The sequence below is a fragment of the Kribbella sp. NPDC049227 genome (assembly GCF_043197265.1).
In the GTDB taxonomy this organism is placed as follows: domain Bacteria; phylum Actinomycetota; class Actinomycetes; order Propionibacteriales; family Kribbellaceae; genus Kribbella.
Genome location: NZ_JBICST010000009.1, coordinates 506,040 through 561,352, shown reverse-complemented (window position 1 = coordinate 561,352; position 55,313 = coordinate 506,040). Strand labels below are relative to the sequence as shown.

Below are 55,313 nucleotides of genomic sequence, written 5' to 3'. Positions count from 1 at the left end.
ACCACGCTGAAGGTCGAGCTCGACCATCTGAAGGCACGTCTCGGCTGACCGGACACCGGCCGCTGAGTCGGAAGCCGGCGGCCGGCAGCAACGCGGCGCCCTGGGCCACCTCCAGGGCGCCGCGCTGTGTCGTCAGGTCCGTTCGGCGAGCACCCGGCGTACTTCGTCGTCGCCCACCGGTGCGAAGTTGCGGTACGCCTGCCCGACAGCGGCATAGTGCCGCGGGATCCACACGCACACGACCTCGTCGGCGATTGCCGACAATCGGTGGCAGCTGTCCGGACCGCCCACCGGTACGGCGACGATCACCTTGGCCGGACCCTGCTGTCGTACCGCCTCGACCGCGGCTCGCATCGTCGAGCCGGTGGCGAGGCCGTCGTCGACCAGGATCACGACACGGTCGCGTACGTCGACCGGCGGCCGGTCACCGCGGTAGGCCTGCTCGCGCCGGCGCAGCTCGCGGATCTCGCGTTCGCGGACCGTCTCCAGAGTCCCTTCGTTGACACCCCGGAGTACTTGCTCGTTCCGCACGGTGTGGGTCTCGTCGCCGACGCCCGCGACCGCACCCATCGCGAGCTCAGGCTGACCCGGCAACCCGAGCTTCCGGACGATCAGTACATCGAGCTCCGCGCCCAGCGCCTCGGCGACCGGCGCGGCGACGGGCACACCGCCGCGAGCCAGGCCCAGCACCAGCACGGACCCGGCCACCTCGCCGAGCTCAGCCGCCAGCGCCCGCCCGGCGGCCGCCCGATCGGCGTACGGCCTCGTCATATCGCCATGATCTCGCGATATGCGTACGTTGGCCGCATGCAGATCCCGGACAGTGCACGGACAGTGCTGGAGTCCAACGCCCTCGGCCACCTGGTCACGATCAACCCCGACGGCAGCCCCCAGGTCTCGGTGATCTGGGTCGGGCTGGACGGTGACGAGATCATCGCCGCGCATGTGCCGAACAACCAGAAGGTGAAGAACATCCGGCGCGACGGCCGGGTGGTGCTGTCGGTCGAGACCGGCCGGATGAACGAGATGGGCCTGACCGAGTACCTGGTGATCAAGGGGACCGCCCGGATCACCGAGGGCGGTGCGGTCGAGGTACTGCGCCGGCTGGCGAAGACGTACATCGGGCCGGACGCGGAGTTCCTGCCCGGTGACGACGTGCCGCCGGGGTACGTCACCCACATCACTGTCGACCGCATCAGCGGCGTCGGACCTTGGAGTTGAGTGCATGAAGATCGGTGTGATGCTTCCGCTGGGTGGGGAGGACGGGCCCGACGGCGGGATGCCGGGGTGGCGGGATGTGCGGGCGGTGGCCGAGGCGGCCGAGCAGAACGGGCTGGACTCGGTGTGGCTGGCGGATCACTTCTTCTACCGCGACCCGGACGGCCGGATCTACGGGATGCACGAGGCCTGGACGCTGCTGAGTGCGGTCGCGGCGAGCACCACCCGGGTCGAGCTCGGGACCATGGTGCTGTGTGCGTCGTTCCGCGACCCCGGGCTGACCGCGAAGATGGCTGCGACGTTGGACGAGGTCTCCGGTGGGCGGCTGATCCTCGGCGTCGGGGCCGGCTGGCACGACCCGGAGTACGAGGCGTTCGGGCTGCCGACCGATCACCGGGTCGGCCGGTTCGAGGAGTGGCTCGAGATCGTGGCACGGATGATCCGCGGCGAGACGGTCACCTTCGACGGGACCTACCACCACGTCAAGGACGCTGCGCTCGACCCGGCACCCGCGCGGCGGATCCCGATCCTGGTCGCCGGGCACCGGCCGCGGATGATGCGGCTCACCGCCGAGTGGGCCGACGCCTGGAACACCGCTTGGTACGGCGCTGCTGGTGACCGGGTGGTGGAGAGACTCGGGACGCTCCGCGAGGCGGTTCAGGCCGCGGGCAAGCCGGAAGGAGCGGTCGCCGCGACGGTCGGGATGATCGTCCGGGACCCCGACCAGCCCAGCGTTCCCGACCCGGACACGAACGCGTTCGGCGGCACCGTCCCCGAGCTGGCCGAGGTGCTGACGGCGTACCGGAAGCTCGGCGTCGACCACCTGATCGTCTCTCCCGAGCCGATGACCCCAAAAACAGTCGAACGCATCGCCGAAGCCCGCAAGCTGATGAGCACGTAGCACGAAAGGCAACGCCGGCCAGGCACGGCCCGGGGTCCGGGGGCGATGCCCGCCGGGCGGGGTCTGGGGGTTGCACCCCCAGAAGACGGCCGGAGCGACCCCGGTCCGCGCGTCTTGTGGCAACGTCCGCCAGGCACGGCCCGGGGGTCCGGGGGCGATGCCCGCCGGGCGGGGTCTGGGGGTTGCACCCCCAGAAGACAGCCGGAGCGACCCCGGTCCGCGCGTCTTGCGGACAGGGGCCGCTCGAGAGCGGAGGCGGCGGGATTTGAACCCGCGAGAGGGGATTACCCTCAACCCGCTTAGCAGGCGGGCGCCATCGACCGGACTAGGCGACGCCTCCTCCGACGGTCCCTCGCGGGGACTCGACGACGGCCAAGACTATCCGGTGGACGGTCCCGGCGGCAAAGCGGGCCCCGGCGCGCCCGACCGACACTGTCCGTGTCGGGGGCGCCACCTTGGGAGAGTCGCCCGGGGTCTGTGTAATCTGGCGTGCATCGACGGGGGTCGCCAGCATCACGTCAACCGAATTGCTGACGTGAGCGTCTGAAGTACCGTGGGCCGCTGCACACGCGGCCTGTGGACAGTCGCCACGTCGTCGATCAGGGAACGGAGCCATGTCGCGGAGCACTCGCGCAGCCGGACGGAGGTCCGCGCCCAGAGCCAACCGGTCCCGGCAGCGTTCGCATCGGGCCCGCACGGCGTCGAAGGCGATCGGTCTCACCCTGGTCAGCGCGCTGATCCCCGGCTCCGGGCTGGTGATGGGCGGCCGGAAGAAGCTCGGCGCGTTCGTGCTGACGATCAGCATCGGCCTGCTCGTGATCGCCGCGTACGTCGGCCTGACCCGGCGTGACTCGATCCTCGCCTTCGCGGTGTCGCCCCGCCAGTTGCTGATCGCGACGGCCGCGGTCGTTGTCCTCGGCATCGGCTGGATCTGGGTCGTGGTCGCCTCGCACAAACTGATCCGCCCGGTCAGCATGACCTACACCGGGCGACTGGCCGGCTCCCTGTTCGTCGGGTTGCTCTGCTTCGCGATCGCCGTACCGACGACCGTCGCGGCGCAGACCGTGATGGCGCAGCGCGACCTGGTCGGCAGCGTCTTCCAGTCCGAGGGCAAATCCAAGAGCGCGACCCGGCCGAAGGTCGACAAGAAGGACCCGTGGGCGAAGACCCCGCGGCTGAACCTGCTGCTGCTCGGTGCCGACGACGGCGTCGGCCGGACCGGGGTCCGGACTGACACGGTGATCGTGGCGAGCATCGACACCAAGACCGGTGACACCGCGCTGATCTCGCTCAGCCGGAACTGGATGCGGATGCCGTTCCCGGAAGACTCGCCGCTGCACAAGTTCTACCCGCACGGCTACTACGACCCGAACGGCCCGGCCGAGCAGCCGGAGTACTACCTGGACTCGATGTACGAGAACGTCCCGAAGCAGCACCCGGGGATCCTCGGCCAGACCGACAACGAGGGCGCGGACGTGGTCAAGCTCGCGGCCGGTGCGGCGCTCGGGCTGGACATCGACTACTACATGCAGGTCAACCTGGCCGGCTTCCGGCAGATCATCGACGCGGTCGGCGGCATCACCGTCAACGTCAACTACCGGGTCCCGATCGGCGGCGACTACGGCGACGGGCCGGGGTCGAACACCGCGAAGAAGCCGTCCGGCTACATCGAGCCGGGCCCGAGCCAGAAGCTCGACGGGTACCACGCGCTCTGGTTCGCCCGCGGCCGCTACGGCCTGAGCGACCCGTCCCGGCAGGAGCGGCAGCGCTGCACGATTCACGCGCTGGTGAACAGTGTGAACCCGGCCACCCTGGTGACGAAGTACAACGAGATCGCCCAGGCCGGCAAGCAACTGCTGCGCACCGACATCCCGCAGGAGATCCTGCCGGCGTTCATCGACCTCGGGCTCAAGGTGAAGAACGCGAACGTCTCCAACGTCGACCTGGACAAGAGCAAGAACTTCCCGTCCGGCCAGAACCCGAAGTACGAGGCGATGCAGGAGATCGTCGCGAAGGCGATCGCACCGAAGTCCAAGCCGGTGACCTCCACCCCGTCGAACAAGCCGACGAAGAAGCCGACCAGCGGATCGACCAAGAAGACCCCGAACCCCGCCGTGACGCCGGGCGCGACCGAGAACCTGAACGACGCCTGCGCCTACAACCCCTCCCAGTCAGGGAACTGACGGCAGCATCCGGCCACGAGGGTCTGACCAACCGGTTCACCGAGGACTGTTCGTACCAGAAGTACGACGAGCGGTTCGACGGCTCCTTCAACTGGACCATCACGCTCGCGCCGACTCCGCTCGGCAACGCCACCACGTCGGAGACCGAAGCCTTCTGACCAGGCGTTCGGTCCCGGATGAGATCCTGGTGCGATGCGTACGACGTACCGGATGCGGGCGGGACGGTTCCTCGGGATCCTGGCCGCCGGGCTGATCATCCTCGGTGTTGCCGCGATCGTGTGGGCCTTCGGCCTGCCGGACGTGGTGGTGTCGGTGTTCCTCACCCTGGGCGGGCTGGTGGTGCTCGGCGGACTCTGGATCCTGGTCTGGCCGCCGGTGGTCGCGAAGCTGCGCGACCGCGACATCGAGGTACGCGGCGTCCGGACGACGTGGACCGACATCACCCAGGTCGGCCGGGTCGAGACCACCCACGGTGAGGCGATCGTCCTGCGCACCAAGCAGCGGGACCACACCGTCCTGCTGCCGGTCGGCTGGCTGCCTCCCGGTCGGGCCACGCAGTTGGAGACCGCGCTGCGGGACCGGCTGAACGCCGCGCACGGCTACACGATCTGGGACGGGACTGCCCCGGACGACGACGATCGCGCAGAATGAAGCGACCCTGACCCTGAGGAGTGCCTGTGCTGTCCTTCGAGCTGTCGTACGACGAACTGATCGCCTACCAGGGCACGAATCCCCGGCCGGAGGACTTCGACCAGTTCTGGGACAAGGCATTGCTCGAGCTCGGCGCGGTCGACCCGGATACCGAGTTCGCCGACGCGACCGACTTCCCGCTGACCACGGCGACCGCGCAGCACCTGTACTTCACCGGCACCGGCGGCTACCGGGTGCACGCGAAGGTGGTTCGCCCGGCCGAACCCACGGGCCCGGCCGTGCTGATCTTCCACGGGTACGGCGGTGAGCAGCCGAACTGGGTCGACCTGCTGCCCTACGCCGCGCGAGGGTTCACTGTGGCCGCGCTGGATGTGCGTGAGCAGGTGGGTTACCGGACCGAGTCGCAGACGGCGAACAGCTTCTCGCTGCACAACCACCTGGTGCACGGTCTCGACGACGGGCCGGACGGGCTGCTGTACAAGCACGTGTTCCTGGACGCCCGGCGGCTCGCGGACATCATCGCCGGTCTGCCCGAGGTGGACGAGACGCGGATGGCGACGACCGGGTGGAGCCAGGGTGGCGGACTCAGTCTCGTCGCCGCCGCGCTGACGCCGGGGATCAAGTACGTCGCGAGCGTGTTCCCGTTCCTGTGCGACTACCAGCGGGCCTGGGATCTCAACCTGGAGACGAACCCGTACGACGAGATCACCACCTGGTTCCGGAAGCGGGATCCCCGGCACCTGCGCCAGGACGAGGTGTTCACGACCCTCGGCTACATCGACGTACAGAATCTGGCGCCGCGGATCCGGGCCGAGGTGACACTGTTCGTCGGGCTCGAGGATCAGGTGTGTCCGCCGTCGACGCAGTTCGCGGCGTACAACAAGATCACGTCGGCCAAGGACGTCCGGTTGTACCCGGACTTCGGGCACGACGACCTGCCGGGTGCGCTCGACGACATCTTCCAGCTGATCGGCGCGAAGCTCTGACCACGCTCACGATCCTCGGCACCGCCGCGCCGTATCCGCGGCCGGATCATCCGTGCTCCGGATACTTGTTGCGGTCCGGCGGGGCTGAGGTGTGGGTGGACGCTGGTCCTGGTTCGCTTGCCGAGCTGCTGCGTCATACGACGCTGGGTGCGTTGGATGCTGTCTGGCTGTCGCACCTGCACCTCGACCACATCGGCGACCTGCTCAACGCGTACTACGCCTTGGCGTACGGCGAACTGCCCGCGCGGCCGCCGTTGCCCGTGTACGCGCCGGCGGCGTTAGGTGCTCGGCTTGCCGGCTTCTTCGGATTGCCTGAGTTTGCGAACGACGTACTGGACCTCCGCCCGCTGTCGGACGGTCATTCGATGCAGCTCCATGATCTGGAGCTGACCAGCCGTGCGGTGGAGCACGGAGGTGAGGCGTACGCCCTCCGGGCCTCAGCGGACGGTCACACCTTCGCGTACTCCGGCGACTGCGCGCCATGCGTCGGCCTCGACGCCGTAGCCGCTGATGCGGACCTGTTGTTGTGCGAGGCCAACGACCCAGTGCCGACGCCGGTCCACCACACTCCGGCCCAAACCGGCGACCTCGCCCATCGCGCCAACACCAAACACCTGGTCGTCACCCACGTCGGCCCCCTCCTCGACCCGGTCGCGGCAACCTCCCAGGCCGCCGAAGCCTTCGGCGGCCCCACCACCCAAGCCCTCGTCGGAGCCACGATCCCCTTCTGACCCGATGACGTCAGGAGGGGATCCAGGTGGGCCACCATGGGGGGACGTTGCCGGGGCAGGTGCCGGGGGCGGTGGCGGGGGTGCCTTGCCAGGAGAAGAGGGCCAGGTCGGCGATGGTGATGGCGATGGCGGCGGCGATCAGGGAGAAGAGGAAGGCCTTGCCGGCGTAACGGAAGACGACGGTGAACAGGACGAGGTTCACGATCAGGGCGAGCGGCAGGCCGAGGAACAGCAGGGTGAGGCCGTTGGGGACGCTGCCGGCGACGTCGACGTTGCACGCCTTCCACGCGCGCGACGTGATCACGATCAGCCCGAACGCCGCTCCGCCACCCACGATCACCGCAAGGAACGACTCGCCCTTGCTCCCCTTACCAGCCAACGCCATGAGGATCACCGTATGTGATCCAGGCGTCAGTAGCGCCACCGCAGCGCGCGGACCCGAGCCTCCAGTGACAGCTCACCCAGCGATTTCGCGTCATGACGCCGTACGGCGAGGAACGGCTCGACAATCGCATCCCCCAGAGCAGCGCGAATGACCTCCGACCGCTCGAGCGCCGTCAGCGCGTCCTCCAACGTCAGCGGCAACCGAGGCGGCCGCTCCGCCTCCGGATACGTCACGGGGTCGCGGTCCAAGCCGTCCGGCAGCACCGCCTTCTGCTCGAGCCCGTGCAAGGCGGCAGCCAGCACGGACGCGGCCGACAGATAGGCGTTGCCCGACGGGTCGCCGATCTTGATCTCGAAGTTCGCGGACCCCGGCCGGCTGGTCACGCTGCCCGGCACATACCGCAGCGCCGCCTCCCTATTCTCGGGCCCCCAGCAAGCAAAGGCACCCGCCCAGTTCCCCGGCACCCGCCGATCCGCGCTGACCACGCTCGGCGCGAGTACGCCGGTCAACCCGTCGAGCTCACCCAGTACGCCGGCCATCAACTGCCGCCCATGCTCGGACGGACCGCCCTCGTCCCCGAACGGCCGACCACCCAGCGAAGCCGAGAAGTGGATGTGCGCCCCGTTCCCCACGAACCCGGCCACTGTGATCGGCGCGAACGACACCAGCAACCCATGTGCCCTCGCCACCCGATGGACAACGAGCCGGGCGAGCTGCGACTGGTCGGCCGCAGCCAACGGCGACGCCGGCGGAAGCGCCACCTCGACCTGACCTTGCGCGTACTCCGGATGCAGCTGCTCAGCCGGCACGCCGGCCGCATCGAGCGCCTCGAGCAAGTCGACCGCGAAGTCCTCGATCTTCAACGCGGCGAGTACGCCGTACGCCGGCCCGATCGTCGCGACGTCCGGATCATCGGAGTCACCGCTGAACACGGTGAACTCCAGCTCGAACCCGAGCTTCACATCGAGCCCGGCCGCGACCGCCCGCTCCTCCTGGCGCCGCAGTGCGGAGCGCTGGCAGATGTCCACCGGCTCATGGTCCTGGGACAACTGATCGGCCGGAGCCCAGTAGACACGACGGTCCGGGCCGAGCGGCGCGACCGACCGGAGGTCCGGCATCAGCCGGTTGTCGCCGACCGGCCCGTTGACCAGCGGCGACGTGGTGATCGCGTCGTCGGTGCACATCAGCGCGAACACCGGCGACAGCCCGATCCCGTCGCGCACCGCGGCCCGCACCCGAGCGGCCGGCACTGTCTTGGCCCGGGTGATCCCGGCGTTGTCGACCATGGAGGTGATCAGCATCCGCAGCCCACCGTCGAGCAGCGCATTGACCGGATCCGCAGGCGTCAAGCTGTCGGTGACAGACATGCAGCTTTTCGTACCACAGGACCTAGAACGGCGGCTCGTCCGCCAGCTTCAGCAGCCACTCGGCCTGGTCACCGTCGAGCAAGGGTCCGTCGAATGCTTCAGGGAAGAGGCGGCCCCACGACGCAGCTCGGCCGATGGATCCGAGACGCCAGGCCAGGCTGGCGGCACGGCGGAGTTCGGACAGGGTGTGGCCGTCGGCGGTCCAGGGTTCGAGGTAGGAGTCTCGCAGCCTGGGGATGATCGCGTCGCCGTAGCTGCCGGCGGCGTGCTGAGCCGTGACGAGCAGGCTGCAGAACGGATGCGAGACGGCGGCGTCACCCCAGTCGAAGAAGGTGAAGCGTCCGTCGACCGGCGCGAAGATCTGGCCGTCATGCAGGTCGGCGTGGTCGAGCGAGTCGGTGATACCGATCGCGGCGAGCTCGTCGCACCAGTCGAGCAGCCGGGGCCGCAGCTCGTCCAGGACCGTGCGGTCACCGGGCCGCAGCGACTGGTTCGCGGCCACGGTCTCGTCGAAGATCGCCGGCAGGATGGCGAGCCGCGCATCGGGCACCCCGAGGGCCACGAGCTCGTCGGCATGCGGGACCAGGGTCCGCTGGAACTCGGCGTACTGACCGACGACCTGCTCCCATGTTCGTTCGTCGCCTGGGTACTGGCGGAGGATGGAACCGCCATCGGGAAGCAGCGACCAGCCCCGCGTCGCGTCCACGGCGTACGGCGTGAGCACGTGCCCGGGTGCCCACCGGGCCAGCGCCTCGGTCAGTCCCGCCTCGAACCGGCTTGCGGGCGGATTCGCCTTGAACCACAGTCGCCGCCCCACCTCGAACCGCACGATCACAGACCACGGTCGCACCCGTACCCACCGCGGCCCGCGCTCTTGCCAGCCCAAGGCCGCAAGGTGCGCTTCCGCCCACGCGAGCGCCGAGGCACGCCACTCCTTGTCGTCCCATGGCGTCCGCGCGTCGGCGTACTTGCCCCGATCAACCTCCATCCGCACACCTCATCACACCGGCCCGTGGTCGCGGCACTGGATAATCGGCGCATGAGTGCGTATCGGGTCGGTATCTCCGGCTGGCGGTATCCGCCGTGGCGGAAGGTGTACTACCCGGAGGGACTGCCGCAGCGGGCCGAGTTGGAGTACGTCTCGCGGCGGCTGAACTCGATCGAGCTGAACGGTTCGTTCTACTCGTTGCAGCGGCCGTCGTCGTACCAGAAGTGGTACGACGAGACGCCCGACGACTTCGTGTTCGCCCTGAAGGGGCCGCGGTTCGTCACGCACATGAAGAAGCTGGCCGATGTGGACGCGCCGCTGGCCAACTTCTTCGCCTCCGGAGTCCTTGCGCTCGGCAACAAACTCGGCCCGGTGCTGTGGCAACTCCCGCCGACCCTCGGGTACGACGAGGAGCGGTGCGCCACGTTCTTCGCGTCGTTGCCGCGGACCACGGCGGAGGCGGCGGAAGTTGCCAAGGGCCACGACGAGCGGATGGAGGGCCGGGCGCTGCTGGAGAGTGCCGTCGACCTCCCACTCCGGCACGCGATCGAAGTACGGCATGCGAGCTTCGAGACGCCTGGCTTCATCGAGCTGCTTCGCGAGCACGGGGTCGCGCTGGTCTGCGCGGACACGGCCGGCAAGTGGCCGATGCTCGACGACGTCACGGCGGATTTCGTGTACGTCCGGCTGCACGGCGCCGACGAGCTCTACACCAGCGGGTACGACGACGAGGCGCTCGACCGCTGGGCCGGGAAGATCCGCACCTGGCATCAGGGCGGTACGCCGTCCGACGGCAGGACGATCGCGAAATCCGCAGCGAAGCGCCGCCGCCGGGACGTGTACACCTACTTCGACAACGACGCCAAGGTTCGCGCGCCGTTCGATGCGGAGGGTCTGTCCCGCCGGCTCGGGGTCACTTCGGCCGGGACCGAAGGATCACAGCCTTAGCGTGATCGCATGACTGAGAACCCCGGAGTACTCGTGGAGCAGGCGGTCGAACGCTCGCTCCGATTGGTCCCCACCTGGCCGGCGTGGGACGGGCAGCCGCTCATCTCGGACGACGGCCGCACGTTCACGCCGCACAAGGCCGTCCGCCGGATCACCGATCACATGGTCGACCACCTGGCCGAGGTCGAGGCGCTCCTCGCCGGCGTACCGACCCAGCCGGACGAGTGGCACGCCAGCGCGCTCACCTCCGCGGCCGACCTGGCGCCGTTCACCGTCGAGGACGTGCAGGAGGCCGAGCAGCGTCTGCGCCGGCTCGGGCGGACGTTCACCCTGCGGTACGCCGCGGTCGACCCGGCCGAGTGGGACAAGGACCGCGGCGCCAACTGGACCCTCCGCCAGATCGCCGAGCACCTGGTCGAGCTCGACTGGTACGCCGACCAGGTCGGCGACCTGTCCTAGAGGCCCGTGCAGTTCGACAGGAGGTGTCCGCTCGATACGTCGACCGGGGTGGCCTGACGAGCGTGACGGATGCCAGCCGCCGGCGATACCTCCTGTCGAGTTGCACGCACCCAGCGCGGCCAGCGAGTCAGAAGAGCCGCACCCCGACCGGCTCCTCCAGGTCGAGGAGGAACTGCTTGCGCTTGAGACCGCCGGCGTACCCGGTGAGGGAGCCGTTCTTCCCGACCACCCGGTGGCACGGGACGACGATCGACAGTGGGTTCTGCCCGACCGCCTTCCCGACCTGCTGGGCCAGTGTGCGATCCCCGAGCCGTTCCGCGATCTCGCCGTACGACGAGGTCGCGCCGTACGGGATCTCCTCGAGGATCGACCAGACGCGGCGCTGGAACTCGTCGCCGCGCAGGACGGTCGGGATGTCGAAGCTGGTCCGCTCCCCGGTGAGGTACTCGTCGAGTTGGCGGGCCGCCTCCGACAGCAGCGCGTCGGTGGCTTCGACCTGCTCACCGAGGGTCTCCGGCGTCGGCTTCACCCAGTGGTGCGGGAAGTAGACGCCGGCCAGGGCGTTGTCCGAGGCGACCAGGGTGAGGTCCCCGATCCGGGTGCTGACGATCGCGTGCCTGTTCATGCTGATGGAACGCATCCCCACCCGGACGTGTGAGCCCTCAGGAGCCGAGCGGCCCGAGACAGGAAGTCGCTTTGGCTTCTCGCTGTGAGCGGGCTGGGGCCGGTCGGCGAAGGTGGGGCGCGGGCCGCGCCGGGACCACATCGTTCCTGACCGACTGCTGGTGGTCAAACACCACCGGCATAAAGTCGGACTCGCACGCGGTTGTCATCGGAGTACGACGTAGGCGACGTTTGGGAGCTAAGGGTGAGCATTCGAGTCGGGTACAAGGCGTCGGCGGAACAGTTCGGGCCGCGGGAGCTGGTGGAGTACTCGGTCCGGGCGGAGGAGCTCGGGCTCGACAGCGTGACGGTGTCGGACCACTTCCTGCCGTGGCGGCACGAGGGTGGTCACGCTCCCTTCGCGCTGGCGTGGCTGGCGGCGGTCGGCGAGCGGACGAACCGGGTGCTGCTCGGTACGTCGGTGCTGACGCCGACCTTCCGGTACAACCCGGCGGTGATCGCGCAGGCGTTCGCCACGCTGGGCGAGCTGTACCCGGGCCGCGTGATGCTCGGCGTCGGCACCGGCGAGGCGCTGAACGAGATCGCCGTGTCGGGCATGGAGTGGCCCGAGTTCAAGGAGCGGTTCGCCCGGCTGCGGGAGTCGGTGCAGCTGATCCGCGACCTGTGGACGAAGGACGGCGTCAGCTCCGAGGGCCCGTACTACAAGACCGTCGACGCGTTCATCTACGACCGGCCGGAGACGCCGCTCAAGGTGTACGTCGCCGCGGGTGGACCGCTGGTCGCCAGGTACGCCGGTCGCGCGGGCGACGGGTTCATCGCGACCTCCGGCAAGGGCATGGACCTCTACACCGAGAAGCTGATCCCGGCGGTGAAGGAAGGCGCGGAGAAGGCCGGCAAGACGTTCGAGGACATCGACCGGATGCTCGAGGTCAAGGTGTCCTACGACCGCGACCCGGCGCAGGCGCTGGAGAACACGCGGTTCTGGGCGCCACTGTCGCTGACGCCGGAGCAGAAGCACAGCGTCACGAGCGCGACCGAGATGGAGCGGCTGGCCGACGAGTTGCCGATCGAGCAGGTCGCGCAGCGCTGGATCGTCGCGTCCGACCCCGACGAGGTCGTGAAGCAGTTCCAGCCGTACCTCGACGCCGGCTTCAACCACTTCGTCGTGCACGGTCCGGGGCAGGATCAGGAGCGATTCCTCACCCAGTTCACCACCGACGTCCTTCCGTTGCTGCGCAAGCTGGGCTGACAATCGCAGAATGGGCGAACACGAGATTGTGCAGGAGGGTGACCCGCGGTGTGCCGAGCTGGAGGCAGCCGGATACCGCGTGGTCGCCGAGTCCTGGGCAGTCCGCCTGTACGACCCGGACCGTGAGCTGCTCGAATCAGCAGTACGTCGAGCCACCGCCGGCGGCCTGAGCATCCGGGAGCTGGGTCCGGAGTCGGCGGCGTTGCTGCACGGCTTGGAGAAGACCAACGAGTCCGACTACCCGTACACGCCGGCGACGCATCGCGTGGTCGGAGACCTGGCCTCGGTCCGCGCGCTGTGGCCGGAGTACCGGGTGTTCGGGGCCTTCGACGGCTCGCGGTTGGTCGGTGCGACGGCCATGCGCTCACACGAGGGCTTCGGCGACACCCGGTTCACCTCGGTGCTGGCGACGCACCGCCGTCGCGGTGTCGCCCAGGCGGTGAAGGCTGCCTCGATCCTCGCCTTCCTCGACATCGGCATCACGCGATTCAGCACCGGCGGCGCTGCTGCGAACGTCGGCAGCCTGCGCGCGAACGAGTCCCTCGGGTACACGCTGACGGAACGCTGGCGCACGTACCAGCTCTGATAACTCGGATGCGGGTGACCGGCGCCTCGGCTTAGGGTGCGGCGGTGACTTTTCGGCTGGCGGCGTACGCCGTGTGCATCGAGGACGGGCGCGTGCTGGTCTCGCGGTTCGTGTCGCCGCTGACCGGCGCGAGCAACTGGACATTTCCCGGCGGTCGGGTCGAGCAGTCGGAGGATCCGTTCGATGCGGTGATCCGGGAGGTCGCCGAGGAGACCGGCTGCGATGCCGTGGTGGAGCGCCTCCTGGGTGTGGACTCCCGGGTGATCCCCGTCAGCGAGGCCAACGCGGGCGTCGAGCACCAGAACGTCGGCATCTTCTACCAGGTCCGGATCACCGGCGGCGAGTTGCGACCGGAGCCGGACGGCGACATCGCGGAGTCGGTGTGGACGCCGATCCCGGACGTGGCCGGCCTGCAGCGGTCATCCTTGGTCGATGTCGGCCTGGCCCTCGCCCAGAACCGGCCGCCCACCGGGCACGTTCCGCCCGTCCCGACCGGCGGCCTCATCCAGCACTAGCGCAGGTCGTCGGAGAGAGACTTGGCGGCTTGGGTGAGGAGGGGCACTGCCCGGTCGACCAGTGCTTCGGTCATGCGGCCGGCGGGGCCTGAGATCGACATGGCGAGGCGGGACGGGGCGTCGGGGACGGCGACCGCGACGCAGCGAACACCGAGTTCCTGCTCGCCCTCGTCGGTGGCGTACCCGTGCTCCTCGGCGTTGCGCAGTTGGGCTGTGAACGAGTCCGGATCAGTGATGGTGTTGTCGGTGTGCCTGGGCATGCCGGTGCGGTGCAGCAGTTCGCGGACCTCGGCCTCGGGGAGCTGGGCGAGGATCGCCTTGCCGACCGCGGTGCAGTGCGGCAGGACGCGGCGACCGACCTCGGTGAACATCCGCATCGAGTGCCGGGACGGGACTTGCGCGAGGTACACGATCTGGTCGCCGTCGAGCATCGCCATGTTCGCCGACTCGCCGAGGTCGTCGACCAACCGGGCCAGATGCGGCCTGGCCCAGACACTCAGCATGTGGGACGAACCGTCGCCGAGCCGGATCAGCTTCGGGCCGAGCACGTACTGCCGGGACGGCTCCTGGCGCAGGTAGCCGAGGTCGACGAGAGTACGAACCAGCCGGTGAATCGTCGGCAGCGGCAGACCGGAGGCGTTGGCCAGTTGGGACAGACCCATCATCCCGCCCGCGTCGGCCATGGTTTCGAGCAGGCCGAAGGCACGCTCGATCGACTGCACACTGCCGGTGCGCGCCTTGCCGCCGTTCGCTTCGGCCACGGGACTCCGCCTCTCTTTCCGGATCACGGAAGTTTAGCCCCAGATCTCGGAAGGTCGGTGGCGTTGCTTCTTCCGCACAGTAGATATTAGTCTCCGCAATACGGAAAAGACAGTCCTGGAGGCGGATATGGGCCTGGATGACCTGGTCGGCGAGCTGGATCGGCGCCTGGCGGAGGCCGACGCGGCGCTCGCCGCGGAGTACCCGGGCGACCGCGGTGTCCGCCAGCCCGTGCACACCGTCTATGTCCCAGCCGATCGGTACGACGCCCGCACGGTGGCCGGCTGGGGAGCCGAAGCACGCGCCGCGCTCGGCGAGTACGGCGCGTCCGCCGCGCAACTGGCCGAGGCGCTCGGCCTGTTGCCGGTCCCGACGGGCGACCCTGGGCCGGTGCTCACGGAGGAGCTGTACGAACTGGTTCGGGCCAAGCTCGAGCGGGAGCCGATCGAGGATCTCCGGATCGACTTCGAGGACGGCTACGGGACCAGGCCGGACGATCAGGAGGACGCGGCCGCCGTGGCCGCGGCCCGATCCCTCGCGGAGACCGTGACCGCCGGCGTCGCCCCGCCGTACCACGGGCTGCGGATCAAATCGCTGGAGGCGCCGAGCCGGCGACGTGGTGTACGGACGCTGGACCTGTTCGTCGGTGAACTCGGCGGCGCGCTGACCGAGGGCTTCGTGATCACGCTGCCGAAGGTGACCTCGGTCGAGCAGGTCGAGGCGATGATGCTCGTGCTCGACGCGGTCGAAGCCGAGCACGGAGTACCGGCCGGATCACTGAAGTTCGAGATCCAGGTCGAGACGCCGCAGTCGATCCTCGGTTCCGACGGCACTGCGCTGGTGGCTCGGATGATCAAAGCGGGTGCGGGCCGCGTGACCGGTCTGCACTACGGCACGTACGACTACTCGGCCTCGTTGGGTGTTGCCGCGGCGTACCAGAGCATGGAGCATCCGGTCGCCGACCACGCCAAGGACGTCATGCAGCTGGCCGCGGCCGGGACTGGCGTGTTCGTGTCCGACGGTTCGACGAATGTGCTCCCGGTCGGATCGGCTGACGCGGTCCACGCGGCCTGGCGACTCCACCTGCGGTTGGTACGGCGTTCGCTCGGTCGCGGGATCTACCAGGGCTGGGACATGCATCCCGCCCAGCTGCCGACACGGTTCGTCGCGAACTATCTCTTCTACCGCGAGGGTCTGGAGACCGCGGCGGCTCGCCTGCGCGCGTACCTCGGTCAAGGCGACTCGGGCTACCTGGACGAGCCGGCGACGGCCGCGGCTCTCGCGGGCTTCGTCCTGCGCGGGATGGAGTGTGGTGCTGTCGACCAGGCGGAAGTCGACAAGCTGATCGGTGTGGACACCGCCGGCCTGGCCAAGTTGGCGCGTCGCCCGCTGCGGTCGTGACCCACCGGCCCGCTGGTCGCTAGCCTCGCGGCATGCGACTGGTTGCGGAGTTCACCACGGAACCCTTCGATGTCGAAGGGCAGCCGCCCGCGCACGCCACCGAGGCGCTGCGCGTCGCGGAGGAGGCCGGCCTGGAGTACGACTTCGGGCCGTTGGGCACGCTCGTGCGCGGCGAACAGGAACTCCTGCTGCCCACGCTGACCGGCGTACTGGAGGCTGCCTTCGCCAGTGGCGCCAGCCAGGTGACGCTCCAGGTACGGCGCGATGGCTGACAAGGAAGCGCATCCGCTCGTCGTCGCGATCACGCCGTTGGTCGAGCGACTGAACGCCGAACTGGTGTCGCCGGGAGAGGCTCAGCCGGACGACGTGCCGTTGCTGTGGGACGGCGAGCCGGTGGTCGCCGTCCGTCTGTCTCGTAAACCCGAGGGGGGCGTGAACACGCTGCTCGCGGAGGTGGCCGAGGAGTTCGGCCGGCCCTTGCACCAGTTGTCGCGAACCGACAAGCAGCAGGCGGTCCTGCGGCTGGAGGAGCGGGGCGCGTTCGAGTTCCGGAAGTCGGCCGAGATCGTCGCAGAGGCGCTCGGCGTCACCCGGTTCACCGTCTACAACTACCTGAACCGGGCCCGCGATCAGGCCTGACCTCTTGCCCGCCCCGCCAAACTTCAACAAACTGTTGACGTCAGGCGAGGTGCATGCCAGGCTTTCGTCATACGGAAAGTAAGTTTCGGGATTCGAGAAGGTGTTGATCCGTGGACCTGCAGGAGTTCAACTCCGCGCCCGCCGGCCGGCTACGCCCCCAGTTGTCGGCCTGCTGCGACGTACCGCGCTGGGTCGACGGCATCATCGCCAAACGCCCGTACGGCGAGGTCGCGGCGCTGACCGCGGTCGCGGACCAGTTGCTCCGGGACCTCGACGACGCTGAGGTCGACCGGGCGCTGGCCGCTCACCCGCGGATCGGCGACCGGCCGTCCGGCGCCGGCACGGAGGCGGCGTGGTCGCGCAAGGAGCAGTCCGGGGTCGGGGACGATCCTGATCTGCGCGCGGTGCTCGCCGACGGGAATCGCGAGTACGAGCAGCGGTTCGGCCGGGTCTTCCTGATCTGCGCGACCGGTTTGTCGGCCGAGCAGATGCTCGCCGCACTGCGCCGGCGGCTCGACCACGACGACGTCACCGAAGCCGCCGTCGTACGGGACGAACTGCGCAAGATCGCTCTGCTCCGGCTGAGCAAGGTGCTGGAGGTCCAGGCATGAGCAGCGTCAGCACGCACGTCCTCGACACCGGGCTCGGGGTTCCCGCGCGCGGGGTGCCGGTCCGGCTGTCCCGGGTCAAGGCCGACGAGACCACCGTTCTCGAGTCGGCCACGACCGACGACGACGGGCGCGTCGCCCGACTGGGGACGGGACTCGAGCCCGGGACGTACCGGCTCTGGTTCGATGTGGCCGCGTATGCGGACGCGTCCGGCCAGGACATCTTCTTTCCCGAGGTCACCGTGACGTTCACGATCACCGACGAGCGGCACCACCACGTTCCGCTGCTGCTCAGTCCGTTCGCCTTTTCCACCTACCGAGGGAGTTGATCCCGATGGCCATCCACCTGGGTGCGAACCAGTACGGCAAGGCCGAGAGCCGCGTGGTCCGGATCTACCGCGACACGCCCCGCCACCAGATCCGCGACCTGAACGTGTCCTCCGCGCTGCGCGGCCGGTTCGAGGACGCGCACACCAGCGGCGACCAGCGTGACGTGCTGCCGACCGACACGCAGAAGAACACCGCGTTCGCGTTCGCCAAGGAGAAGGGCATCGGCGCGATCGAGGACTTCGCCCTCACGCTCGGTGCGCACTTCCTCGAGGCCGCCCCGGCCGCCGACGGCGCCCGGATCGCGATCGAGGAGTACCCGTGGGAGCGGATCAGCGTCGACGGCGAGCCCCACGACCACTCCTTCGTCCGCGCCGGCAGCGGCGTACGGACGACGATCGTGAACGTCGAGGGCCGCGGTGACGAGCGGAAGACGTACGTCGTCTCCGGCGTGCAGGACCTGACCTTGCTGAAGTCCACCGGCTCGGAGTTCCACGGCTTCCTCAAGGACAAGTACACGACGCTGCCCGAGACCGACGACCGGATCCTCGCCACGTCGCTGGTGGCGCGCTGGCGGTACGACCACACGGATGTCGACTGGGACAAGTCGTACGACCAGATCAAGGCGCTGCTGCTGGAGCAGTTCGCGCGGATCCACAGTCTCGCGCTGCAGCAGACGCTGTACGGGATGGGTGAAGCGGTTCTGCAGCAGCACCCGGAGGTCGCCGAGATCAAGTTCTCGGCGCCCAACAAGCATCACTTCCTGGTGGATCTCAGCCCGTTCGGGGTGGAGAACCCCAACGAGGTGTTCATCGCCGCCGACCGGCCGTACGGGCTGATCGAGGCGACCGTGGTCCGCGACGATGCGTCCGAGGCCGGCTCCGCCTGGCACGCCGTACCCGGCTTCTGCTGACGACTGCCCCTGCAGGTTGGAGAAAGCTCCAAGCTGCAGGGGTTTCGCCTGCCCTGGTTCGTGCTCGCTGTGGGTTACCCGTGTCCGGGTGGCGGGGTTGACTGAGGTCAATCTTGGTGAGGAGCGGGTTGATGAGCACAGCGACGATCGTGGTGGACGGGGCCGCCGTGGTGACGGTGGATCGGGAGCGGCGGGAGTTCGGCACCGGACATGTTGTTGTCCAGGGCAACAGCATTGTGGCGGTCGGGGCGGGACCGGCGCCGGCGTACGACGGGGCGCGGGTGATCGACGGCCGGGGATGTCTCGTCACGCCGGGGTTCGTGAACACGCACCAGCACTTGTATCAGTGGGTCACTCGCGGGTTGGCGGCGGATGCGACGTTGTTCGGCTGGCTGACGACGCTGTACCCGGTGTGGGCGGGGATCGACGAGGACGCCGTACACGTGGGTGCTCAGGCCGCGTTGGCGCGGCTGGCGCGGACGGGGTGCACGACGGCGGCGGATCACCACTACGTGTTCCCGCGGGAGGGTGGCGATCTGCTCGGGGCGGAAATCCTTGCTGCGCAGGAGATCGGGCTGCGGTTCCATCCCTCGCGGGGGTCGATGGACCTTGGTCAGAAGGACGGTGGGTTGCCGCCGGACTCGGTGGTCGAGGATCGGGAGGAGATCCTGATCGCCACCGAGGTCGCGATCGATCGGTGGCATGATCCGGTGCCGGATTCGATGCTGCGGATGGTGGTTGCGCCGTGTTCGCCGTTCAGCGTGACCGGCGAGCTCATGCGCGAGGCGGCTGAGTTGGCGCGGCGAAGGGGTGTCCGGCTGCACACGCATCTGGCCGAGACTCTCGACGAGGGTGAGTGGTGTCAGCAGAAGTTCGGATGTACGCCGCTGGAGTACGCCGCCGACCTCGGGTGGACCGGCTCGGATGTGTGGTTCGCGCACGGGATTCACTTCGACGACGCGGAGATCAAGCAGCTGGGCGAGACGGCGACGGGTGTCGCGCACTGTCCGAGTTCCAATGCGCGGTTGGGGGCCGGGATCGCGCGGGTCGCCGATCTGCGGGCCGCTGGTGTGCCGGTCGGCCTTGGGGTGGATGGTGCCGCGAGTAACGAAGCCGGCAGCCTGGCGGAGGAGCTGCGGCGCGCCTTGCTCTTCGCGCGTGCGCGCGGTGGTCCGCAGGCGCTCGACGTACGGGCCGCGCTGGAGTTGGCGACGGTCGGCGGAGCCCGCGTGCTGGGGCGTGAGAACGAGATCGGCTCGCTGGAGACCGGCAAGCTAGCCGACTTGGCCGTGTGGCGCCTCGACACGCTCGCCCACGCCGGCATCGCCGACCCCGTGGCCGCGCTGGTCCTAGGAACCCCACCCCCGCTGGAACTCCTGCTGGTCAACGGCACCCCCGTCGTAGAACACGACACCGTGGTCACCGTGGACGAAGAGCACCTCGCAACCCGGGTCACAGCAGTCCAACGAGCCCTCGTCGCCAAAGCCGGCTGACCCTCGCATCAGAGGGACCGTGCAGATGGACAGGAGGTATGGGGCCGACGGGTAGTGCAGCTGAGCGCACGTGCGTTCTGTGTAGGGCGTCTCCCAGGTGCACTACCTGTCGTGCTGTACACCACGGGGTCGATGTCGGCAGCGCTCCGGGGTGCGATCCGGCCCAACCACCTGGTGAGTGGTTGGGCCGGAGGTGTGTTCGGATGGGTCAGGTGTGGAGGAGGTCGCCGTTGATCCAGACGGCTCGGACGTCGGCGGGGGTGCCGAGGGTGAAGGTCCGGGCCAAGGCTTCTTCGGGGTCGTCGGCGTGGGCGATGCTGACGGCCAACGGTGAGCCTTCGGCAGGCCGTAGCAGCTGCGCGTCGAAGCGTTTGCCGACGGACAGATCGCCGACCTCGGAGCTGAGCCCGAGAGCATCCGCGCCAGCCGTCGTGACCAGGTGCAGAAGATGCGCCGCGGACAGCGGGTGACCGTCCTCGGCCTGGAGCTGCTGAGCGAAGTACGCCTGCAACCCCTCCTTCAGCAGCGAGAAGCCAGTACCAGCGCCGACATCCGACCCCAGCGCAACGCGGACCCCGTGCTGGAGATGCCGAGTCAGCGGGAACAATCCACTCCCCAGCGCAGCATTGCTGGTCGGGCAATGCGCCACCGAAGCGCCGGCGTTGGCGAGTGCCTTGAGCTCCACGTCCGTCGGATGCACGTTGTGAGCAAGCACGCTGCGCCGATCGACCAACCCATGCCGGTCGTACGTCGTCACGTAGTCGCACCCACCGAACAACTCGGACACTGCCGCGATCTCCGCCTCGTTCTCGTTCAGATGCGACGTGAACAGCGCGCCAGGCACCTCTTCGAGTACGTCGTGACACACCGCAAGCAGCTCGTCCGTGCACGACAACGAGAACCGCGGCGTCACGGCGTACCGGTTCCGCCCGACTCCATGCCACCGCTCGGCCAGAGCCAGCGACTCGCGGTACGCCCGGTCAGGTGTCGTGTGCAGCTCCGGACGCAGCAGCCGATCGCTCACCACCAGCCCGCTCGTCACCCGCAACCCCACCTCGGAGGCCGCACTGAACAACGCGTCGACGGCGTCGGCGTAATGCGCCCCGAACACCAGCGCACTCGTCGTTCCCGCCGCAGCCAGACCGCGGACGAACTCGGACGCAACCCCAGCCGCGTACGACGCGTCAGCCATCCGTGCCTCTTCCGGCAACGCGTACTTGTCCAGCCATTCGAGCAACGGCAACCCCAGCCCGCCGACCGCACGAATCTGCGGGAAGTGCACATGCGTGTCCACGAACCCCGGCAGCACCAGGCCGCCGGTCAGGTCGACGACCGGCTCGGCCGGGTGTGCCCGGCGTACGTCCGCGAAGGTGCCGCGGGCAACGATCGTTCCGTCCGTGACCAGGACGCCGGCGTCGGTGTCGACCCGGAGGCCGCCACCGGTGAACGGGTTGTCCGGGGTGTCGAGGAACGTGCCTCGGAAGATGGTCATGCCTTCGCCTCACGGTGAACCGGCGCCGGGTTGCGCTCGGCAACGAACAGTTGGAGCAGCCACGCCGCCACGCTGACCGCGATGGTGGCCGGTTCCTTGCCGGGGAGGTCCGGCAGACCGATCGGGGTGACGATCCGGTCGATCGCTTCGGCCGGGTTGCCGTCCTCGGCGAGCTTGCGGCGGAAGCGAGCCCATTTCGCCGTCGATCCGATCAGCCCGATCGTCGCAAGCTGCTCGTTCCGCAGCGCGGCGTCGCACAACGCTGCGTCCTCCGCGTGGTCGTGCGTCATCACCAGCGCATGTGTCCCCGGCGGCAGCTCAGCCACCACGAGCTCCGGCAGCACCGGCACGTGATGCACGTGGACGTTGGCTACCGCATCGTCGAGCACCTGCAGCCGTTCGGCCTCGAGCTGATCCGGCCTCGAGTCGATCAGATGCAGTTCGATGTCATGCCGGGCCAGGATCCGCGCGAGTTCGAGGCCCACGTGCCCCACTCCGAAGATCGCCATGGACGGAACCACCGGCAACGGTTCGAGCAACAACGTCACCTCACCCCCACAACACTGCACCCCATGCTGGTACGGCGCCTTGTCCGACAAGGCCACGTCGAGCACCTGCGGCGCGGTCGTGCCTTCCGAGAGCAAGGCCCGCGACCGCTCGATCGCGACCGCCTCCAGGTTGCCGCCGCCGACCGTCGCCCAGACGTTGTCCGAGGCAACCACCATCTTGGCGCCGGCCTCTCGCGGCGCATGCCCGCGCACCGACATCACCGTCACCAGGACGCCCGCACGACGCTGCGAGCGCAGGTACTGAACCGCCTTCATCCACTCCATCTCGCTCACACCTCACTCGCCGTGAGCACGGTCGACCGAGCCCGATCGAGCGCCCAGTACACCGCCTCTGGCGTCGCCGGCGACGCCAGATCCACGCTTGTCCCGGCCGGGCCGAACGCCGCCGCGGCCTGCCGCAGCGCCTCACGGACCGAGAAGGCGAGCATCAGCGGCGGCTCACCGACCGCCTTCGAGCCGTACACCGCGCCGTCCTCATGCGCCTTCTCGAGCAGCCGGACGTTGAACACCTCAGGCATCTCCGAGAAGCTCGGCAGCTTGTACGTGCTGGCCGCCTGCGTGGCGAGCCGGCCGCGGTTCGGGCCGTCGCTCTCGTCCCAGCGCAGATCCTCGAGCGTCAGCCAGCCGGCGCCCTGCACGAACCCGCCCTCGATCTGACCCAGGTCGATCAGTGGGCTGAGGCTGTCACCGACGTCGTGCACGATGTCGACCTGGCGGAGCGTGTACGCGCCGCTGAACCCGTCCACCTCGACCTCCGCGGCGGCGACGCCGTACGCGAAGTACTTGAACGGCTCGCCGCGCATCGCGTTGGGGTCCCAGTGCAGGCCCTCGGTCCGGTAGAAGCCGGCCGCCCACAACTGGACCCGTTGGTGGTACGCCGCATTGACGACGTCCTCCCAGCGCAGATCGTCGCCCTCGGACAGCCCGCGGACGACGCCGTCGCTGATCCGCACGTCGTGCGGGCTGATGCCGAGCCGGCCGCCCGCGACCTGCTCGAGGCGCTCGCGGATCTGCTCGCACGCGTTCTTGATCGCGGCGCCGTTCAGGTCGGCGCCCGAGCTGGCCGCGGTGGCCGAGGTGTTGGGTACCTTGTCCGTGCGGGTCGGCGCCAGCCGGACGCGCGCGAGCGGTACGCCGAGCGTCGTCGCGGCGACCTGCAGCATCTTGGTGTGCAGGCCCTGGCCCATCTCGGTGCCGCCGTGGTTGATCAGCACCGAGCCGTCCTTGTAGACGTGCACCAACGCGCCGGCCTGGTTGAACGCGGTGAGGTTGAACGAGATCCCGAACTTCACCGGAGTCATCGCCAGCGCCCGCTTCCGGTGCGGATGCGTCGCGTTGAACTGCTCGATCTCCGCCTTCCGGCCGGCCACGTCACCACCCGCGGACACCTGACTCCAGCAGGCCTCCAGACGATCCGCGTGCCGGACCGGCTGACCGTACGGCGTACTGTCGCCCAGCTTGTAGAGATTCCGGTGCCGCAACTCCATCGCGTCGTACCCGAGGAGGGGGGCGCACCGGCCGATGATGTCCTCGACGACAAGCATTCCCTGCGGTCCGCCGAAGCCCCGGAACGCCGTCTGCGATGTCTTGTTCGTCTTGGCGATCCGACCGTCGACGCGCACGTTGGGGATCCAGTAGGCGTTGTCGACGTGGCACATCGCCCGGGCGAGCACCGGCTCGGAGAGATCGAGGCTCCAGCCACCGTCAGCGGTGAGAGTCGCGTCCAGCGCGACCAGGTGCCCGTCGTCGTCGAAGCCGGCCTTCCAGCGGCTGTGGAAGCCGTGGCGTTTGCCGGACATCGTCACGTCCTGCGTCCGGTTGAGCCGCAGCCGCACCGGCCGCCCGGTCAGCGTCGAGCCGAGTGCCGCGATCGCGGCGAACCCGTGCGGCTGCATCTCCTTGCCGCCGAAGCCCCCGCCCATCCGCAGGCACTGCACAGTCACCGCGTGACTGGCCAGGCCGAGTACGTGGGCCACGATCTCCTGGGTCTCCGACGGGTGCTGCGTACTGCTCTGGACGAAGATCTGCCCGCCCTCGTCGACGTGGGCCAGCGCCGCGTGGGTCTCCAGGTAGAAGTGCTCCTGCCCGGCGAACTCGAACTCACCCTCGAACACCTGCGCCGCGCCGGCCAGTGCACCCTCGGCGTCACCACGCTCCAGATGACGCCCGGTGCCCTGGAAGCTCCCGGCCGCGATCGCCTCTCGAACCGTCACCAGCGATTCGAGTGGCTCGTACTCGACCTCCACAGCGGCAGCCCCCAGCCGGGCCGCCTCCAGCGTCTCCGCGAGCACCCAGCAGATCGCGTGCCCGTGGAACATCACCTCGGAAGGGAACAACGGCTCGTCATGCTTCACGCCGGCGTCGTTCACCCCCGGTACGTCCTCCGCGGTCAGCACCCGCACCACGCCAGGTACGTCGTACGCCGGCTTCACGCGGAGCGCCGTGACGCGAGCGTGGGTGTGCGGCGACTGCACCGGATACGCATGCAGTACGTCGCGCGTCCGTTGGACCAGGTCGTCGGTGTAGAGGGCGTGACCGGTGACGTGCAACGCGGCACTCTCGTGCGGCATCGGTACGCCGACGACTGCCACCGGCGGCCGCTCGGACAGCGAACTCATGCGGGCACCTCCTCGGCATGGAAGCGAAGCAACGACTGGCCGAGCATCGCCGAGCGGTACGACGCACTCGCGCGGTGATCGTCCATCGGAGTGCCTTCGGCGGCCATGACCGCGGCGGCCTCGCGCACTGTGTGCTCGGTCCACGGCTGGCCGATCAGCGCTTCTTCGGTCGCCCGGGCACGCAGCGGCGTGGCGGCGACCCCGCCGAGCCCGATCCGGGCCTCGCGGACGACACCGTCCACCACGTCGACGGCGTACCCGATGGCAACGCTCGAGATGTCGTCGAAGCGGCGCTTGGCGATCTTGTGGAAGGCGGTCAGCGGCGCGAGCGGCAGCGGAAGGACCACAGTCCTGATCAGTTCGTCCGGCGCCTTCAGCGTCTGCCGGTAGCCGGTGAAGTAGTCCGCCAGCGGTACGACGCGCTCTCCGCGGTGAGACGCCAGCACGAGCGACGCGTCGAGCGCGAGCAAGGCCGGTGGGGTGTCACCGATCGGTGATCCGGTCCCCAGGTTGCCGCCGATCGTTGCGCCATTCCGGATCAGCCGCGACGCGAACTGCGGGAACATCTGGCCCAGCAGGGGAACGCGTCCAGCCAGCATCCGCTCGATCTCGCTCAGCGTCAGCGCCGCCCCGATCCGGACCTCGTCGCCGCGGAACTCGAACTCCCGCAATTCCGCCAGCCGGTCGATCGCGACGACGAGCGGAGGACGCAGTCCTCGCAGGTTCACCTCGACGCCGAGATCGGTCGACCCGGCAACGATCCGCGCATCGGGCCGATCGGCCAGCAGCCGGAGTACGTCGTCCAGCCCGGCCGGCCGGACGAACTCCGCATCGCCCTGTTCCATCCGGGTCGTCGCCGGCGCGGGCGGTGGGGCGTACCGCCGGGTCGCGAGCGCGTCGTCCGCCGACGGATCACCCAGCGCGTACGCCGCATCCCGGATCGGGCGGTAGCCGGTGCACCGGCACAGGTTCCCGCTCAGCGAGTGCAGATCGAACCCGTTCGGGCCGTGCTCGTGATCGCACTGCCCGTTGGACGTCGTACGAGTGGAGCGGTAGAACTCGGCAGCCATGCTGCAGACGAAGCCCGGCGTGCAGTAGCCACACTGTGACCCACCGCGTACGGCGAGTTCGCGCTGCACCGGGTGCAGGGTCTCTGGTGATCCCAGACCCTCGGAGGTGATGACCTCCTGGCCGTCCAGGGACGCGATCGGCAGCAGGCACGCGTTCACGGCGGTCCAGTCGGTCGGTGCGTCCGTCCCAGGCCGGGCGACGAGCACGGAGCACGCCCCGCACTCGCCTTCCGCACAGCCTTCCTTGGCGCCGGTGAGGCCACGGTCGCGCAGCCAGTCCAGCGCAGTGGTGTGGACCGGGACGTCGCCGATCGCGGTGTCCGCCCCGTTGACCTTGATCGAAGGCGCGCGCAGCGCCTGCGTTGTCGTCGTCATCTGTTGCTGCTCCAGCGTGTCCTTGCACTATGGATCGGATTGGCGTCGGAGAGGAAGTCGTCGAACCGGTACCCGGCGATCTTCGCGATCTCGAGCAGCGCGGCGGCGTGCTCCTGGTTCTCGCAGTTGTCCAGCCGCTCCCGGCCCTGCTCGATGATCCGGTGGAAGGAGTCCGCGTCCCGGACCGAGATGACCAGCGGGAAACCGAACCGCTCGCGGTACGCCTCGGTGATCGTGGCCAGCTCGTCACGCTCCGGATCGGCCAGGAAGGTCAGGCCCTTGTCCGACTGGTCCCGCAGCGACGCCTCGCCGCTGAGGCCGTCCGCGACGAACTGCGAGCCGAGCTGCGGGTAGGCCTCGATCAGTTGCCGCTGCTCCTCGTGCGATCCGGAGAACAGGGCCTCCTGGAAGGAACGGCGCAGCGCGTGGGTGTCGGCGAACGGCCGCATGTCCCAGGCCCGCTCGACCGCCCAGCGCGGGCCCTGGAACAGGCCGGCGAACGTCTCGACGAACTCCTCGCGGCTCATCTTGTTGACCTGGTCCAGCCGGACCGTGTCGCCCGGCTGCCCGGCGACGGCGGGACCGTAGTCCTTGCCGACGTGGTGGAAGAGGATGTTCAGGCCGATCGCGGTCAGGCTGCCGAGGGTGATGCCGCTGCCGAAGATGATCTCGGCCCAGCCCGGCACCGCCTGGGCGACCTGAGGCTGCGCGGTCACGTACATGGCCAGGCCGACGCTGGTCGCCACGATGACCACGTTGCGGTGGTCGTGGAAGTCGACCTTGGCCAGGGTCTGGAAGCCGACCACGGCCACGGTGGCGAACATCGCCAGCGCCGCGCCACCCAGCACGGGATGCGGGATGCCGGCCACGATCGCACCGGCCTTCGGCAGCAGCCCGAGCAGGATCATGATCCCGCCGGCCGCCGCGACCACCCAGCGGCTGCGGATCCGGGTCAGCCGGACCAGGCCGACGTTCTCGGCGAAGCAGGTGTAGGGGAAGGAGTTGAAGACGCCGCCGATCGTGGTGGCCAGGCCGTCGGCCCGCAGCGCGCGGGCGATGTCGTCCTTGCCGATCCGCTTCTCGACGATCTCACCGGTCGCGAAGACATCACCGGTCGTCTCCACCGCGGTGATCAGCATGACCACGACCATCGAGATGATCGCCGCGATCGAGAACTTCGGCCAGCCGAAGTAGAACGGCTGGGTGACCCCGACCCAGGCCGCGTCGCTGACCGCGCTGAAGTGCGCGTCGCCGAAGGCCCACGCGACCAGAGTCCCGACCACGAGGCCGGCCAGGACGGCGACCGTGGCCATGAACCCCTTGAAGACCCGCTGGATCAGCACGATCAGTCCGAGGGTCCCGAGTGCGTAGGCCAGGTTCTTGCCGCTGGTCGGATCGGCCGTCGGCCCCGCACCGCCGACCGCGTCCCCGGCCGCCACCGGCAGCAGGGCCAGGCCGATGATCGTGATCACCGAACCCGTCACGACCGGTGGGAAGAACCGGATCAGCCGGCTGAAGAAGGGCGCGATGAAGAAGGTGGCGAGACCGGCGACGAGCACCGCGCCGTAGATGACCAGCAGGCCGTCGGTCCCGCCGCCGGCGGCCAGGCCGATCGCGATCATCGGCGACACCGCCGTGAACGTCACGCCCTGCAGCAGCGGCAGCCGGACTCCGACCTTCCAGAATCCGACGGACTGGATGATCGAGGCGATGCCGCAGGTGAACAGGTCGGCGTTGATCAGGTGGATCAGTTGCTGGGTGCTGAGGCCGATCGAGTTGGCCAGGAGGATCGGTACGATCACCGCGCCGGCGTAGAAGGCGAGCACGTGCTGAGCGCCGTACACGGCGAGCTTGCCGGCAGGCAGAACCTCGTCAACGGGGTGGCGGCTCGCTCGCGGGACTGTCTTCATCGGGACACACTCCTCGGCTACGGCGGTTCTGGCCTGCTCGAAAGCTTGAGCGCATGCCGCGTCCGATTGCACCCGGTGAACCTCCGAAGATGCGGGGGTTCAGACCACGTGAATCTGTGTGATCACCCAAACCGCCGCGTTCACAGCGATTTCAGTGCGAGGAACACGTCGACACGGTCCTCCAACTGGGACAGATCGCGTCCGGTCAGTTGCTCTACGCGTTCGATCCGGTAGCGAACCGTGTTGACGTGCAGGTGCATCGACTCCGCCGTACGCGCCCAGGAACACGAACAGGCGAGGAACTCCCGCAGCGTGGCAAGCAGTTCGGCGTTCGTACGACGGTCGTGCTCGAGCACCGGCCCGAGAACCCGATGGGTGTAAGTACGGCGTACGTCGTCGGGCAATGTTGCGAGCAGCAACACATGCGACGCCACCTCGTCCGAGGTCACCACCGACACCGGCGTTCGGCCCGCCTGCGCGGCTCGTTGGGCGAATCGCGCTTCCTCCAGCGCACCGGCCAAGGCGTCGACGCCTGTCTCACCGCTGACTCCGACCGACAGTCTCCCGCGCCCGAGCCCAGGTGAAAGCCGGGCGAAGGATCGGCGCAGCTGCTCGGGCAGGCCCGGCGACGACGGCAGGAAGCCGACCAGCAGATCGTCCCGGCCGGCCGCGACCACGGCCGGACCGACGGTCAACGCCACGTCTTCGAAAACGCTGAACGCGATGTCGTTGCGCGGTTCGTCGCGGAGTTCGGCGACCGCGACCACCATCGGCCGATCCGACTGCGCACCGGCCTGCCGCAAGCGAATCGCGACCTCGGCGAGCGGACCGCCGGACTCGACCAGCGCCAACGCGTCCGACACCAGCGGCCGGAGGGCGAGTCGGCCTTCGTCCCGCCGGGCGCGATCCAGCGCGGCGACAGCACACAACTCCTGCACGGCTTCGACGTGATCGCGCGGCCACTCCCGATGGTCGCCTTCGATCAGCAGCACCCAGGCCGTCAGCCGGTTGTCGAGCCCCGACCCGATCGGGAACAGGCTGTACGACGCGTCGCCCACGGCCGCGACCGCCGGCATCCGATCCGCGATCAGAAACTGCCGGGTGACGGCGTCCAGCGTCGCGTCGTCCAGTTCACCCGGACCAGGTACGACGTGCCGCCCGGTCGGCGTGATGACTCTGCAGGCATGCCCGATCTCCGCGGAGATACGGGCAGCCAGTTCGTCGAGACTGCGGCCGGCGGCGATCGAGGACAGCAACTGCCGCTGCCGGACCAGGCTGGCGGACAGCCGCGCTCCGGTCTCGGCTGCACCCGCGGCCGCGACGTACTCCGTCACGTCCGCGAACGCGACCTCGACCGGCACCTCGACCAGCGCAATCTGATGCCGACGGCAAGCATCGAGCAGGTCGTCGGGAACGCGGTCGAGGAGCGCGCGGCCGGCCAGGATCGTGGCCGCGCCACGTCCGGCCGCCGACGCCACGAAGGTCTCGCTGTCGGCCTCGGTACGGCGCCAGACCAGGCCGGTCAGCACCAGTTCGCCGCCGTTCAGGTACCGGCCCGGCTCCAGCAGGTCGGTCGTGACGAGCCGCCCGATCGGGCGATCGAGCGTGCCGTCGGGCGCGTGCAGCAGGCGCAGGCCCAGCTCGGGCGCGTCGAGCAGTTCGGACACCAGCACGGCGCACCTCCTCTGGCCCGATCGCCCGGTCCTGACAGGAACGTACAACGGCGGACCGGCCACTCAAACCTTGACGCGTCCTTTCCAGGCATCCTATGGTCATTTCGCAGAACAGAAACAAACTTCCACAATACGGAAGTCAAGAGGAAGGGGCGCCATGAGTCACGCACTGCGCTACGCGGTGAACTGCTCGATCCTGTTCACCGAACTGCCGTTGCTGGAGCGACCGGCGGCCGCCCGGCGGGCGGGCTTCGGCGCGGTCGAGTTCTGGTGGCCGTTCGCCGAGGCGGTGCCGTCGGACACCGACGCGGACGCCTTCGTCGCCGCGATCGAGGCCGCCGGCGTCCAGCTGGTCGGCCTCAACTTCTTCGCCGGCGACATGCCCGGGGGCGATCGCGGGCTGGTCTCCTGGCCGAAGCGGTCGGGCGAGTTCCGCGACAACATCGACGCCACCATCGGCATCGGTGAGCGGCTCGGCTGCCCGGCCTTCAACGCCCTGTACGGCAACCGGGTCGACGACCAGACGGCGGCCGAGCAGGACGAGCTCGCCGTCGAGAACCTCGGTCTGGCCGCCCGCGCGGCCGCCCGGATCGGTGGCACCGTGCTGATCGAGCCGGTCAGTGGCGCCGAGCGGTACCCGCTGCGCACCGCGGCCGACGCGTTGGCCGTGATCGATCGCGTGCAGACGGCGTACGACGTACCGAACGTCGGACTGCTCGCGGATCTCTACCACCTCGCGGTCAACGGCGACGACGTCGATCGCGTGATCGCCGGCCACGCGGACCGGATCGCGCACGTCCAGATCGCCGACGCGCCCGGCCGCAACGAACCCGGCACCGGATCGCTGCCGCTCGACCGGCAGCTCGCCGACCTCGAGAACCAGGGGTACGCCGGGTGGGTCGGCCTCGAGTACAAGCCGTCCACCACCACCGACGAGAGCTTCGGCTGGCTGCCGCGCGAGCGCCGGCCGGCCACTGCATAGGAGAAGACAGACATGACGAACATCGCCTTCATCGGCCTAGGCATCATGGGCAACCCGATGGCCGTGCACCTGGCCAACGCCGGCCACACGGTCGCCGGTTTCGACCGCAGCCCGGAGCGCGCCGACGAACTCGTCGCGGCCGGTGGTCGTGCTGCGACCTCGCTGGCCGACGCGGTCAAGGACGCTGACGTGGTCGCCGTGATGGTCCCGGACTCACCCGACGTGCAGCAGGTGCTCGAGGGGGAGGACGGCGTCTTCCAGCTGGCCGAGACCGGCACGCTGATCATCGACTTCTCCAGCATCCGGCCGGACGTCACGCAGCAGCTCGCCGAGCAGGCGCGGGCGCTGGGCTTCCGGATGCTCGACGCCCCGGTCTCCGGTGGCGAGGCCGGCGCGAAGAACGCCGCGCTGTCGATCATGGTCGGCGGCGAGGCCGACGACTTCGCGGTCGCCAAGCCGCTGTTCGACGTCGTCGGCAAGACCGTCGTCCACGTCGGACCGAGCGGCTCGGGCCAGACGGTCAAGGCCGCGAACCAGCTGATCGTCGCCGCCAACATCCAGGCGGTGTCCGAGGCCGTGATCTTCCTGGAGGCGTACGGCGTCGACACCAAGGCAGCCCTCGAGGTCCTCGGCGGCGGCCTGGCCGGATCCGCGGTACTGAACCAGAAGAAGGAGAACATGTTGTCCCGCTCCTTCCAGCCCGGCTTCCGGATTGACCTGCACCACAAGGACATGGGCATCGTCACCGCCGCCGCTCGCGAGGCGGGAGTCGTCGTACCGCTGGGTGCGCTCGTCGCCCAGCTCGTCGCGTCCGCCAAGGCGAACGGCGACGGCGGCCTCGACCACTCCGCTCTGCTCCGTGGAGTCGAGCGTCTGTCCGGGAAGGCGACGGACTGATGGCCCGCATGCGCGCGGTCGACGCCGCGGTCCTGATCCTGGAGAAGGAGGGCTCGACGCAAGCATTCGGTCTGCCCGGGGCCGCGATCAACCCCTTCTACAGCGCGATGAAGAAGCACGGCGGCATCAAGCACGTGCTGGCCCGCCATGTCGAGGCTGCCTCGCACATGGCCGAGGGCTACACCCGGGCGCGCGCAGGCAACATCGGAGTCTGCATCGGTACGTCGGGTCCCGCCGGCACCGACATGATCACCGGCCTGTACTCCGCCTCGGCCGACTCGATCCCGATCCTGTGCATCACCGGACAGGCGCCGGTGGCGAAGCTGCACAAGGAGGACTTCCAGGCGGTCGACATCGCCTCGATCGCCAAGCCGGTCGCGAAATGGGCCGTCACGGTGATGGAGGCCGCGCAGGTGCCGGGGACGTTCCAGAAGGCGTTCCAGCTGATGCGCGAGGGTCGTCCCGGACCGGTGCTGATCGATCTGCCGGTCGACGTCCAGCAGGCCCAGATCGAGTTCGACATCGACACCTACGAACCGCTGCCGGTGCCGCGCCCGGCCGCGACCCGGGCGCAGGCGGAGAAGGTGCTGGAGATGCTGGCCACCTCTGAGCACCCGCTGATCGTCGCCGGTGGCGGGATCATCAACGCGGGCGGGGAGGACCTGCTGGTCGAGTTCGCCGAGCTGACCGGGATCCCCGTCGTACCCACGCTGATGGGTTGGGGTGCGCTGCCCGACGACCACCCGCTGATGGCGGGGATGGTGGGGCTGCAGACGTCGCATCGGTACGGCAACGCGACCTTCCTGACCTCGGACCTGGTGCTCGGCATCGGCAACCGGTGGGCGAACCGTCACACCGGCGGCCTCGATGTGTACAAGGGCCAGCGGAAGTTCATTCATGTCGACATCGAGCCGACGCAGATCGGACGGGTGTTCGCGCCGGACTACGGCGTCGTGTCCGACGCCCGCGCCGCGCTCGAGGTGTTCGTCGAGGTGGCGCGCGAGTGGGCTGCCGAGGGGAAGCTGGCGGACCGGTCCGTGTGGGCCGAGGAGTGCCGGAAGCGTCGTACGGCGTTGCAGCGCAAGACGCACTTCGACAACGTGCCGGTCAAGCCGCAGCGCGTCTACGAGGAGATGAACCGGGCCTTCGGTCCCGACACCCGGTATGTGTCGACCATCGGACTGTCGCAGATCCAGGCTGCTCAGATGCTGCACGTGTATCGGCCGCGGCACTGGATCAACGCCGGTCAGGCCGGCCCGCTCGGATGGACTGTGCCGGCGACACTGGGGGTTGCGGTCGCGGATCCGGACAGCACGGTCGTGGCACTGTCGGGTGACTACGACTTCCAGTTCCTGATCGAGGAGCTGGCGGTCGGGGCACAGTTCAACATCCCCTACATCCACGTGGTCGTGAACAACTCGTACCTGGGGCTGATCCGGCAGGCACAGCGTGGGTTCGACATGGACTTCTGCGTGCAACTGTCGTTCGAGAACATCAACAGCCCCGAGCTCAACGGGTACGGCGTCGACCACGTGAAGGTCGCCGAAGGACTCGGCTGCAAGGCGCTGCGGGTGTTCGAGCCGGACGGGATCCTGCCGGCGCTGGAGCAGGCCAAGAAACTGATGGTCGAGCACCAGGTCCCGATCGTGGTCGAGGTCATCCTCGAGCGCGTGACGAACGTGTCCATGGGTCTGGAGATCGACAACATCGTCGAGTTCGAGGACCTGGCCGAGAGCCCGGACGACGCCCCGACCGCCCTCGCCCTGCTCGACTGATGCCTCAGGCAATAGTTGCTTCGGACAAATTCAAAGGAAGTCTCACCAGTGCGGAGGTCGCCGCCGCGGTCGGCGCCGGCCTCCGCCGGGTTCTCCCGGACCTGACTGTGGTCTCCGTTCCGGTGGCCGACGGCGGCGACGGCACCTTGGCCGCCGCCGTCGCGGCCGGCTTCCACCTGGTGCCGGTGACCGCATCCGGCCCCACCGGCGAACCAGTCAAGACCGGCTTCGCCCGCCGCGACGACGTTGCGGTCGTTGAGCTGGCCGACGTCTCGGGCCTGGTCCGGTTGCCGGGTGGCGTGCCAGCCCCGATGACCGCAACCTCACGCGGAACCGGCGAGCTGATAGCCGCCGCCATCGACGACGGCTGCACCCGCGTGATCCTGGGCATCGGCGGTAGCGCGTCAACCGATGGTGGAGTCGGGATCGTCACTGCACTGGGTGGCACAGACGCGCTCGACCTGCGTGCCCTTCGGGAACGTATGGACGGCGTCGAGGTGGTGGTGGCGTGCGACGTGGACAACCCGTTGACCGGGGCAACTGGTGCTGCCGCCGTCTACGGCCCGCAGAAGGGCGCCGATCCCGGTCAGGTGAAGGAGCTCGACGCAGCCCTGGCGCGCTGGGCCGATCTGGTGGCTCGGGAGACCGGGCAGGACCTCCGTGATGCCCCGGGAGCCGGCGCCGCCGGGGGAGTGGGTTTCGCAGCCTTGGCCCTCCTCGGGGCGGAGTTGCGACCAGGGATCGAGCTGGTACTCGAGCTCGTCGGCTTCCACGAGCAGCTCCAGGGGGCCGACCTCGTGATCACCGGAGAAGGTGCGCTCGACGAGCAGACCTTGCACGGCAAGGCAGTCGCCGGAGTCGCGGCGGCCGCAGCGGGCATCCCGGTGGTGGCGGTCTGTGGCAGCAACAAGCTGGACCCTGAGCGACTGCGATCAGCCGGCGTAGCCGCGGCGTACGCCCTGACAGACCTGGAGCCCGACGTACGGCGGTGTATCGCGGAACCGGTGCCGTTGCTGCAGCGACTCGGGGAGCGGATCGCGGCGGACCACCTACGATGACAGCAAGTGAGAGGGGCGACGCATGACAGCGCTGGACCTCGTGATCCGGGCTCGCCGGGCGGTGAGCTCCGCGGGCGAGCGGGCGTGTGCCGTTGGCGTCCGGGACGGGCGGATCACCGCTGTCGCGCCGTACGACGCCGACCTCGCGGCCACCGAGCAGGTACACCTGGCCGACGACGAGGTGCTGCTGCCGGGAGTGGTCGACTCTCACGTCCACGTCAACGATCCGGGTCGCACCGACTGGGAGGGCTTCACCTCCGCGACCCGGGCCGCCGCGGCCGGCGGGGTCACCACGATCATCGACATGCCGCTGAACAGCATCCCGCCGACGTGCGACGTACCGGCGCTCGAGGTGAAGCGGAAGACCGCTCAGACTCAGGCGTACGTCGACGTCGGCTTCTGGGGCGGCGCGATCCCGGGCAACGTCCCCGACCTGCGTCCGCTGCACGAAGCTGGAGTCTTCGGGTTCAAGTGCTTCCTGCTGCACTCGGGCGTCGACGAGTTCCCGCCGCTCGATCAGGCGCAGCTCCAGGCGGCGATGCGAGAGATCAGCGCCTTCGACGGCCTGCTGATCGTCCACGCCGAGGACGCCCACCGGATCGACGATGCCCCACCGCCGAACGGCGCGACCTACCTCGACTTCCTGCACTCACGCCCCCGTGCGGCGGAAACCGAAGCCGTCGCCCACGTCATCGAACTCGCCCGCGCGACAGGTTGCCGGGTGCACATCCTGCACGTTTCCTCCTCCGACGTCCTCCCGCTACTCGCCGCGGCCCGCGGTGACGGCGTACGGATCACGGCCGAGACCTGTCCGCACTATCTGACCTTCATCGCCGAGGACATCCCCGACGGCGCCACGCAGTTCAAATGCTGCCCGCCGATCCGCGAGGCCGGGAACCGTGAACGCCTCTGGGACGGCCTGCGCGACGGCGTCATCGACCTGGTCGTCTCCGACCACTCGCCGTCGACGATCGACCTCAAGCACCTCGACACCGGCGACTTCGGCACCGCCTGGGGTGGCATCGCGTCGCTCCAGCTCGGACTGCCGGCGGTGTGGACCGAGGCGCGCAAGCGCGGCTTCACCCTGGCCGATGTCACGCGCTGGATGAGCCAGGCGCCGGCCGCGCAGGCCGGACTGAGGACCAAGGGCCGGATCGAGGTCGGGTACGACGCCGACCTCTGCGTGCTCGCGCCCGACGAGACCTTCGTCGTCGACCCGACCGCCCTGCAGCACAAGAACGCCATCACGCCGTACGCCGATCGCCCGCTCGACGGCGTGGTTCGCCGTACCTGGCTCCGCGGCGTTCCCGTCGACATCGAAGCCGGCCCCCGCGGACGGCTGCTGAACCGAGGAGACCGAGGATGAGCTACTACTCCCCGACGGGCGGTCTGCCTGCCCAGAGCGACCTCACCACCGACCGCGCCGTCTTCACCGAGGCCTACGCCGTACTGCCGCGCGGCACGATGCGGGACATCGTCACCAGTCGGCTGCCGTTCTGGGAGGACACCCGGTTGTGGGTGCTCGCGCGGCCGTTGTCCGGGTTCGCGGAGACGTTCTCGCAGTACATCGTCGAGGTCGCTCCCGGTGGCGGGAGCGACAGACCGGAGACGGATCCGGCCGCCGAGGCGGTGCTGTTCGTGGTCGAGGGCAGCGTGACGGTGACCCTGGACGGCGAGAAGCACGAGCTCGGGCCGGGTGGGTACGCGTTCGTGCCGCCGGGTGTCGACTGGACCGTGCGGAACGTGAGCGATCGGGTCACGCGGTTCCACCTGGTGCGGAAGGCGTACGAGCGGATCGAGGGGATCGACGTACCGCCGGCGTTCGTGACGAACGAGGTGGACGTCGAGGGTGTGGCGATGCCGGACACCGATGGGCGGTGGAAGACGCAGCGGTTCGTGGATCCGGACGATGTGCGGCACGACATGCACGTCAACATCGTCAGCTTCGAGCCTGGTGGGGTCATCCCGTTCCCGGAGACCCACGTCATGGAGCACGGCCTCTACGTGCTGGAAGGCAAGGCCGTCTACCTGCTCAACAAGGACTGGGTCGAGGTGCAGGAGGGCGACTTCATGTGGCTCCGAGCCTTCTGCCCGCAGGCCTGCTACGCCGGTGGCCCTGGCCGCTTCCGCTACCTCCTCTACAAAGACGTCAACCGCCACCCCAAGCTCACGCTCTGATCAGTAGGGTCGCCGCATGGTTGATCGCATGGTTGATCGCGAGGTGCAGCGGTACTCCCACGGCGAGCTGGCGATCGTGGTCGATGTGTCTGACCTGGATCGTTCCGCCGAGTTCTGGTGTCAGGTCCTGGGCTACGACCGTGCCGGCGGCTCGTCGGCGGCGTACCTGAGTTTGATTCCGGGTGACGGGCGTGGCTGCGAGGTTCTGCTGCAGCGTACGGACGATCGGAAGCTCGGCAAGAACCGTCTGCACCTGGACCTTCGGACGCCGGACCTGTCCGCCGAGGTGAGTCGGGTGCGTGCGTTGGGGGCGACGCAGCTGACCGAGGAACCCATCGTCGAGTCCGGCTGGACCTGGCATCTTCTCGCCGATCCGGATGGGAACGAGTTCTGCGTTCTGCAGCCGCCGGCGGGCTGATGGCTCAGATGGTGACGGTTACTGGGCGTTGGGGTGGGTTGAGCGGGTCGGTGGCGAGGCGGGCGTGGCGCTCGACGTCGTACCGGGTGCCGTCGTACGCGAGGCGCTGGCGTTCGACGCCTTCGTAGAGGAAACCGGCACCGGCGGCGACCGCGCACGAGGCCGCGTTGTTGGTGCGGTGGCCGAGCTCCAGGCGGTAGAGGCCCGCCTCTCGGTGGGCCCAGTTGGCGAGGGCGCGGAGCGAGTCCCGGGCGACGCCTTGGCCGCGGACCTCGGCGAGGGTCCAGTACCACGTCCAGCCGACCTGGTGCCGGTCGATGTTCGTCACCGCCACACACCCGATCGGGTGGTCGTCCGCGTCCGCGACGGCGTACACGTGCCCGTTGTCGAGGTCCGCCACGCGCCCGATCCAGTCCACCGCGGACGCCCGGTCCACGATCCCGTTCTGGTTCGCCATCTCGGGATCGCGATGCGCCGCCGTCAGCCGCAGCGCGTCCCCCGTTCGCCACCGCCGAAGATCCAACCGCCCCAGCGCGTATCCCATCCAAAAAATCTACCCCCGGCCGCGCCGGTTGGAACCAGCCCACGGCGCGTTCCCCGGCGTGATCGGGGGAGGATGGGGCGCATGGGATACCTGGATTTCAGGGATCAGGTCGTGGTGGTGACCGGGGCCAGCAGCGGGATCGGGGCCGCGGCGGCGGTGGGGTTCGCGGAGACTGGAGCCGCGGTGGCGTTGCACTACCACCAGAACGAGGAGGGAGCCAGGCACACGCTCGGCGCGGTGCAGACGGCCGGCGGTACGGCGTCCTTGCACCAGGCGGACCTCGCGGATCCGGCGGCGGCCGGGAAGCTGATCGACGACGTGCTGGCGAAGCACGGGCGGATCGACGTACTCGTGAACAACGCCGGTGACCTGGTCAAGCGGACCCCGGTGACCGACGTACCCGACGAGGAGTTCCACCGGATCCTGGACGTGAACCTGACGTCGGTGTTCGCCGTCAGCCGCAAGATCGTGCCGGTGTTCCGCGCGCAGGGCGGCGGGTCGATCATCAACGTCACCTCGATCGCCGGCCGGAACGGCGGTGGCGGCGGTTCGGTCGTCTACGCGACCAGCAAGGGCGCGGTCAGCACCTTCACCCGCGGCCTGGCCAAGGAGGTCGCACCGGACGGCATCCGCGTCAACGCGATCTCGCCCGGCGTGATCAAGACCCCGTTCCACGACCGCCACACCGGCGACGAGCAGATGAACGCGATGATCGGCACCATCCCGATGGGGCGCACCGGCACCCCGCACGAGTGCGTCGGCACCATCCTGTTCCTCGCCTCCGAGCGGATGGCGTCGTACGTCACCGGCCAGATCATCGAGGTCAACGGCGGCCAATTGATGCCATAGGCAAGCTCTAGAGTGGGGCTCCAGCGGTATGCCGCCGGAGCCCCACAGGCATCTCTACCGGGAGAGCGTGCGGTAGCGGTGCGCCGACAGCGGCAGGAACACCGCGGTCAGCACCAGCGGCCCGATGATCGCCGCGATCTCGGCATGGGTGCCGATCCAGGTGGCGGTCGCCGAGGGATCGGGATTGCCGAACAGGGCACGCGACGCGGTGGCTGTGGCCGACAACGGATTCCACTGCGCGATCGTGCCGAGCCAGGCCGGCATCGTGGACGTGGCGACGAACGCACTGGACAGGAAGCCGATCGGCCAGACCAGAACCTGCACCATCGTGACGCTCTGAGCGTTCTTCACCGACAGCCCGATGAAGATCCCGATCCACAGCAACGCGAACCGCAGCAGCAACAGCAACCCGAACGCGGCCACCGCGGCCGGCAGTCCGTCATGCCACCGCCAGCCGAGCGCGAGCCCGGCCGCGGCAAGCACGATCAGCGTCACCACCGAGTCCAGCATGTCCGCGATGCACCGCCCGAGGACGACCGCCGTCGAGCTCATCGGCAGCGAGCGGAATCGGTCGGTCACCCCCTTGTCCCGGTCCTGGGTGACCGCGGTCATCGTGCCTTCCAGCCCGAACAGCATCGACAGCGCGAAGATCCCCGGCACGAGCAGTTCGTAGTACGACTCGCCGTCGGGGAAGTCCATCGCGCCGCCGAGCAGCCCGCCGAACATCAGCAGCATCAGCACCGGGAAGAACCAGGAGAAGAGCACCAGCCCCGGCTGCATCCGCCAGTGCGTCAAGGTCCGCCGCGCGATCGTCCAACCATCCGCGAGCGCCCAGCCGAACGCAGTCATGCCGCCACCTCCGTCCCGGTCAGGTGCAGGAACACCTCGTCCAGCGTGGGCCTGCGCAAGGTGATGTCCTCCGGCTCGATCTTTGCCTCATGCAACGAGTTGGCCATCACCACGAGGGCCTTGGTGCGGTCCTTCACCGGCACACTGATCCGATTGTCGGCAATCCGAATGTCTCCGTCCGCCAATGGCCCGGCCAACGCGACCACCCGCTGCACGTCGGCCGGATCGACCAGCACCAGGTCCAGCCAGTCCGAGCCGAGCTGCGTCTTCAGCTCGTCCGGGGTGCCCTCGGCCACGACCACCCCTGCCTTGAGCATCGAGATCCGGTTCGCCAGTTGATCCGCCTCCTCCAGGTACTGCGTCGTCAGCAACACCGTCGTCCCGCCGTCCACCAACTGCCGTACGGCGGACCACACCTCGAGCCGCCCGGCCGGATCCAACCCGGTCGTCGGCTCGTCCACGAACAGGACCGCCGGCGCCACGATCAGGCTCGCCGCCAGGTCGAGTCGTCTCCGCATCCCACCGGAGTACTTGCTGACCGCCTGACCGGCTGCCTCCGTCAGGCTGAACCGCTCGAGCAACTCGTCGGCCCGGCGTACCGAGGCCGTGCGGCCCAGGTGATTCAGCCGGCCGAACATGACCAGGTTCTGCCGCCCGGTCAGTACTTCGTCGATCGCGGCGTACTGCCCGACCAGCCCGATCCGGCGCCGTACCTCCGCTCCTTGCCGACGGACGTCGTACCCCGCGATCGTCGCCGTACCGGAATCCATCTCGAGCAGTGTGGACAGGATCCGCACCGCCGTCGTCTTGCCGGCGCCGTTGGGGCCGAGCAGCCCCGTCACCGTGCCGGCGGTGACCTCCAGGTCGAAACCGTTCAGCCCCGCCCCCTCGGTGCCGCCCCGGTAGTTCTTCCGTACGCCGACGGCCTCGATCACACGTTCCGTAGTCACTTCCCACCTCTCGCCCAGGTTGAGTCGTAGAGTGTACCGTACACTGTACGATTCAGGTACGATCGGGACAACGACGAGCGGCTGGAGTTAGTTCCGTTGGCAGGAAAGAAGGTGTCCGCGCCCGATCCGGCGCGCAGTCTGGCGCTGCTGTGGGGCAGTCACACCAAGCCCGGCCGGTCCGGCCTGACCGTGCGGGCGATCGTCGACACGGCGATCGACCTGGCCGACGCCCAAGGGCTCGACGCGGTCTCGATGCGGATGGTCGCCGAGCAGCTGAAGGCCGGGACGATGTCGCTCTACACGCACGTCCCGGGCAAGGGCGAGCTGACCGACCTGATGTTCGACAGCGTGTACGGCGACCTGTACGCCGACGCCGACGAACCGTCGCGCCAGCCCGGCGGCTGGCGTGGAGCGCTGGAGTTCATCGCCCGGCGCAACTGGGATGTGCTCACGAAGCACCCCTGGATCCACGACGTGCCGACCATGCGCAACGCGCTCGGCCCCAACATCACCGTCAAGTACGAGGCCGAGCTACGGCCCCTCGACGGCCTCGGGCTGACCGACGTCGAGATGGACTCGGCCCTGACCCTGGTGCTCACGCACGTTCACGGGACCGCCCGCGCCGGAGCCGAACAGCTCCGCACGCAGCGCGAGTCCGGGCTGTCCGACGAGGAGTGGTGGCGGCAGATCTCGCCGACCCTGACCCGCGTCATGTCCGGCGCGGCTCAGCACTTCCCGGTGGCGGGACGGGTCGGCACCTCGGTCGGCGAACAGTTCCAGTCGGTCATCGACCCCGCGCACGCCTTGTCCTTCGGCCTCACCCGGATCCTCGACGGCATCTCACTGCTCATCGACGAGCGGTCCTAGCTGTTGAGCAGGTCCTCGAACGGCGTCGGGTTGTCGTACGGATCCACGTGCGCCGGCGTCTCGTGCTGCAGGGCGGCGACCAGCTCGGTCGCGGCCTGAGTGATGCGGGGCCGCAGCGTCGTCGCGTTCGGACCCCAGTCCGTGGACGCGGCGTACACGGCGGTCGGGACCGGGATCGCCTTCAGATAGGCGAACAGCGGACGCAGCGCGAACTCGAGCACCAGCGAGTGGCGCTCGGTCCCGCCGGTCGCCGCGAGCAGGACCGGCTTGCCGGCCAATGCCTGGTCGTCGAGTACGTCGAAGAACATCTTGAACAGCCCGGAGTACGACGCACTGAAGGTCGGCGAGACCACGATCAGAGCATCCGCCCCGGCGACCGTGGCGAGGACCTTCTCCAGCTCGGCCGAGGGGAAGCCGGTGAGCAGGTTGTTCGTCAGGTCGTGCGCGTGGTCGCGGGCCTCGATCAGCTCGATCCGCGACTCGATCCCGCGCCCGGACAGCTCGTCCCGGACGGCGGCCGCCAGCTGGTCGGCGAGCAGCCGGGACGACGACGGTGTCGTCAGCCCGGCCGTCACCACGGCGATTACGCGTTCCTTCATCGGCTCGTCTCCTCGACCGATCCGGCCGGCTCCGGGATCGTCTCCAGGTCGTGTGCCCGCTCGGCCGCGGCCTTCAGTGAAGCGTGCGTCGGCGCGTCGGGTACGTGCGCCGGCCGCTTGGCGGCGAACTCCTTCCGCAGTACCGGAACCACCTCTTCGCCGAGGATGTCCAGCTGCTCCAGCACGGTCTTCAAGGGCAGCCCGGCGTGGTCCATCAGGAACAGCTGCCGCTGGTAGTCACCGAAGTGCTCCCGGAACGTCAGCGTCCGCTCGATCACCTGCTGCGGGCTGCCGACCGTCAACGGGGTCTCCCGGCTGAAGTCCTCCAGGGACGGGCCGTGTCCGTAGACCGGCGCGTTGTCGAAGTACGGCCGGAACTCGTTGACGGCGTCCTGCGAGTTCTTCCGCATGAACACCTGACCGCCGAGGCCGACGATCGCCTGGTCCGCGGCGCCGTGGCCGTAGTGCTCGAAGCGCTTGCGGTACAGCTCGATCATCCGCTGGGTGTGCGAGACCGGCCAGAAGATGTTGTTGTGGAAGAAGCCGTCGCCGTAGTACGCGGCCTGCTCGGCGATCTCCGGCGAGCGGATCGACCCGTGCCAGACGAACGGCGGTACGCCGTCCAGCGGCCGCGGTGTCGCGGTGAAGCCCTGCAGCGGCGTACGGAACTTGCCTTCCCAGTCGACCACGTCCTCACGCCAGAGCCGGCGCAGCAGGGCGTAGTTCTCGATCGCGAGCCCGATGCCGTTGCGGATGTCCTGACCGAACCACGGGTACACCGGGCCGGTGTTGCCGCGACCCATCATCAGGTCGACCCGGCCGTCGGCCAGGTGCTGCAGCATCGCGTAGTCCTCGGCGATCTTCACCGGGTCGTTGGTGGTCATCAGGGTCGTCGCGGTGGACAGGATGATCTTCGACGTCTTCGCGGCGATGAAGCCGAGTTGCGTGGTCGGCGACGACGGCACGAACGGCGGGTTGTGGTGCTCACCCTGGGCGAACACGTCCAGGCCGACCTCTTCGGCCTTCAGCGCGATGGCCACCATCGCCTTGATCCGCTCGGCCTCGCTCACGGTCGTGCCGGTGGTCGGATCCTCGGTCACGTCACCGACGGTGAACACACCGAACTGCATCTGTCCTCCTCGACTGGGGCAGATAGTTCACTATTAAACTACCGATGCCCACGTCAACGCCAATCCCCGGTCTGTCATTCCATCACGCCCGTGTCAGGCCAGGTGTGCGGAGAGCGGCGAAGCGTCACGGGACCCTTGCCGGCGCGGACGCCCAGGGCTCAGGCAGATCACCGCCGCCGACGCGCGCGATGAACCAGTGGTCCTCCATGTGCGCGCGATGGTTCTGGGTGGCAGCGCCGCCCTACGTCAGGCGCTGTGAGGCCTGAGTAGTTCGTCGTCACCGGTGAGCGCCGCCGCGATCCGGCGGTGCTTGCCGGCCTCCTCGGCCCGCGACTGCCGCTCGAGTGTCCGCGCCATCATCAGGTGCGCGTAGTACTCGGTCGGCTCCCGCTCGAGCACCTCGAGCAACTGCTCCTCAGCCGGCTTCAGCAACGCCGCGTGATAGTAGGCCCGAGCCAGCAACAACCGGGTCCCCACATCCTCAGGCGTCTCCTCCACCACCGGCTGCAAGGCCCGGATAGCCCCCCGATAATCCCGCTCCTCGAAGTACTGCTGCCCCAGCCCATAACTGAGCGCCCGCAAGTCCTCCACCAAACACCTCCTCGTAGCAACCAAGACACCGACCCAACGGCCAGACCCCCCGCGCCTATTCCGGGCGCGTCGCCGGCCCGGAGGCTACGAGCCGAGGTGGGTGAGGGGTTCGTCGGTCAGGCGGTAGATGGTCCATTCGTCCTGGGGGTGGGCGCCCAGGGACTTGTAGAAGTCGATGGCGGGGGTGTTCCAGTTGAGGACGGACCATTCGAGGCGTTCGTAGCCTTGGGTCACGCATTCCTGGGCCAGGGCGGTGAGGAGGGCTTTGCCCAGGCCGGTGCCGCGGGTTTCGGGGCGGACGAAGAGGTCTTCGAGGTAGATGCCGTGGACGCCGCGCCAGGTGGAGAAGCTGAGGAACCACAGGGCGCATCCAGCCACCGCGCCCTCGTGTTCGGCGACGTGGCAGAAGACGGCGGGGCTCTCGCCGAAGAGTGCGGTGTGCAGCTGGTCCGCGGTCAGGTGGCACTCGTCGGGGGCTCGCTCGTACTCGGCCAGGCCGTACACCAGTTCCACGAGCGCGGGGACGTCGTCGGGGCGGGCTCGTCGTACTCGTTCGTCGATCTGCATGGACCTATCGTGCCGGGTGATCGACGCATCGGGCAGCGGCGTTAACTTACCGACCAACTACGCGACAAGTAGCCGACATGCGGTGACTGAAGACTGGCCGCGCTTTCCCCCACCTGATCCGCCCTTCATCTGGAGGAACCATGTCAGTCTCCCGCCGTCGCTTCCTCGGCCTGGGTGGTGCGGGCACTGCCGCCGTACTGCTCGGCACCGGGGCTTGGGACGCCTCGACGACGTACGCCGTTCCGGCCGGCAGCGGCAACCCGTTCACGCTCGGCATCGCCTCGGGTGATCCGCAGTACGACGGTGTCGTGCTCTGGACCCGGCTCGCCACCGACCCGTACGCCGTCGACGGGAAAGGCGGGATGCCCGCCCGGCCGGTCCGGGTCGAGTACGAGGTCGCCCGGGACGAGCACTTCCGGCACATCGTCCGCCGGTCCAGCGTCGTCGCCACCCCCGAGCTCGGCCACTCGGTCCACCCCGAGATCCGCGGCCTGCTGCCCGACACCGTGTACTACTACCGTTTCCGGACCGGCCGCGAGGTGTCGCCGACCGGCCGGACCCGGACCACGCCGCATCCGTTCACCTCGCCGCGCGAGTTGCGGTTCGCGTTCGCGTCCTGCAACGCCTGGCAGGACGGCTACTACACGGCGTACGACCACATGGCCAAGGAGGATCTCGACCTGGTCGTGCACCTCGGCGACTACCTGTACGAGTCCGGCGTCAAGACCAACAAGCGCGGGGTGACGACGGACCCGCGCTTCCACACCGAGACGTTCGACCTCGCCCGCTACCGGCTGCAGTACTCGCTGTACAAGACCGAGGCCCCGCTGCAGGCCGCGCACGCCGCCCACCCGTGGATCCACACGTTCGACGACCACGAGGTGGAGAACAACTGGGCCGGCGACATCTCCCAGGTCGACACCGAGCCGGACCAGGACCCGGTCGTGTTCCGGGCCCGCCGCGCCCAGGCCTTCCAGGCGCTGTACGAGAACATGCCGCTGCGGCACGAGCAGATGCCGTCCGGCCCGAACATCCGTTACCACCGGCGGCTCCCGTACGGCCGGCTGGCGGACTTCACCATCCTGGACACCCGCCAGTACCGCTCGGACCAGCCGTGCGGTGACGGCGACTCGTCCACCTGCGACGACCGGTTCGACCCGGACAACACCATGCTCGGCGGCAAGCAGCGCGCCTGGCTGCTGGACGGTTTCCGCCGGTCGCACGCCCGCTGGCAGGTGATCGGCAACCAGACCCCGATGGGCCAGACCGACTGGACGCCGGGTCCGGAGACCCACGTCTGGCTGGACCCGTGGGACGGTTACGTTGCCGAGCGCAACAAGGTGCTCGCGACTGCGCAGGACAGTGGTGTCCGCAACCTGGTGGTGATCACCGGCGATCGGCACCAGAACTACGCCCTCGAGCTGAAGCGTGACTTCGCCGACCCGGACTCGCGCAACGTCGGCACCGAGTTCGTCGGTACGTCGATCACCAGCGGCGGCGACGGTGCCGACATGACCGACCAGGGCCAGCAGTTCCTGGCGGCCAACCCGCACCTGAAGTTCTTCAACAACCAGCGCGGCTACGTCCGCGTCACCGTGAACCAGAAGCAGTGGCGCTCCGACTTCCGCGTCGTCCCCTACGTCCAGACCCCGAACGCTCCGATCAGTACCCGCGCGACGTACGTCGTCGAGGACCGCGACCCACGCGTGCACGCAAGCTGAGGTCAGGCTGCCAGGCCGCCGTCGACACGCAGCACGGTGCCGGTCACGTACGACGACCGGTCGCTGAGCAGCCAGGCGGCGGCCTGCGCGATCTCGTCAGGCTGGGCGGCGCGGCCCAGCGGCGTCCGCGCGTTCAGGCTGTCGATGATGCCGGGCGTGGCATGGTCCCAGGCGTGCAGCATCTCGGTCAGCGTCGTCCCCGGAGCGATCGCGTTGACCCGGATGTTCTCCGGGCCGTAGGTGATCGCGGCCGACTCGGTGAGGCTGTTGCCGGCCCGCTTCAGCGCGCCGTACGCCGGCAGTGCGGGGTTCCCGGCGAGACTGCCGACGCTCGACGTGTTGACGATGCTCCCGTGTCCGGTGGTCGCCCGGATCGCCGCGACCTCGGCGACCATCGCGGTCCACAGCCCTCTGAGGTTGATGGCGTACCCCTGGTCGAACTGGTCCACGCTCATCTGGTCCATCGGTCCGGGTGGGATGCCGATCGCGCCGTTGTTGAAGGCACCGTCCAGGCGCCCGTACTCCGAGACTGCACGATCGACCGCGGCGTGGACCGCGTCGGGATCGGCGAGGTCAGCGACCATGTACGCCGCATTCGCACCGATCTCGCGAGTGACTGCCGCCAGCTCCGATTCGGTCCGGGCGGCGAGCATCACCTGCGCCCCTTCGGCGGCGAACAGCCGAGCGGCCGCGGCACCGATCCCACGCCCGGCGCCGGTGACGAAGATGACTCTTCCTTCAAGCAGTTTGTCCATGCCGTCGAGCCTGGGCGCCGGCGGCGGCCGTAACCAGACACCGGTAGTACCTGGCTAAGCTCGCGCGACGCGGCAGACTGGACGCGTGGACAAGCCGGAGCTGGCAGCCTTTCTGCGCAACAGACGTGAACGGATCAAGCCGTCCGACGTCGGGCTGCCCGCCGGCCGGCGCCGCCGTACGCCGGGACTGCGCCGCGAGGAAGTGGCCCAGTTGGCGTACATCTCGACCGAGTACTACACCCGGCTGGAACAGGCCCGGGCGCCGCATCCGTCCGGTGAGGTGCTCGCCGGGCTGGCCCGCGCACTCCGCCTCGGCGATGCCGAACGCAACTACCTCCATGATCTGGCCGGTGTACCGGTGGCGCCGCCGCCGGGCCCGCCGCGCCAGGTCCGGCAGAGCATCCTCGACCTGCTGGAACGGCTGCCGAACGCGGCCGCGATCGTCCTGTCGGCGTCGTACGAGGTGATCGCCTGGAACCACCTGGCGACGGCGTTGATGGAGGACTTCTCACTCCTCTCCCGACGGGATCGGAACCTGATCCGGCGCGCGTTCCTCGGTCCGCCGCCGAGCTCAGGCCGGTTGTACTCGGTCTCCGACGCCGGGCTGTTCGCCCGGAGTGCGGCGAACCACCTCCGGGCGACGGCAGCGCGGTACCCGGACGATCCGGAGACCCAGGAGCTGATCGCCGAACTGCTCGCGGGCAGCGACGAGTTCGCCCGGCTGTGGGAGGCGCACGACGTGCTCGCGGAGCCCACTCTGTGCAAGACCTTCGAGCATCCGGTGGTCGGTACGGTGACCGTGAACTGCGATGCCCTCGCGATCCCCGACCGCGACCAGCAGGTGATCATCTACACCGCGACCCCCGGCTCGCCTTCGGAGGAAGCACTGCGGCTGCTGTCGGTGGTCGGCACCCAACGACTCGACGTGCCCGGCTGAGCTCACTTCCGGGCATAGACCCCGAAGGCGTCGTAGGCGATCCAGGAGCCCTCGTCCTTCACCAGCTCGATCACGTTCTGACCGGTCCGGAAGAGTGCCTTGGGCAACGGTGTCTCGAGGTACGACGGCTTGAGCGGTGAACCGGGGTAGGTGCTGTCGGCGATCGTCGAACCTTTGGTGGCGCCGTTCGCGAACGCCAGCCGCCCGACCTCAGTGCCGTTGACGGACAGTACGGCGGAGCCGGGGATGCTGGCGTGGCTGTCGATCAGCCACAGAGCCAGGTCGAGATCCTGCTCCGGCACCGCGGTCAGGTCGAACCGGAACTTCACCGTGTGGATCTTCGTTCCGGCCCACTTGTCCGCCGGCCCGGGGAACAGGTACGACCAGTCGGCCGAAGGAACCGAAGTGCCGTAGGTGTAGTCGACGTCCGAGGGGAAGCGCACCGGGTATTCGGCGTACCCCTTGGGTGACAACGCCAGCTCCGAGCCCTTGCCGTCGTACACGCCGACTCGCGCGATTGGCTGACCGGATATCGTCACGGACGTCTTGCTCGCAGCGGCAAGGGATCGCGACGGCTGCGACCTGTTGCCCGCAGCATCCACTGTCACCACCCGATAGGACCTGTTGACGCCGGCGAATCCGAGTCCGCGATGCACGAAGTGCGGATAGACGGTCTTGCCCAGCAGGGTGTACGCCGTGGATCCGGGGTCGGCGACGTACACGGCGTAGTGGTCGACAACCGTTGCCCACGACACCGGTTTCCAGTCGAGGGTGAGGGTGCCGATGTCGCCGGTGCCACGAAGCTGGGTGACGGCGGGAGGACGATTCATCACAGTGCCTCCAGACGAGGATCGTCAGCGGGCGTGCGGAAGGTCGCGACCACACGCGGTTCGGCGTTGGCGTCGGCCTGGATGTAGGGGAAGGTGACGAACTCCGAGGTCAGGTCGGAGCGGGTCAAGGTCGAGTGCACATACCCACGGCGCGCGTTGTAGAGCTTCACGTACGGGTGCTGGAGCCAGTCCTGCGCGTACTGGTCCGTGTCGGTGCCGTCCCCGTTGGAGCCGACCGACGAGCACACCAACTCCACGCCGACCGTCCGGGAGTCCGGATTCGCGAAGTCCAGCTTCAGTTCGGATGCCACGTGGCGGTGGATGTCGCCGGTGAGCATGACCGAGGTGCCGGCCTGGCCCATTGCCTCGAGCACCCGGCGCCGGTTCGCCGGATAGCCGTCCCACTGCTCGGTCCGGTCGTCCGTGATCGCGCTGAGGACGACACCGCCAGCGACCACGTTCCAGGTCGCGGGTGAATGGCGGAGTCCGTCGTACAGCCACTTCTCCTGCTCGGCGCCCATGATGGTGCGCTGCTCGGACACGCGATCGGCTTCGTCCACCGGCAGCGGGTCGCGGTACTGCCGGGTGTCGAGCAGGTGCACCCGCGCGAGCGATCCGACGTCGTACCGCCGGTAGAGCTGACCGTCCGGTCCGTGTGGCAGGCTGTCCAGAGCGACCGGCACGTTCTCGTAGAACGCGCGATAAGCAACGGCGCGGCGATGCACGAACAGTTCCGGCGGGATCCCGTACAGCGAGTTGTCGGCGCCGTAGTTGTTCTGCACCTCGTGGTCGTCCCAGACCAGGAACCACGGCGCGGCCGCGTGCGCGGCCTGCAGGTCCGGGTCGGTCTTGAACAGGCTGTACCGCAACCGGTACTGCTCCAGTGTCTCGATCTCCACGCCGTGCTCGGGTCCGACCGAGACGCCCTCACGCCAGAGGTTGTCGCCGGCAACGATCCCGTACTCGTAGATGTAGTCGCCGAGGAAGAACACCGCGTCCGGCGCCCGGCGGGCGATGTCGCGATGGGCTGCGAAGTACCCGTGGTACCAGGCCTGGCAGGAGGCGGTGGCGAAGGTGAACTGCGACCCCTGGACCGGCAGCGTCTTGGTCCGGCCGACAGGGCTGAGCTCACTGCCGGCGCGGAACCGGTAGAAGTACTCGCGATCCGGCCGCAGACCGCGCACCTCGGGATGTACGGCGTGCGCCAGCTCGGGGGTGGCGATCGCGAGACCCCGGCGTACGACGCGCTTGAACTGGCTGTCCTCGGCGACTTCGTACTGCACCGGCACGTGGTCGGCGCGCATGCCGCCGTGGCCGTCGGTGGCCAGCGGCGTCGGGGCGAGTCGGGTCCAGAGGACGAAACCGTCGGTGCGTGGATCGCCGGAGGCGACGCCGAGTGCGAAGGCGCCGGACGGAATCGGGCGTCCCGGGGTGGCGTCGGCGCCGGCCGGTGCGGCGACGCCGATGGCGACCGCGGCGGCGCTCAGGCCGGTCAGTTGGAGGAAGGTACGACGGGTGGGAGGAGGAGGCACGGGCGGGCTCCGATCCAGGGGAGGGTCGAGTTGCGTCACATTCTTACGTAACTACCGTTCGAAAGGTAACCCCTTGACATCGATTCAGCACCAGGAGTGCTGAGTCTGTGCGGAGATTCCTGTTGGAATCGGCGACCCGCACGCGGGACGTTGGAGACATGGCAGCTCAGACGAACCACACCCGCCGGATCGGCGACGTCGAGGTCAGCGCGATCGGGCTCGGCGGCATGCCGATGTCGATCGAGGGCCGGCCCGACGAGGCCCGGTCGATCGCGACCATCCACGCGGCGCTCGACCTCGGCATCACGCTGATCGACACCGCCGACGCGTACCACCTGACCGCGACCGACGTCGGCCACAACGAGTCCCTGATCGCCAAGGCGCTGGCGTCGTACGGCGGCGACACCTCGAAGGTCCTGGTCGCGACGAAGGGCGGCCACCAGCGGCCCGGTGACGGCAGCTGGACCGTGGACGGGTCGCCGGCGCACCTGAAGGAAGCGGCGGACGAGTCGCTCAAGCGGCTCGGGGTGGAGGCGATCGGGCTGTACCAGTTCCACCGGCCTGACCCGAAGACGCCGTACGCGGACTCCATCGGCGCGATCCGCGACCTGCTCGACGCCGGCAAGATCCGGATGGCCGGCATCTCGAACGCGAACCCGGCCCAGATCAAGCAGGCCAACGAGATCCTCGGCGGCCGTCTCGTCTCGGTGCAGAACCAGTTCTCGCCGGCGTTCCGGTCCAGCGAGCCGGAGCTCGAGCTGTGCGACGAGCTCGGCATCGCGTTCCTGCCCTGGGCGCCGCTCGGCGGCATCTCGAACGCCGGCGCGCTCGGCAGCAAGCACCCCGCGTTCCACCGGATCGCCGCCGACCTCGGTGTCAGCCCGCAGCGCGTCACGCTCGCGTGGCTGCTGGCCAAGTCCCCGCACGTCGTCCCGATCCCCGGCTCCAGCCGCCCGGAGACGATCCGCGACTCGTACGCCGCCCTGGACCTCGAACTCACCGCCGACCAGGTCGCCACCCTGGACGCCGCCTGACCTCAGTCGCGGTGGTGTTTGGCGTCGTACATCGCCTGGTCGGCGGTGTGGAGGAGGGCGTCCAGGTCGGTCGAGTCGGGCGTGATCGGGGCGGTGCCGATGCTGGTACTGACCTCGATGGTGATACCGGGGAGCGGGCGGCTGACGGCGGTCTCGAGGCGGGTGATGAGGGTCGCGAGGTCCTCGTCGGCGATGTCCTCGGCGAGGATCGCGAACTCGTCGCCGCCGAGGCGGGCCACGGTGTCGCCGTGCCGGACCTCGGCGGCCAGCCGGGTGGCGATCTCGCGCAGCGCGCGGTCGCCGGCCTCGTGACCGTAGCCGTCGTTCACCAGCTTGAAGTGGTTGAGATCGCAGAACAGCACGGCACCGGGCCGGCCTGACCCGCGGGTCCGCTCCAGCACCGCGGCGAAGCGGTGCTGGAGCAGGCGGCGGTTGGGCAGGCCGGTCAGCGGGTCGTGCGCGGCGTGGTGGCGCAGCTCGCGTTCCGCGTCCTTGCGGGCGGTCACGTCGTCGATCTGGATCAGCAGGATCCGCGGCAGCCCGGGACCCTGGTCGACGATCGTCGCCGTCCCGCCGAGCCAGATCTCGTTGCCGCCGGGCCGGGTGAAGATCCGCTCGAACCGGTACGTGCTGTTGCCTCGGGCAAGCTCTTCGAGCTCGCGCCGGGACTGGGCCGGCTCCTCGTCGCGGAGGAAGTCCACCATCGGTACGCCGATCAGCTGGTCGGCGGCGTACCCGGTGATCCGGCAGAAGGCGTCGTTCACGCGCAGGATCCGGCCCGCCTCGGACCCGTCGAAGGCGATCGTGGCCATCCCGTTGCCGGCGCCCTCGAAGACCATCCGGAACGTCGTCTCGCTCGCCTCGAGCCGGGTCTTCTCGGCCAGCAACTGGTCGGTCAACCGAGCCTTGTCGATCGCCAGCCCGGCCTGGGTGGCGAAGATCTCCAGCAGCTCCCGGTGGATCGGCCCGGGCCGCCGCTGATCCTCGGGCAGGTCGACCGCCAGCATCCCGACCAGTTCACCGTCGGACGAGTGCAGCGGCGCGAACAACGCGTCCAGCGGATGCCAGGCGGCGGGGTCGTCCGACACCGGGATCTCGGGCACCCAGCCGACCACCTCGCCTTCGGGCAGCCGTTCGTGCGGCACGAAGCGCAGTCCGCCCCACTTGTCCGCGATGGCGAACTCGGCGTCGAAGATGTCCGCCGCGCTCACCGTGCCGAGCAGGGCTTCCCGCGCCTCCGGCGAGCCGGCCACGGCGATCACCTCGAACTTGCCGTCCGGGTGGCGCAGGTTCAGTACGGCGATGCCGAAGCCGAGCCCGTCCACCACACCGTCGACGACCGCCTGCAGTGTCTCGGCCAGGCTCCGCCCGGCACCCATCCGCGCGCTCACCTCGTACAGGCGGCGGATTGCCGTCAGCCGGACCGTGGGCTCCTTCTGCACGGATCGAGCGTAAACCGATCTCACCAGCAGTGAGCGGTCGTCACCAGATCTGATCCGGTTAAGCGTTTGTCTGCGGACACCGAGCCCGGGTCAGAACCGGAGTTCGGTCAGGCCGCGGTAGCTGCGCTCGGCCGAGTGCCAGGCGTCGGTGGGCTTGTCGTGCTCGACCAGCCACTGCTCGACGCCGCCCTCCGAGGCGTGCGCGAACATCGCGGCGAAGTCGAGCTTGCCGGCACCGACGTCCTCCCACGACCCGTCCGCGGCCATGTCCTTCACGTGCAGCGCCGGGAACCGGCCCGGGTTCTCCTGGAAGTACTTCGCCGGGTCCTGGCCGCCCTCGACCGCCCAGTACAGGTCGAACTCGAACCCGAGCAGTTCCGGATCGACGTCCAGCAGGATGTCGAACAGGATCTGCCCGTCGACCGAGTCGAAGTCGCGCCCGTGGTTGTGGAACAGCAGCTTCAGCCCGGCGTCACGCGCCGCCTTACCGGCCTCGGTGAACGCCGCGGCCGCCGTACGGAAACCCTCCACCGAATGCAGCTCGGAGGGAATCGACGGTACGACGGCCCACTTCCCGCCCAGCGTCTTCACGCCGGCCAGTGCGCTGTCCCAGTCGTCGGCCATCCGGGTGTACCCGACGTGCTCGAGCACGATCGACAGCCCGGCGTCGTCCGCGAAGGACCGGATCTCTTCGGCGCTGTGGTCGAACCGCCCGCTCACCCCGATCGTGCGGTATCCGATCCCGGCGAGGCGCTTCAGCGTCCCCGGGTAGTCCTCGGCCAGCACGTCGCGCATCGTGTAGAGGTGCATGCCGATGCCGTCGGCGGGAATGGTCCGGTCACTCATACGGTCAGCTCCTGATGTCGAGGGTCAGATGACGTGTTCTCGATACCGCGCGAGCGCCAGGTCGAAGACCTGCTGCCCTGGTGCGTCCCACAGCTTCTGGTTGAAGATCTCTACCTCGATCGGCCCGTCGTACCCGGCGGCATCGCACGCTGCACGGAGACGGCGCAGCTCGATCGAGCCGTCGCCCATCATGCCCCGGCCGAGCAGCGTGTCCTCCGGAAGCGGGACGACCCAGTCGCTCACCTGGTACGAGAGGATCCGCTCACCCGCGCGCTCGATCTGCCGGTAGACGTCGGCGTCCCACCACAGGTGATAGGCATCGACGATCACGCCGACCTGCGACGCCGGGAACTGCTCGGCGAGATCCAGGGCACCCGACAGCGACGACACCACACACCGGTCGGAGCAGAACATCGGATGCAACGGCTCGACCGCGAGCTTCACCCCACGTTCCGACGCGTACGGTGCCAGCTCGGCCAGCCCGTCCCGGACCATGGAACGCGCGCCGTCGAGGTCGCGCGAGCCCGGCGGCAGACCGCCGCTGACGAGCACCAGCACGGAGGTCCCGATCGTGGCGGCCTCGTCGATCGCGCGACGGTTGTCCTCGATCTTGGCCTCTCGCTCCGCCGGATCCATGCTGGTGAAGAAGCCGCTGCGGCACAGCGACGACACCTTCAGTTCCGCGTCGGCGACGAGCCGGGCGGCCTTGTCGACGCCGTACTCCTGGATCGGCTCACGCCACAGCCCGATCCATGACAGCTCGGCCTTGGCGCTGGCCGCGACGACATCCTCGAGCGGCCAGTACTTCGTCGTCGCCTGGTTCAGGCTGTAGCGATTCACGCGTCGACCCCACCCACCCGCAGCAACTGCCCGAACCGCTGGACGGCAAGCTCCGGATTCGTCAGTACGCCGGCTTGATCGGCGAGCCGGAAGGTGTCGGCCAGGTGCGGCAGCGACCGGCCGGTCTGCAGGCCACCCACCATCGAGAACCCGGGCTGGTGCCCGTTCAGCCAGGCCAGGAAGGCGATCCCGGTCTTGTAGTAGTACGTCGGCGCCGAGAAGATCTGCCGCGCGAGCGGGACCGTCGGTGCGAAGACGCGGTCGTAGGTGTCGAGGTCGCCGTCGTCCAGCGCCTTCAGCGCGGCCGCGGCGGCAGGCGCGATCGCGGCGAAGATGCCGAGCAGCGCGTCGCTGTAGCGGTCGTCGCCCTTGATCAGGGCCGGGTAGTTGAAGTCGTCGCCGGTGTAGAGCCGGACGCCCTCCGGCAGACGGTTGCGCAGGGCAACTTCGCGCGAGGCGTCCAGCAGCGAGACCTTGATGCCGTCCACCTTTGTCGCATTGTCGGCAATCAGATCGACGACGACGTCGGCGGCGGTGTCGAGTGAGTCGCTGCCCCAGTAGCCGTCGAGCGCCGGATCGAACATCGACCCGAGCCAGTGCAGGATCACCGGGCGGGTCGATTGACCCAGCAGCCGGTCGTAGACCTTCCGGTAGTCGTCAGGCGACTCGGCCGCCGCACACAACGCCCGGCTGGCCATCAGAATCGGCTGTGCGCCGACCTCCTCGGCCAGACCGAGCTGCTCTTCGTACGCAGCAATCACCGCGTCCAACTCGTGGGCACCGTCCGAGCCGGCGGCGGGACGGTTCGTGACGGTGAGCTGGTCTGTGCCGACGCCAACCGCGATCCGCCCGTCCGGCGCCTCGGCCGCGGACCGCCGGATCAGCTCCTGCGTCGCCGGCCAGTCCAGCCCCATCCCACGCTGCGCGGTATCCATCGCCTCAGCCACCGACAACCCCAGCGACCACAGATGCCGCCGGAACTCCAGCGTGTGCTCCCAGTCAATCACCGCGGGCGCACCCGGCGAGTTGTCTCCCAGCGGATCCGCCACCACATGCGCAGCCGCAAACGCCAGCCGCGACCGAGCCGGCGAATAGGTGCCCTGAGCAACCGGCTCACCCACCAACCGGTACCTCTCCGACCCACCACCGGATGGAAGGTGAACCTCGAGCGTCACAGCTGTCCCTCGAGGTTCAAGGCAGGGACTTCGAGCTTGCGGCCTTCGCGCCAGGACTGCAGGCCCAGCTCGGCCAGCTGCACGCCCTTGGCGGCCTCGACGAAGTCCCAGGTGAACGGCGCGTCGTCGACCACGTGCCGCAGGAACATCTCCCACTGCACCTTGAACCCGTTGTCGAACACCTCGTTGTCCGGCACCGTCGCCCACTGGTCGCGGAACTTCTCGGTGGCCGGCAGGTCCGGGTTCCACACCGGCTTCGGTGTCGCGGACCGGTGCTGCGCCCGGCAGTTCCGCAGCCCTGCGACCGCG

Annotated in this window: 58 protein-coding genes and 1 tRNA gene (2 of these 59 cut by a window edge); 31 read left to right on the top strand and 28 right to left on the bottom strand. The window is 69.0% G+C overall.

The window, feature by feature from the left end; translation table 11 throughout:
* Positions 1–48: the 3' end of a phosphoenolpyruvate carboxykinase (GTP) gene (locus ACGFH6_RS39305; protein WP_393395059.1), read on the top strand. The gene continues 1,839 nt to the left of window position 1, outside the view; 48 of the gene's 1,887 nt are visible here — the last part of the coding sequence; its start codon lies off the left edge, out of view; the stop codon is at positions 46–48.
* 84 nt (positions 49–132) lie between these two features.
* Here the strand turns inward: ACGFH6_RS39305 and ACGFH6_RS39300 are convergent, their stop codons facing one another.
* The gene (locus ACGFH6_RS39300) at positions 133–771 is read right to left on the bottom strand and encodes a phosphoribosyltransferase (RefSeq protein WP_393395056.1); all 639 of its coding nucleotides are present in this window, start codon (positions 769–771) and stop codon (positions 133–135) included.
* Positions 772–807: 36 nt separating this feature from the next.
* Here ACGFH6_RS39300 and ACGFH6_RS39295 point away from each other — a divergent pair, with 36 nt between their 5' ends.
* A complete protein-coding gene (locus tag ACGFH6_RS39295; protein ID WP_393395054.1) occupies positions 808–1,221 on the top strand; it encodes a PPOX class F420-dependent oxidoreductase in 414 nt (137 codons plus the stop codon).
* Positions 1,222–1,225: 4 nt separating this feature from the next.
* Entirely contained in the window at positions 1,226–2,119 is an 894-nt protein-coding gene (locus ACGFH6_RS39290; RefSeq protein WP_393395051.1) for an LLM class flavin-dependent oxidoreductase, read from the top strand.
* Between the two features lie 250 nt (positions 2,120–2,369).
* On the opposite strand, the gene ACGFH6_RS39285 is transcribed toward ACGFH6_RS39290, so the two are convergent.
* A tRNA-Ser gene (locus ACGFH6_RS39285) sits at positions 2,370–2,459 on the bottom strand.
* 274 nt (positions 2,460–2,733) lie between these two features.
* Here ACGFH6_RS39285 and ACGFH6_RS39280 point away from each other — a divergent pair.
* The 4 genes from ACGFH6_RS39280 (at position 2,734) to ACGFH6_RS39265 (ending at position 6,670) form a co-directional block, all read left to right on the top strand.
* On the top strand, positions 2,734–4,302 hold the full coding sequence (locus tag ACGFH6_RS39280; protein WP_393395048.1) for an LCP family protein: 1,569 nt from the start codon (positions 2,734–2,736) through the stop codon (positions 4,300–4,302).
* A 192-nt stretch (positions 4,303–4,494) separates the two neighbouring features.
* Positions 4,495–4,953 carry a hypothetical protein gene (locus tag ACGFH6_RS39275; protein ID WP_393395045.1) on the top strand — a complete coding sequence of 153 codons (459 nt, stop codon included), beginning with the start codon at positions 4,495–4,497 and terminating at the stop codon, positions 4,951–4,953.
* 26 nt (positions 4,954–4,979) lie between these two features.
* Entirely contained in the window at positions 4,980–5,939 is a 960-nt protein-coding gene (locus ACGFH6_RS39270) for an acetylxylan esterase (protein ID WP_393395042.1), read from the top strand.
* On the top strand, positions 5,936–6,670 hold the full coding sequence (locus tag ACGFH6_RS39265) for an MBL fold metallo-hydrolase (RefSeq protein WP_393395114.1): 735 nt from the start codon (positions 5,936–5,938) through the stop codon (positions 6,668–6,670). The genes ACGFH6_RS39270 and ACGFH6_RS39265 overlap by 4 nt, the downstream gene beginning before the upstream one ends.
* A 10-nt stretch (positions 6,671–6,680) precedes the next feature.
* Here ACGFH6_RS39265 and ACGFH6_RS39260 read toward each other — a convergent pair whose 3' ends face one another.
* Genes ACGFH6_RS39260 through ACGFH6_RS39250 form a run of 3 tightly spaced genes read right to left on the bottom strand, consistent with a single transcriptional unit; the run spans position 6,681 to position 9,410 of the window.
* Positions 6,681–7,055 carry a hypothetical protein gene (locus ACGFH6_RS39260; RefSeq protein WP_393395040.1) on the bottom strand — a complete coding sequence of 125 codons (375 nt, stop codon included), beginning with the start codon at positions 7,053–7,055 and terminating at the stop codon, positions 6,681–6,683.
* 26 nt (positions 7,056–7,081) lie between these two features.
* Positions 7,082–8,422, bottom strand: a complete 1,341-nt coding sequence (locus tag ACGFH6_RS39255; protein ID WP_393395037.1) for a glutamine synthetase — start codon at positions 8,420–8,422, stop codon at positions 7,082–7,084.
* Positions 8,423–8,444: 22 nt separating this feature from the next.
* A complete protein-coding gene (locus ACGFH6_RS39250; protein WP_393395035.1) occupies positions 8,445–9,410 on the bottom strand; it encodes a hypothetical protein in 966 nt (321 codons plus the stop codon).
* Positions 9,411–9,461: 51 nt separating this feature from the next.
* Here ACGFH6_RS39250 and ACGFH6_RS39245 point away from each other — a divergent pair, with 51 nt between their 5' ends.
* Both ACGFH6_RS39245 and ACGFH6_RS39240 read left to right on the top strand, forming a co-directional pair.
* Entirely contained in the window at positions 9,462–10,358 is an 897-nt protein-coding gene (locus ACGFH6_RS39245) for a DUF72 domain-containing protein (protein WP_393395032.1), read from the top strand.
* 9 nt (positions 10,359–10,367) lie between these two features.
* The gene (locus ACGFH6_RS39240; RefSeq protein ID WP_393395029.1) at positions 10,368–10,817 is read left to right on the top strand and encodes a hypothetical protein; all 450 of its coding nucleotides are present in this window, start codon (positions 10,368–10,370) and stop codon (positions 10,815–10,817) included.
* Positions 10,818–10,944: 127 nt separating this feature from the next.
* Here the strand turns inward: ACGFH6_RS39240 and ACGFH6_RS39235 are convergent, their stop codons facing one another.
* Positions 10,945–11,442 carry a methylated-DNA--[protein]-cysteine S-methyltransferase gene (locus tag ACGFH6_RS39235; RefSeq protein ID WP_393395026.1) on the bottom strand — a complete coding sequence of 166 codons (498 nt, stop codon included), beginning with the start codon at positions 11,440–11,442 and terminating at the stop codon, positions 10,945–10,947.
* A 243-nt stretch (positions 11,443–11,685) separates the two neighbouring features.
* Between ACGFH6_RS39235 and fgd the strand changes: the two genes are divergently transcribed.
* From fgd to ACGFH6_RS39220, 3 genes are read left to right on the top strand one after another with little or no spacing between them, the layout of a single operon-like run.
* On the top strand, positions 11,686–12,690 hold the full coding sequence (fgd, locus tag ACGFH6_RS39230) for a glucose-6-phosphate dehydrogenase (coenzyme-F420) (RefSeq protein ID WP_393395023.1): 1,005 nt from the start codon (positions 11,686–11,688) through the stop codon (positions 12,688–12,690).
* Positions 12,691–12,700: 10 nt separating this feature from the next.
* Positions 12,701–13,276, top strand: coding sequence for a hypothetical protein (locus ACGFH6_RS39225; protein ID WP_393395020.1), 576 nt, complete (start codon positions 12,701–12,703; stop codon positions 13,274–13,276).
* A 44-nt stretch (positions 13,277–13,320) separates the two neighbouring features.
* The gene (locus ACGFH6_RS39220) at positions 13,321–13,791 is read left to right on the top strand and encodes an NUDIX hydrolase (RefSeq protein WP_393395017.1); all 471 of its coding nucleotides are present in this window, start codon (positions 13,321–13,323) and stop codon (positions 13,789–13,791) included.
* On the opposite strand, the gene ACGFH6_RS39215 is transcribed toward ACGFH6_RS39220, so the two are convergent.
* Entirely contained in the window at positions 13,788–14,552 is a 765-nt protein-coding gene (locus tag ACGFH6_RS39215) for an IclR family transcriptional regulator (RefSeq protein ID WP_393395014.1), read from the bottom strand. The two genes, ACGFH6_RS39220 and ACGFH6_RS39215, sit on opposite strands and share 4 nt — an antisense overlap.
* Positions 14,553–14,679: 127 nt before the next feature.
* On the opposite strand from ACGFH6_RS39215, the gene ACGFH6_RS39210 reads away from it, so the two are divergent.
* The 7 genes from ACGFH6_RS39210 to ACGFH6_RS39180 all read left to right on the top strand — a co-directional run bounded on the left by ACGFH6_RS39210 (position 14,680) and on the right by ACGFH6_RS39180 (position 19,931).
* Positions 14,680–15,951: a DUF6986 family protein gene (locus ACGFH6_RS39210; RefSeq protein WP_393395011.1), complete on the top strand. Its 1,272-nt coding sequence runs from the start codon at positions 14,680–14,682 to the stop codon at positions 15,949–15,951.
* Positions 15,952–15,983: 32 nt separating this feature from the next.
* Entirely contained in the window at positions 15,984–16,223 is a 240-nt protein-coding gene (locus ACGFH6_RS39205) for a thiamine-binding protein (RefSeq protein ID WP_393395008.1), read from the top strand.
* Positions 16,216–16,590, top strand: a complete 375-nt coding sequence (locus tag ACGFH6_RS39200) for a helix-turn-helix domain-containing protein (protein ID WP_393395005.1) — start codon at positions 16,216–16,218, stop codon at positions 16,588–16,590. The genes ACGFH6_RS39205 and ACGFH6_RS39200 overlap by 8 nt, the downstream gene beginning before the upstream one ends.
* 110 nt (positions 16,591–16,700) lie before the next feature.
* Complete coding sequence (gene uraD / locus ACGFH6_RS39195; RefSeq protein WP_393395002.1) at positions 16,701–17,201, top strand: 2-oxo-4-hydroxy-4-carboxy-5-ureidoimidazoline decarboxylase; 501 nt, start codon at positions 16,701–16,703, stop codon at positions 17,199–17,201.
* Positions 17,198–17,527 (top strand): hydroxyisourate hydrolase, encoded by a 330-nt coding sequence (gene uraH / locus ACGFH6_RS39190; RefSeq protein WP_393394999.1) that lies wholly within the window; start codon positions 17,198–17,200, stop codon positions 17,525–17,527. The genes uraD (ACGFH6_RS39195) and uraH overlap by 4 nt, the downstream gene beginning before the upstream one ends.
* Positions 17,528–17,532: 5 nt before the next feature.
* The gene (pucL, locus tag ACGFH6_RS39185; RefSeq protein ID WP_360437048.1) at positions 17,533–18,438 is read left to right on the top strand and encodes a factor-independent urate hydroxylase; all 906 of its coding nucleotides are present in this window, start codon (positions 17,533–17,535) and stop codon (positions 18,436–18,438) included.
* A gap of 131 nt (positions 18,439–18,569) precedes the next feature.
* On the top strand, positions 18,570–19,931 hold the full coding sequence (locus ACGFH6_RS39180) for an 8-oxoguanine deaminase (RefSeq protein WP_393394995.1): 1,362 nt from the start codon (positions 18,570–18,572) through the stop codon (positions 19,929–19,931).
* A 208-nt stretch (positions 19,932–20,139) separates the two neighbouring features.
* Here ACGFH6_RS39180 and guaD read toward each other — a convergent pair whose 3' ends face one another.
* The 6 genes from guaD to ACGFH6_RS39150 all read right to left on the bottom strand — a co-directional run bounded on the left by guaD (position 20,140) and on the right by ACGFH6_RS39150 (position 29,638).
* Positions 20,140–21,423, bottom strand: a complete 1,284-nt coding sequence (gene guaD, locus ACGFH6_RS39175; RefSeq protein WP_393394992.1) for a guanine deaminase — start codon at positions 21,421–21,423, stop codon at positions 20,140–20,142.
* Positions 21,420–22,256: a xanthine dehydrogenase accessory protein XdhC gene (xdhC, locus tag ACGFH6_RS39170; protein WP_393394989.1), complete on the bottom strand. Its 837-nt coding sequence runs from the start codon at positions 22,254–22,256 to the stop codon at positions 21,420–21,422. The genes guaD and xdhC overlap by 4 nt, the downstream gene beginning before the upstream one ends.
* A gap of 5 nt (positions 22,257–22,261) precedes the next feature.
* Positions 22,262–24,610, bottom strand: coding sequence for a xanthine dehydrogenase molybdopterin binding subunit (gene xdhB, locus ACGFH6_RS39165; RefSeq protein WP_393394987.1), 2,349 nt, complete (start codon positions 24,608–24,610; stop codon positions 22,262–22,264).
* Positions 24,607–26,055, bottom strand: coding sequence for a xanthine dehydrogenase small subunit (locus ACGFH6_RS39160; protein WP_393394984.1), 1,449 nt, complete (start codon positions 26,053–26,055; stop codon positions 24,607–24,609). The genes xdhB and ACGFH6_RS39160 overlap by 4 nt, the downstream gene beginning before the upstream one ends.
* The gene (uraD, locus tag ACGFH6_RS39155; protein WP_393394981.1) at positions 26,052–27,965 is read right to left on the bottom strand and encodes a 2-oxo-4-hydroxy-4-carboxy-5-ureidoimidazoline decarboxylase; all 1,914 of its coding nucleotides are present in this window, start codon (positions 27,963–27,965) and stop codon (positions 26,052–26,054) included. The genes ACGFH6_RS39160 and uraD (ACGFH6_RS39155) overlap by 4 nt, the downstream gene beginning before the upstream one ends.
* 140 nt (positions 27,966–28,105) lie before the next feature.
* Complete coding sequence (locus tag ACGFH6_RS39150) at positions 28,106–29,638, bottom strand: PucR family transcriptional regulator (RefSeq protein WP_393394978.1); 1,533 nt, start codon at positions 29,636–29,638, stop codon at positions 28,106–28,108.
* A gap of 157 nt (positions 29,639–29,795) precedes the next feature.
* Here ACGFH6_RS39150 and ACGFH6_RS39145 point away from each other — a divergent pair, with 157 nt between their 5' ends.
* Genes ACGFH6_RS39145 through ACGFH6_RS39115 form a run of 7 tightly spaced genes read left to right on the top strand, consistent with a single transcriptional unit; the run spans position 29,796 to position 36,946 of the window.
* On the top strand, positions 29,796–30,620 hold the full coding sequence (locus ACGFH6_RS39145) for a hydroxypyruvate isomerase family protein (RefSeq protein ID WP_393394976.1): 825 nt from the start codon (positions 29,796–29,798) through the stop codon (positions 30,618–30,620).
* 12 nt (positions 30,621–30,632) lie between these two features.
* Positions 30,633–31,517: a 2-hydroxy-3-oxopropionate reductase gene (locus tag ACGFH6_RS39140; RefSeq protein WP_393394974.1), complete on the top strand. Its 885-nt coding sequence runs from the start codon at positions 30,633–30,635 to the stop codon at positions 31,515–31,517.
* Positions 31,517–33,292: a glyoxylate carboligase gene (gene gcl / locus ACGFH6_RS39135; protein ID WP_393394971.1), complete on the top strand. Its 1,776-nt coding sequence runs from the start codon at positions 31,517–31,519 to the stop codon at positions 33,290–33,292. The genes ACGFH6_RS39140 and gcl overlap by 1 nt, the downstream gene beginning before the upstream one ends.
* Entirely contained in the window at positions 33,292–34,350 is a 1,059-nt protein-coding gene (locus tag ACGFH6_RS39130) for a glycerate kinase (protein ID WP_393394968.1), read from the top strand. Before gcl ends, ACGFH6_RS39130 begins: the two co-directional genes overlap by 1 nt.
* A 22-nt stretch (positions 34,351–34,372) precedes the next feature.
* Positions 34,373–35,716: an allantoinase AllB gene (gene allB, locus ACGFH6_RS39125; protein ID WP_393394965.1), complete on the top strand. Its 1,344-nt coding sequence runs from the start codon at positions 34,373–34,375 to the stop codon at positions 35,714–35,716.
* Complete coding sequence (locus ACGFH6_RS39120) at positions 35,713–36,528, top strand: bifunctional allantoicase/(S)-ureidoglycine aminohydrolase (RefSeq protein ID WP_393394962.1); 816 nt, start codon at positions 35,713–35,715, stop codon at positions 36,526–36,528. Before allB ends, ACGFH6_RS39120 begins: the two co-directional genes overlap by 4 nt.
* 16 nt (positions 36,529–36,544) lie before the next feature.
* A complete protein-coding gene (locus tag ACGFH6_RS39115) occupies positions 36,545–36,946 on the top strand; it encodes a VOC family protein (RefSeq protein ID WP_393394960.1) in 402 nt (133 codons plus the stop codon).
* Between the two features lie 4 nt (positions 36,947–36,950).
* Here ACGFH6_RS39115 and ACGFH6_RS39110 read toward each other — a convergent pair whose 3' ends face one another.
* Entirely contained in the window at positions 36,951–37,490 is a 540-nt protein-coding gene (locus ACGFH6_RS39110) for a GNAT family N-acetyltransferase (RefSeq protein ID WP_393394957.1), read from the bottom strand.
* An 81-nt stretch (positions 37,491–37,571) separates the two neighbouring features.
* Between ACGFH6_RS39110 and ACGFH6_RS39105 the strand changes: the two genes are divergently transcribed.
* On the top strand, positions 37,572–38,339 hold the full coding sequence (locus ACGFH6_RS39105) for an SDR family NAD(P)-dependent oxidoreductase (protein ID WP_393394954.1): 768 nt from the start codon (positions 37,572–37,574) through the stop codon (positions 38,337–38,339).
* Between the two features lie 54 nt (positions 38,340–38,393).
* Here the strand turns inward: ACGFH6_RS39105 and ACGFH6_RS39100 are convergent, their stop codons facing one another.
* Together ACGFH6_RS39100 and ACGFH6_RS39095 are read right to left on the bottom strand one after the other, a co-directional pair.
* Positions 38,394–39,188: an ABC transporter permease gene (locus ACGFH6_RS39100; protein ID WP_393394951.1), complete on the bottom strand. Its 795-nt coding sequence runs from the start codon at positions 39,186–39,188 to the stop codon at positions 38,394–38,396.
* A complete protein-coding gene (locus ACGFH6_RS39095) occupies positions 39,185–40,138 on the bottom strand; it encodes an ATP-binding cassette domain-containing protein (protein WP_393394948.1) in 954 nt (317 codons plus the stop codon). Before ACGFH6_RS39095 ends, ACGFH6_RS39100 begins: the two co-directional genes overlap by 4 nt.
* Before the next feature lie 111 nt (positions 40,139–40,249).
* Between ACGFH6_RS39095 and ACGFH6_RS39090 the strand changes: the two genes are divergently transcribed.
* Complete coding sequence (locus ACGFH6_RS39090) at positions 40,250–41,005, top strand: TetR/AcrR family transcriptional regulator (protein WP_393394945.1); 756 nt, start codon at positions 40,250–40,252, stop codon at positions 41,003–41,005.
* Here the strand turns inward: ACGFH6_RS39090 and ACGFH6_RS39085 are convergent.
* The 4 genes from ACGFH6_RS39085 to ACGFH6_RS39070 form a co-directional block, all read right to left on the bottom strand.
* On the bottom strand, positions 41,002–41,604 hold the full coding sequence (locus ACGFH6_RS39085) for an FMN reductase (protein ID WP_393394942.1): 603 nt from the start codon (positions 41,602–41,604) through the stop codon (positions 41,002–41,004). The two genes, ACGFH6_RS39090 and ACGFH6_RS39085, sit on opposite strands and share 4 nt — an antisense overlap.
* Positions 41,601–42,734, bottom strand: coding sequence for an LLM class flavin-dependent oxidoreductase (locus tag ACGFH6_RS39080; RefSeq protein ID WP_393394939.1), 1,134 nt, complete (start codon positions 42,732–42,734; stop codon positions 41,601–41,603). Before ACGFH6_RS39080 ends, ACGFH6_RS39085 begins: the two co-directional genes overlap by 4 nt.
* Positions 42,735–42,980: 246 nt before the next feature.
* Complete coding sequence (locus tag ACGFH6_RS39075; RefSeq protein WP_393394936.1) at positions 42,981–43,325, bottom strand: tetratricopeptide repeat protein; 345 nt, start codon at positions 43,323–43,325, stop codon at positions 42,981–42,983.
* A gap of 84 nt (positions 43,326–43,409) precedes the next feature.
* Positions 43,410–43,892 carry a GNAT family N-acetyltransferase gene (locus ACGFH6_RS39070; protein ID WP_393394933.1) on the bottom strand — a complete coding sequence of 161 codons (483 nt, stop codon included), beginning with the start codon at positions 43,890–43,892 and terminating at the stop codon, positions 43,410–43,412.
* 140 nt (positions 43,893–44,032) lie between these two features.
* On the opposite strand from ACGFH6_RS39070, the gene ACGFH6_RS39065 reads away from it, so the two are divergent.
* Complete coding sequence (locus tag ACGFH6_RS39065; protein WP_393394930.1) at positions 44,033–45,613, top strand: alkaline phosphatase D family protein; 1,581 nt, start codon at positions 44,033–44,035, stop codon at positions 45,611–45,613.
* A 2-nt stretch (positions 45,614–45,615) separates the two neighbouring features.
* On the opposite strand, the gene ACGFH6_RS39060 is transcribed toward ACGFH6_RS39065, so the two are convergent.
* Positions 45,616–46,368, bottom strand: coding sequence for an SDR family NAD(P)-dependent oxidoreductase (locus ACGFH6_RS39060; protein WP_393394927.1), 753 nt, complete (start codon positions 46,366–46,368; stop codon positions 45,616–45,618).
* A gap of 85 nt (positions 46,369–46,453) precedes the next feature.
* On the opposite strand from ACGFH6_RS39060, the gene ACGFH6_RS39055 reads away from it, so the two are divergent.
* Complete coding sequence (locus tag ACGFH6_RS39055; RefSeq protein ID WP_393394924.1) at positions 46,454–47,305, top strand: helix-turn-helix transcriptional regulator; 852 nt, start codon at positions 46,454–46,456, stop codon at positions 47,303–47,305.
* A 2-nt stretch (positions 47,306–47,307) separates the two neighbouring features.
* Here the strand turns inward: ACGFH6_RS39055 and ACGFH6_RS39050 are convergent, their stop codons facing one another.
* Together ACGFH6_RS39050 and ACGFH6_RS39045 are read right to left on the bottom strand one after the other, a co-directional pair.
* Positions 47,308–48,135 (bottom strand): polysaccharide lyase family protein, encoded by an 828-nt coding sequence (locus ACGFH6_RS39050; RefSeq protein ID WP_393394921.1) that lies wholly within the window; start codon positions 48,133–48,135, stop codon positions 47,308–47,310.
* Positions 48,135–49,667, bottom strand: a complete 1,533-nt coding sequence (locus ACGFH6_RS39045) for an alkaline phosphatase D family protein (RefSeq protein ID WP_393394918.1) — start codon at positions 49,665–49,667, stop codon at positions 48,135–48,137. Before ACGFH6_RS39045 ends, ACGFH6_RS39050 begins: the two co-directional genes overlap by 1 nt.
* A 158-nt stretch (positions 49,668–49,825) precedes the next feature.
* On the opposite strand from ACGFH6_RS39045, the gene ACGFH6_RS39040 reads away from it, so the two are divergent.
* Positions 49,826–50,701, top strand: a complete 876-nt coding sequence (locus ACGFH6_RS39040; RefSeq protein ID WP_393394915.1) for an aldo/keto reductase — start codon at positions 49,826–49,828, stop codon at positions 50,699–50,701.
* A gap of 2 nt (positions 50,702–50,703) precedes the next feature.
* On the opposite strand, the gene ACGFH6_RS39035 is transcribed toward ACGFH6_RS39040, so the two are convergent.
* From ACGFH6_RS39035 to ACGFH6_RS39015, 5 genes are all read right to left on the bottom strand, one after another.
* Positions 50,704–52,143: a diguanylate cyclase domain-containing protein gene (locus tag ACGFH6_RS39035; protein WP_393394912.1), complete on the bottom strand. Its 1,440-nt coding sequence runs from the start codon at positions 52,141–52,143 to the stop codon at positions 50,704–50,706.
* 90 nt (positions 52,144–52,233) lie between these two features.
* A complete protein-coding gene (locus ACGFH6_RS39030) occupies positions 52,234–52,989 on the bottom strand; it encodes a sugar phosphate isomerase/epimerase family protein (protein ID WP_393394909.1) in 756 nt (251 codons plus the stop codon).
* Positions 52,990–53,013: 24 nt separating this feature from the next.
* Entirely contained in the window at positions 53,014–53,829 is an 816-nt protein-coding gene (locus ACGFH6_RS39025; protein WP_393394906.1) for a sugar phosphate isomerase/epimerase family protein, read from the bottom strand.
* Positions 53,826–55,004 (bottom strand): dihydrodipicolinate synthase family protein, encoded by a 1,179-nt coding sequence (locus tag ACGFH6_RS39020; RefSeq protein WP_393394904.1) that lies wholly within the window; start codon positions 55,002–55,004, stop codon positions 53,826–53,828. Before ACGFH6_RS39020 ends, ACGFH6_RS39025 begins: the two co-directional genes overlap by 4 nt.
* Positions 55,001–55,313 carry the 3' portion of a Gfo/Idh/MocA family protein gene (locus ACGFH6_RS39015; protein ID WP_393394901.1) on the bottom strand. 851 nt of this gene lie beyond the right edge of the window, so only the last 313 of its 1,164 coding nucleotides appear in the window; its start codon lies beyond the right edge, outside the window; the stop codon is at positions 55,001–55,003. Before ACGFH6_RS39015 ends, ACGFH6_RS39020 begins: the two co-directional genes overlap by 4 nt.

Coding starts and splice junctions, on each gene's coding strand:
- ACGFH6_RS39245 (WP_393395032.1), top strand. CDS start 9,462: ATGAGTGCGTATCGGGTCGGTATCTCCGGCTGGCGGTATCCGCCGTGG.
- guaD (WP_393394992.1), bottom strand. CDS start 21,423: ATGACCATCTTCCGAGGCACGTTCCTCGACACCCCGGACAACCCGTTC.
- ACGFH6_RS39110 (WP_393394957.1), bottom strand. CDS start 37,490: ATGGGATACGCGCTGGGGCGGTTGGATCTTCGGCGGTGGCGAACGGGG.
- ACGFH6_RS39030 (WP_393394909.1), bottom strand. CDS start 52,989: ATGAGTGACCGGACCATTCCCGCCGACGGCATCGGCATGCACCTCTAC.
- ACGFH6_RS39295 (WP_393395054.1), top strand. CDS start 808: ATGCAGATCCCGGACAGTGCACGGACAGTGCTGGAGTCCAACGCCCTC.
- uraH (WP_393394999.1), top strand. CDS start 17,198: ATGAGCAGCGTCAGCACGCACGTCCTCGACACCGGGCTCGGGGTTCCC.
- ACGFH6_RS39160 (WP_393394984.1), bottom strand. CDS start 26,055: ATGACGACGACAACGCAGGCGCTGCGCGCGCCTTCGATCAAGGTCAAC.
- ACGFH6_RS39060 (WP_393394927.1), bottom strand. CDS start 46,368: ATGGACAAACTGCTTGAAGGAAGAGTCATCTTCGTCACCGGCGCCGGG.
- ACGFH6_RS39070 (WP_393394933.1), bottom strand. CDS start 43,892: ATGCAGATCGACGAACGAGTACGACGAGCCCGCCCCGACGACGTCCCC.
- ACGFH6_RS39210 (WP_393395011.1), top strand. CDS start 14,680: ATGGGCCTGGATGACCTGGTCGGCGAGCTGGATCGGCGCCTGGCGGAG.
- ACGFH6_RS39130 (WP_393394968.1), top strand. CDS start 33,292: ATGCCTCAGGCAATAGTTGCTTCGGACAAATTCAAAGGAAGTCTCACC.
- pucL (WP_360437048.1), top strand. CDS start 17,533: ATGGCCATCCACCTGGGTGCGAACCAGTACGGCAAGGCCGAGAGCCGC.
- ACGFH6_RS39240 (WP_393395029.1), top strand. CDS start 10,368: ATGACTGAGAACCCCGGAGTACTCGTGGAGCAGGCGGTCGAACGCTCG.
- ACGFH6_RS39145 (WP_393394976.1), top strand. CDS start 29,796: ATGAGTCACGCACTGCGCTACGCGGTGAACTGCTCGATCCTGTTCACC.
- ACGFH6_RS39140 (WP_393394974.1), top strand. CDS start 30,633: ATGACGAACATCGCCTTCATCGGCCTAGGCATCATGGGCAACCCGATG.
- ACGFH6_RS39225 (WP_393395020.1), top strand. CDS start 12,701: ATGGGCGAACACGAGATTGTGCAGGAGGGTGACCCGCGGTGTGCCGAG.
- ACGFH6_RS39290 (WP_393395051.1), top strand. CDS start 1,226: ATGAAGATCGGTGTGATGCTTCCGCTGGGTGGGGAGGACGGGCCCGAC.
- allB (WP_393394965.1), top strand. CDS start 34,373: ATGACAGCGCTGGACCTCGTGATCCGGGCTCGCCGGGCGGTGAGCTCC.
- ACGFH6_RS39280 (WP_393395048.1), top strand. CDS start 2,734: ATGTCGCGGAGCACTCGCGCAGCCGGACGGAGGTCCGCGCCCAGAGCC.
- ACGFH6_RS39250 (WP_393395035.1), bottom strand. CDS start 9,410: ATGGAGGTTGATCGGGGCAAGTACGCCGACGCGCGGACGCCATGGGAC.
- ACGFH6_RS39080 (WP_393394939.1), bottom strand. CDS start 42,734: ATGCAGTTCGGTGTGTTCACCGTCGGTGACGTGACCGAGGATCCGACC.
- ACGFH6_RS39200 (WP_393395005.1), top strand. CDS start 16,216: ATGGCTGACAAGGAAGCGCATCCGCTCGTCGTCGCGATCACGCCGTTG.
- ACGFH6_RS39115 (WP_393394960.1), top strand. CDS start 36,545: ATGGTTGATCGCATGGTTGATCGCGAGGTGCAGCGGTACTCCCACGGC.
- ACGFH6_RS39065 (WP_393394930.1), top strand. CDS start 44,033: ATGTCAGTCTCCCGCCGTCGCTTCCTCGGCCTGGGTGGTGCGGGCACT.
- ACGFH6_RS39275 (WP_393395045.1), top strand. CDS start 4,495: ATGCGTACGACGTACCGGATGCGGGCGGGACGGTTCCTCGGGATCCTG.
- xdhC (WP_393394989.1), bottom strand. CDS start 22,256: ATGGAGTGGATGAAGGCGGTTCAGTACCTGCGCTCGCAGCGTCGTGCG.
- ACGFH6_RS39255 (WP_393395037.1), bottom strand. CDS start 8,422: ATGTCTGTCACCGACAGCTTGACGCCTGCGGATCCGGTCAATGCGCTG.
- ACGFH6_RS39180 (WP_393394995.1), top strand. CDS start 18,570: ATGAGCACAGCGACGATCGTGGTGGACGGGGCCGCCGTGGTGACGGTG.
- ACGFH6_RS39260 (WP_393395040.1), bottom strand. CDS start 7,055: ATGGCGTTGGCTGGTAAGGGGAGCAAGGGCGAGTCGTTCCTTGCGGTG.
- ACGFH6_RS39085 (WP_393394942.1), bottom strand. CDS start 41,604: ATGAAGGAACGCGTAATCGCCGTGGTGACGGCCGGGCTGACGACACCG.
- ACGFH6_RS39100 (WP_393394951.1), bottom strand. CDS start 39,188: ATGACTGCGTTCGGCTGGGCGCTCGCGGATGGTTGGACGATCGCGCGG.
- ACGFH6_RS39205 (WP_393395008.1), top strand. CDS start 15,984: ATGCGACTGGTTGCGGAGTTCACCACGGAACCCTTCGATGTCGAAGGG.
- gcl (WP_393394971.1), top strand. CDS start 31,517: ATGGCCCGCATGCGCGCGGTCGACGCCGCGGTCCTGATCCTGGAGAAG.
- xdhB (WP_393394987.1), bottom strand. CDS start 24,610: ATGAGTTCGCTGTCCGAGCGGCCGCCGGTGGCAGTCGTCGGCGTACCG.
- uraD (WP_393394981.1), bottom strand. CDS start 27,965: ATGAAGACAGTCCCGCGAGCGAGCCGCCACCCCGTTGACGAGGTTCTG.
- ACGFH6_RS39105 (WP_393394954.1), top strand. CDS start 37,572: ATGGGATACCTGGATTTCAGGGATCAGGTCGTGGTGGTGACCGGGGCC.
- ACGFH6_RS39300 (WP_393395056.1), bottom strand. CDS start 771: ATGACGAGGCCGTACGCCGATCGGGCGGCCGCCGGGCGGGCGCTGGCG.
- ACGFH6_RS39120 (WP_393394962.1), top strand. CDS start 35,713: ATGAGCTACTACTCCCCGACGGGCGGTCTGCCTGCCCAGAGCGACCTC.
- ACGFH6_RS39050 (WP_393394921.1), bottom strand. CDS start 48,135: ATGAATCGTCCTCCCGCCGTCACCCAGCTTCGTGGCACCGGCGACATC.
- ACGFH6_RS39040 (WP_393394915.1), top strand. CDS start 49,826: ATGGCAGCTCAGACGAACCACACCCGCCGGATCGGCGACGTCGAGGTC.
- ACGFH6_RS39235 (WP_393395026.1), bottom strand. CDS start 11,442: ATGAACAGGCACGCGATCGTCAGCACCCGGATCGGGGACCTCACCCTG.